Genomic DNA, 57,671 nt, shown 5'->3' with positions numbered 1-57,671 from the left:
ACTGGCTCAAGGACGCCGAGGCCGATCGCGGCAAACTGGAACAGACCCTCGCCAGCACCGAACGCAGGATCGGCCAGCTCAAGAAGGAACGCCGCTCCCTGCGCCAGCAGGTCGCCGAGCAGCAGACTGAGATCGACAGACTCAAGGAGCGCGAGCGAAAACTGGAAAAGGAACTCGCCGCCAAGCGCGAAGCCCTCAAGGCCCAGATCCGCGCCGCCTGGATGGCCGGCGATGCCCCCGCCGTGAAAGTCCTGCTCAACGAGATCGATCCGCAGAAACTGTCACGGATCATGACCTACCACGAGTACCTGAGCCAGGACACGGTCAGCCAACTGGAAGCCTTCAACCGCACCCTGGACGACCTCAAGGCCACCCGCGAGAAGAGCGTGGCCGCCCGGCTCAGGCTGAAAAAGACCGAAGCGGCCGTCGCCGAACGCCAGGACAAACTGGAAGACCAGCGCAAGACCCGCGAACGCACCCTGGCCCTGCTCAAGTCGGACATTTCCGACAAGAAGGCCCAGCGCCAGGATCTAGTGGCCGACCGCAAGCGCCTGGAGAAACTCCTGAAGGAAGTGGAAGCCGCCATTGCCGACATTCCTGCGCCCAAAGAATCACAACCTTTCTCAAGCCTGCGCGCTAAACTCCCGTGGCCAACCCGTGGTAAGGTGATTATCGGCTACGGCGAGAGCCTGCATAACGGGCGTCTGCGCCACAACGGCCTGCTCATCGCCACCCAGCCCGAAGCCGAGGTGAAGGCGGTGCATTACGGTCGGGTCGTTTTTGCCAACTGGTTGCGTGGATTCGGACTTCTGACCATTATTGACCACGGGGATGGCTATATGAGCCTCTATGGCCGTAATTCGAGCCTGCTCAAGAGTCCCGGGGATTGGGTCAGGGCCGGAGAGACCATCGCTATCGCGGGCGAGGGCGGCAAGGATTCCAACGCCCGGCTCTATTTCGAGATTCGGCATAACGGCAAGCCACAGGATCCAATGAGGTGGCTGGCCCATAAATAAGGTGAGGGACGCGCCGTGAAAGCACACCCTGCATTGCTGTTTTCCATTGCCTGCCCACCGTCACAATAAAACACCGCGAGTACAGGAATACTGCATGAAACTGGCCAGACGTACCGCCGCAACCGCTCTTCTCTGCGCTTATTGCCTGCTCACCCTGCCGACGCTGGCGCTGGCGGACACCGACCCCGAGACCGGCGAAACCATTCTCAGGGGCGAAGCCAACGGCAAGGATGTCACCGTTCGCCTGCCCAACCCGGAAAAGCAGTTGCCGCTGGATGAGCTGCGCAAGTTCACCGAAGTGTTCGGCCGCATCCGCGAAGCCTATGTCGAGGAAGTGGACGACACCACCCTGCTGGAGAACGCCATCAAGGGCATGCTCTCCGGTCTCGACCCCCACTCCGCCTACCTGGAACCCCAGGCCTACGAGGAGCTTGAAGAGAGCACCAGCGGCGAGTTCGGCGGCCTGGGCATCGAGGTCGGCATCGAGGACGGCTTCGTCCGCGTCATTTCCCCGATCGACGACACGCCGGCCCAGAAGGCGGGCGTGCAGGCGGGCGACATGATCATCAAGCTGGGTGACCAGCCGGTCAAGGGCATGTCCCTGGAGGAAGCCGTCAACCTGATGCGCGGCAAGCCGGGCACCACCCTGAAGCTGACCATCGTCCGGGACGAACAGAGCGCGCCGATCGAGATCGACGTCGAGCGCGACGTGATCAAGGTGGCCAGCGTCAAATCCCGCATGCTGGAACCCGGCTACGCCTACCTGCGCCTGACCCAGTTCCAGGCCGAGACCGGCCGTGAATTCGTGGAAGCCATCGACAAGCTGGAAAAGGACAACGGTGGCAAACTCGACGGCATCATCATCGACCTGCGCAACAACCCGGGCGGGGTGCTGCAGGCGGCCGTGGAATCGGCGGATGCCGTCCTGGACGAAGGGCTGATCGTCTACACCGACGGCCGCATCCAGAGCTCGAAACTGCGCTTCAGCGCCCAGCCCGGCGACGAGACCGACGGCGCGCCGATCGTGGTGCTGATCAACGGTGGCTCGGCTTCGGCCTCGGAGATCCTCGCCGGCGCCCTGCAGGATCATCACCGCGCGGTGATCATGGGGACGGAATCCTTCGGCAAGGGCTCGGTGCAGACGGTCATTCCGCTGGACGAGACCCACGCCATCAAGCTCACTACGGCGCGCTACTACACCCCCAGCGGCCGCTCGATCCAGGCCAAGGGCATCCATCCGGACATCGTCGTCAACCAGGCGCGCCTGACTGAAGTGGACAGCCAGCCGTTCTTCACCGAAGCGGACCTGAGCGGCCACCTGGAAAACGGCACCGACGACGGCAAGAGCAGGACGGACGACAAGGCCACCAAGGCAGTCCCCGACGAGCAGGTGGCCAAGGATTACCAGTTGCGCACGGCCCTGAACCTGCTCAAGGGCCTGGGCATCTTCAGCAAGAACAAGGTGGACACCCAGTGACATTGAGCCGTAGCTGCCGGGCGCTGCTGGCGCCCGCCCTGCTGTGCCTCTTGCCGGTGCTCGCCGGCCCGGCGCAGGCGACTCCCCGCGGCGAGCAGCCGCCGCCCACCATCGCCATCATCATCGATGATATGGGCCACGACAAAATCCAGGGCGAACGCCTGATCCAACTGGATCAGCCGATCACCCTCGCCTTCCTGCCGTTCCGCCCCTACACCCCCTCGCTGGCGCGGGAGGCCCATGCGCACGGCAAGGAAATCATGCTGCACGTGCCCATGGCCAACACCCACCATATCGGCCTCGGCGCCGGCGGCCTGGACACCGGCATGGACGAACGGACCACCACCACGATCCTGCGCCGCTCCCTCCAGGCGATTCCCTATGTACAGGGCGTGAACAACCACATGGGCAGCCTGCTCACCCAGAACCGCCAGCACATGGACTGGGTCATGAAGGAGCTGTTCCATTACCCGCTCTACTTCGTGGACAGCCGCACCATCGCCAGCACCGTCGCCGCCAGGAGCGCCAGCGATCACGACGTGCCCAACATGAGCCGGGACGTGTTCCTCGACAACCAACAGACCGAGGAATCGGTGGACCAACAGTTCAAGCTGCTGGTGGAAACGGCCAAACGCAACGGTACCGCCATCGGCATCGGCCATCCGCACCAGGTAACCGTGGATTATCTGGTGAAACACCTGCCGGAGCTGGACGCACAAGGCATCGCCGTGGCGACGGTCAGTGGACTGTGGGCCATGCGGCACAACAACGCGCCGATGTTCGTGGATGTGAAGCAGCCGGTGCGGACCTCTTTGGCGAAGGGGAAGGCGGCTGAGAAATAGCCGGTGGTTTGGCTGTTTGTTAGGCCAAGTGGTTTTCTGGTTGCCCCTGCTTTACCGCTCCCCCTCTCTCCAACCTCTCTCCCTCCAGGGGGAGAGAGGCTAAAACAGCTCCAGTTCCTCTCTGAGTTTTTCGCGAATTGCACTCTCAGATCCGGCGCGCCATTCAATCAGCATGTTCAGCTAGAGCAAATAGGCGATATGCCTCTCGCCCCTAGGGGGGGTAGGCGGAATGAGCGAAGCAGCGCTTCGCCCGCCGGAACGCCCGGAGCGGAGGTTGGAGAGAGGGGGAGCTGGCGCCAGCCAGCCAAAGGAATCCGAGATTTGAACGCTATCCAGAAGGACTAAAGCCGAACCTCAATCCCCTGCTCATGCATAAACTGCTTGGCCTCGGGAATCGTATGCTGGCCGAAGTGAAAGATCGACGCCGCCAGCACCGCATCCGCCCCGCCTTGCGTCACCCCATCGGCCAGATGCTGCAGTTCACCGACACCGCCTGAGGCAATCACCGGCACAATCACCGCATCGCTGATCGCCCGGGTCAGGCCCAGGTCGAAGCCGATCTTGGTGCCATCCCGGTCCATGCTGGTCAGCAGCAGTTCACCGGCGCCCATCTCGACCATCTTTTTCGCCCACTCGACCGCATCCAGTCCGGTCGGCTTGCGGCCGCCATGGGTGAAGATCTCCCAGCGTGGCGGCTCGCCTTCGGCACTGACCTGCTTGGCGTCGATGGCCACCACGATGCACTGGCTACCGAAACGCTCGGCAGCCTCGCGCACGAACTCCGGATTGAACACCGCGGCGGTGTTGATGCTCACCTTGTCCGCACCGGCGTTGAGCAGCTTGCGGATATCCTCGACGGTGCGCACGCCACCGCCGACGGTCAGCGGGATAAAGACCTGGCTGGCCATCCGCTCGACGGTCTCGTAGGTGGTATCGCGGCTTTCGTGACTGGCGGTGATATCCAGGAAGGTGATCTCGTCCGCACCCTGCTCGTTGTACTTGCGGGCCACTTCCACCGGGTCGCCGGCGTCGCGGATATCGACGAAGTTGACGCCCTTGACCACCCGGCCCTTATCGACGTCCAGACAGGGAATGATGCGCTTGGCCAGGGTCATGTCACTTCTCCTGCTGATCGCACCAGGCCTGGGCTTCCGCCACATCCAGGGTGCCTTCGTAGATGGCCCGGCCGGTGATGGCGCCGAGGATGCCGCGATCCGCTTCCGCGGACAGGCGCTGGATGTCGTCCATGTTGGTCACGCCGCCAGAGGCGATCACCGGGATACCGCAGGACTCCGCCAGGTGCGCGGTCTGCTCGACGTTCACGCCCTGCATCATGCCGTCACGGCTGATGTCGGTATAGACGATGCTGTCCACGCCGTCGTTGGCGAACTGGCTGGCCAGATCCGTCGCCTTCACTTCGGACACTTCTGCCCAGCCGTCGGTAGCCACCAGACCGTCTTTGGCGTCCAGGCCGACGATGATGTGCCCCGGGAACCGCTTGCACATCCCGGTGACGAACTCCGGCTCTTTGACGGCCTTGGTGCCGATGATGACCCACTGCACGCCCGCCTTCAGGTACGCCTCGATGGTTTCCGCCGAGCGGATGCCGCCGCCGATCTGGATCGGCAGGTCCGGGAAGCGTTTGGCGATGGCGTTGACGATTTCGCCGTTCACCGGCTCGCCGGCAAAGGCACCGTTCAGGTCCACCAGGTGCAGGCGGCGGGCACCGGCGTCGACCCAGCGGGCGGCGACGTCGACCGGGTTCTCGGAGAACACGGTGGAGTCGTCCATCCGGCCCTGGCGCAGGCGTACACATTTTCCGTCTTTGAGGTCGATGGCGGGAATAATCAGCATGGTGTTATCAATCCAGTTCGGTGTAGAGGTCAGCGCTTACTGACCCGACCATTGTACGAAGTTTTTCAGCAACTGCAGACCGGCCCGGTGGCTCTTCTCCGGGTGGAACTGCGTGGCGAAGACGTTGTTGCGGGCGACGGCCGCCGCCAGATCCACGCCGTAGTGCGTGCGACCGGCAATGTCCGGATTGCCCTCGGCTTCGGCGTAGTAGCTGTGGACAAAGTAGAAGCGCTCACCGTCGTCGATGTCGTGCCACATCGGGTGATCCTGGGTCTGCCAGACCTGGTTCCAGCCCATATGCGGGACTTTCAGGCGCTCGCCCTGCTCGTCTTTCAGGTGGGTGCCGAAGAAGCGGACTTCCGACGGGAACAGGCCGATGCCGTCGACGCCGTTGTTCTCTTCACTGCGGGCCATCAGCGCCTGCATGCCAACACAGATACCCAGCAGCGGACGGCCGTCGGCGACCAGGTCCTTCACCAGCGTATCCACGCCCTGGCGGCGGATCTCGGCCATGCAGTCACGGATCGCGCCGACGCCCGGCAGGATCACGCGGTCGGCCTCGCGGATGATGGCTTCGTTATCGGTGACGTGGACGCGCATATCCGGCGCCACGTGCTCGACCGCCTTGCTGGCCGAGTGGAGGTTACCCATGCCGTAATCGATAATGGCAACGGACTTCATAGTCAGGACAACTCCGGAAAGCAGCGGCCGGCTGGGTCGCCCTCAGCCGGCCGGGATAACAGATAGGGTGACAGTACCCATGTCGGTAAGACCCGCCTCAGAGCGAGCCCTTGGTGGACGCGACCACGCCCGCCATGCGCTCGTCCGGCTCGACGGCCATGCGCAGCGCCCGGCCAAACGCCTTGAACACCGTCTCGATCTGATGGTGCGTGTTCTTGCCCTTCAGGTTGTCGATGTGCAGCGTCACCATGGAATGGTTGACGAACCCGTGGAAGAACTCCTCGAATAGGTCCACATCGAACCCGCCGACGGTGGCACGGGTGTACGGCACCTCCATGCTCAGCCCGGGCCGGCCCGACAGGTCGATGACCACGCGCGACAGGGCCTCATCCAGCGGCACATAGGCATGGCCGTAGCGGCGGATGCCCTTCTTGTCGCCCACCGCCTTGGAAAACGCCTGACCCAGGGTAATGCCGATGTCCTCGACCGTATGGTGATCGTCGATGTGCAGGTCGCCCTTGGACACGATGTCCAGATCCACCAGCCCGTGCCGCGCGATCTGATCCATCATGTGCTCCAGGAAGGGCACGCCGGTATCGAAGTGGGACTCGCCGGTGCCATCAAGGTTGATCGACACCGTAATCTGGGTTTCGAGGGTATTGCGTTCTACCCGCGCCTTGCGTTCGGCCATGGAGACTCCAGTGAATAAAGCCGGAAATAGTGACAGCGCAGAGTATACCGCGTTATGTCGTCTTTCTCACTTTATTGAGGTGATAGCGTGGAATGGTGGAAACCGGCGCAGCAGGACGCTGCACCGGTCGGAGAAGGCCCTTTAGAACGCCTTCTTCAGGTTGTTCATATAGGTATCGACCATACCGTTGAACTCGTGCTTCACCACCGGGCTGATGGCCAGCTTGAGCAGGCTCGGCAGCGGCAGGGTCAACTCGGCCGTCGTCTGGAAACGGGCGCGGGTCACATCATCGCCCTGGGCCGACAGGTTCCAGGAACCGCGTACCACGCCGTTGCCCTCGCCTTTCACCGGTTCCCAGGTGATCCTGCCGGCGTCTTTGTCGGAGGAATACTTGCTGGCATAGACCGACTGGATGGAGTGCTTGTCGACACCGATCTTATCCATTTCCCAGCGGTAAACGTTGTCGCCCAGGTCCACCAGCTTGTCGACCTTGGGAAAGTAACTGGCGGATTTGGGCACGTCCGCCAGCAGGTCGAACACCTCGTCGTAACTGCCTGGAATATCGATCTCCCGGTTCAGCTCAATCGCGATCGTAATGGCCACCCGAAACTCCTTAACTTGCGTTGTCTTTATTTTGGTCTGCCGGGTCTGCGACCCGTGGATACGTTATGCGCGGCATTCTGACGCAAAGTCGTACGCCGTCAATCGTTATCTTGTTACCTAATCATTTCCAGGGCGATGCTTTCTCATCCCGGACGCTGTTTGCAGAGTGTACCGGGATTGGCGGCCAAATGAACATTCCGCAAGATTGCCGTATTCATTCGGAAAGCCTGGTGGGCTGATTGCATCCTGTGTCGTATGCTTGACGTAGGCATTTGAAAAGCGTCGGTTTCCAGCCCCCTCAATCGAGGCCTTCGGAAACCGCCCGTCGCCAGCCATATACAATAGCCGTAAGGATACTGCTGACATGAAAGCGCTTCGCTACCTGCTGATTGCCGTCGTCGCCGTCATCGTGCTGATCGCAGCCGCCGTCATCATTGCCACGATGGTACTGGACCCGAACGACTACAAACCCCAGATCGAGAAAATCGTCGAGCAGAAAACCAACCTCGACCTGTCACTGAACGGCGACATCAGTTGGTCGTTCATCCCCGTCGGCCTGGAAGTGAACGACGTGGAAGCCAAGCTGGACGGCGACCAGTTCGTGAAGCTCAACCTGCTGCGGGCGGAAGTGGACTTCTGGTCGCTGATCACCATGTCACCGGCCGTCGACACCTTCACCCTCGACGGCCTCGACGCCCGCCTGGTGAAGAACAAGCAGGGCCAGGGCAACTGGGAACGCATCATGCCCGAGGGCGAGACCAGGTCGACAGATCAGCAAGCTGCCCAGAAACAGGAACCTGCCCCGGCGGGAACCCCAGCCACAACAGAAGAAGGCGGTGGCGAACCGCTCAAGTTCAACGTTGAGGAAATCGCCATCACCAACGCCCAGGTCCACTACTCGGACCAGGGCACCGGCCAGTCCGTCACCCTGGACGACTTCTCGCTGAACGCCAGCGACATCACCCTGGGCCAGACCTTCCCGCTCAGCCTCGGCTTCCATTTCGCCACCAACGAACCAGAGCTGGACGTGGTCGCGCAGATCAAGGCGCAACTGAACGCCAACGAAGCCCTCAACCAGTTCCAGATGCAGGACCTGGACAGCAGCTTTGAACTCAAAGGCGCGGCCGTCGGCGGCAAGACCGTCAACGCCAGCTTCACCGGTAACGCCGCCGCCAACCTGGAACAGGAAACCGCGTCCCTCTCCGACTTCGTTGCCAAACTGGCCGGCCTCGAGCTGAGCGCGGACCTCGACGTGGCCGGCTTCGGCGACAAGCCCAAGCTGGACGGCAAGCTGTCCGTCGCTGAATTCTCCATCCGCGACCTGATGGACACGCTCGGCCAGGCGCCGATCGAAACCAGTGATCCGGACGTGCTCAAGAAAGCGTCCTTCTCCACCGACATCGGTGGCAAGCCGGGCCAGATCGACCTGAACAACCTGCAGCTCAAGCTGGACGACACCACCTTCAAGGGCAGCTTCGGACTGGGTCTGGCCAACACCGCCATCGACCTGAAACTGAAAGGCGACAAGATCAACGTCGACCGTTACCTGCCGCCGAAGTCCAACCAGCCGGCCGCCGCAACCGCCAGCAGCGACAACGGCGGCACCCCGGCCCCGGGCAGCACCAAGGCCCCGCCGGAGTCCGACCTGCTGCCGCTGGACACCCTGCGCGGCCTCGACCTGGACGTGGACCTGGGCCTGGGCGAACTCATTGCCAGCAACCTGACCATCACCGACATCCAGTCCAGGATCTCCGCCAAGAACGGCCTGATCAAGGTCGCCCCCTTCGCCGGCAAGCTGTATGAAGGCGACTTCAACGTGCAGGCCACGCTGGATGCCCGCAAGGACAACCCGACCTGGAAAATCACCGAGCGGGCCAACAACATCCAGACCCTGTCGCTGCTCACCGACCTGGCGGACATGAAGCTGCTCTCCGGCGCCGCCAACCTGACCGCCGACATCACCACCCAGGGCAACCGCCTATCCGCCCTGCGCAGCAACGCCAAGGGCGACATCAAGTTCAACCTGGACAAGGGCAGCTTCAACAAGATGAACCTGACCCACATGGCCTGCCAGGGCATTGCGCTGGCCAACCAGGAAAGCCTGAGCACCACGGACTGGGGTGACTCCACGCCGTTCAACGACATGCACGGCGTGCTCAGGATCGACGGCAACACCCTCAAGAATACCGACCTGACCGCTGCCCTGGCCGGCATGGAGCTTAAGGGCGGAGGCACTGTCGACCTCGCCAAGAGCGACCTGGATTACGAGGCCGGCTTACGCGTCGTGGGTGAAATCCATCGGGACAAAGCCTGCCGCGTCACCAAGTACGTCGAAAACGTGGTGATTCCTGTAGAATGCCGCGGCGACATTTCCGGCGATCCGGCCAAGCTGTGCTCCTTCGACGGCTCGCGCTTCCGCGACACCCTCAAGGACATGGCCGCCAACGCCGCCAAGAAAAAGGCAACGGAAGAAGTGAACAAGGCCATCGACGAAAAACTGGGCGACAAGCTGAACGAGAAGCTGGACAAGGACACCAGCGACAAAGTGAAGGGCGCGCTCAAGGGGCTGTTCAAGTAATGGCCGACAGCGTCGCCGACCGGCTGCTGGCGTGGTACGACCAGCACGGCCGCAAAAACCTGCCCTGGCACGAAGACCGGACACCCTACCGCGTGTGGGTGTCCGAGATCATGCTGCAGCAGACGCAGGTGACCACGGTCATCCCCTACTACGAGGCCTTCATGGCCCGCTTCCCGGACGTGAAGAGCCTGGCCGAAGCGCCGGTGGATGACGTGCTCCAGCACTGGTCGGGCCTGGGCTACTACGCCCGCGCCCGCAACCTGCAGAAAGCCGCCAAGGCGGTGATGGCCGACCACGGCGGCGAATTCCCGAAAGACCAGGAACAGCTCGAAGCCCTCACCGGCATCGGCCGCTCCACCGCCGCCGCCATCCTGGCCCAGGCCCACGGCATCCGCGCCAGCATCCTCGACGGCAACGTCAAACGCGTGCTCGCCCGCTACCACGCCGTCCACGGCTGGCCGGGCCAGACCGCCGTCCTGCGCGCACTGTGGGAGCACGCCGAGCAGCACACGCCCCACGAGCGCGTGCGGGACTACACCCAGGCCATCATGGACCTGGGCGCAATGGTCTGTACACGGCGCAAGCCGGACTGCGAGCACTGTCCTCTGGCCGACGACTGCGAAGCCAGGGCCCAGGGCCTGACCGCTGCCCTGCCCGAGTCCAAACCGAAGAAGGCCAAGCCGGAAAAAGAAACCTGGCTGCTGATGATCGAGGACGACGCCGGCAACCTGCTGATGGAACGTCGCCCGCCCAGCGGCATCTGGGGCGGCCTCTGGAGCCTGCCGGAGCTGGACACCGCCATCACCCTGGACGAACTGCCGGAAGTGGCCGAACGCGAACTGGGCATCGCCTGCGACGACGCCCAGCCCCTGAGCGTATTCCGCCACACCTTCAGCCACTACCACCTGCACATCCACCCGGTGCGCCTGCGCCACGCCGGCACCGCCGCCGAGATGGATAACTCGGATCTGGCCTGGCAGCCACGGGAAGACGCTCCGACCCTTGGCATCCCCAGCCCGATCCGCAAGCTGTTAACTCAGCCCGAGCAAACCACCCTGCTCTGATTCTGTTACCATCGCCGGAATTGAAGACACCCGAAAGGAGCCGACATGAGCCGCACCGTATTCTGCCGCAAGTACCAGAAAGAGATGGAAGGCCTCGACATGCCGCCCATGCCCGGCGCCAAGGGCCAGGAACTCTACGAGACCGTCTCCAAGCAGGCCTGGCAGGAGTGGCAGAACCAGCAGACCATGCTGATCAACGAAAAGCACCTGAACATGATGGACCCGTTCGCGCGGAAGTACCTCAAGGCCCAGATGGAGAAGTTCCTGGACAACGAGGAATTCGAACAGGCCGAAGGGTTCGTGCCGCCGGAAGAGCGGTAAAACGGCCTGTTGCGCAAGGATTGATCAAGCCCCGGAAAACGCGGAAATTTTCTCCGAGACGGCCTTGACTCAATCCATCGAAACGGGTTTAATACCGCCCCGTTGCCCGGATAGCTCAGTTGGGTGAGGCAAGCGTCTTATGAAGCAACGCTTCATTCGCAGCCGAACGACACAAATCCACGATTTGTGGCTGGAATGAGCAGGGGCGCAGGCGAAAGCCTGCCGGTGTCAGGCAGCACTGAACGACAAATTGCTTTTTGCCCGGATAGCTCAGTCGGTAGAGCAGGGGATTGAAAATCCCCGTGTCGGTGGTTCGATTCCGCCTCCGGGCACCATTATTCTGAAAAGCCGCTCACTCGAGCGGCTTTTTTCTTTTCTGGCCCTTCACTTTTTGAATGCACTCTTTAGCTGCAGACAACTTACGCATCAATCCTATGAACTCAAAAAAGACAGTCCAAATTTTCAGCGCTCACACTTGATTACATCCCGCATATCACAACAAAAAATTGCAGCACGAATCTGGAGCAACTTGCGAATATTGGAAAACTGCCTAAGCAGATCAATTACTCTTCAAGAAGCTCCCCATCAAACTGGAGCTCATTATAAACTTCCACATCAAAATAGCTTAACCCGACAACCCGCTCTTTCACTATAACGACCTTAAAATTATCGAGAGAAACATCCAGTTCCCTGTCTTTTGAGAAGCACAACTTCTCATTTCCTCCGGGACTCTCGATTACTTCAATTAGTCCCACTTCAATAAAATGGTTTAGGTAATTGACACTAAACTCTACACTCTTACCCTCTAGTGTACGAGCGCCACTAAGGAAGGGAACGATAGCAAAACTTTCTTCAAGACCGTGTTCTATAGAGTGATCAACAACCCTACCTACATATACTTTATCATTATCTAATGTTATCAATACATCTAGCCCATCATCTGCACTATGCAAAGATGACAAGAGCATACTTTCGAATGGATTATTTATAAGAAGCTGTATTTTTTTCCTTGCACGTCTATTTTTATCTCTGAGCCATAAGTAGGAGGTCAAACCAGAGAAAAAAGAAAAACTAAAAGAAAGGAAAGCGACACCCGCTATCTTCACCGCAGAAAAATCTATACTTGATTTTCCTAACTCCACTTCATTCAGCGATGCATAGTTGAGTAAAGGGCGAGCCAAGTCATATGCGTCTACAAAAAAATATACCGCACAAGCCACTACGGTGAACGCCAACCCGATGGCACCGACATGAAAGTAGGATACCCACCCATCGGTCGACCTAAGACGAAATCCGGCTGGCAAATGAAGAAGTGAAAAAGTATAACCGGACGCTAATATTACGAGAACAAAGATTAGCCCCATCCTTGGAGTCCAAAAGCATATTAAGCGGGCTGCGGACGTTTCGGGTCCTTAGCACTGCCGGTGGGTGTAACCTTGATTTTTCTGTAGGCATTCATTTTGCTAAGAACGCGCTCGGCATTTTTTCGATCATCCAGATCGATAAAAGAGCGGCCATCGCGAGAGACTTGACCAACCATTTCAGTATTTTCTTTTTTAGTATCAACACCCATAAGTATTGTCATCCATGTCGGTCTAACTTGGCTAAAGTTTGGATGCTACTCCAAGGAAAGTCAAAGGATTCTGTCTGACAATCAGACAGAATTTCAGTATCCGTTACAAATTTTAACGCTCAAATGTAAAAATAGAAACTGATACCTTGTCTCTGCTACGGGTATATCGCAAAACAGTCTGATTTCACTCTATCACCATACTCGTGAGCCGATTCGACACCAAGCATTAATGACCTAAAAACAGCCCTTTACCTTCCACAAACGAAACTGGGACAGAAGTATTTTCGTCCCGTATAGAGCTCCCATCATTCAATACACCGACATAATCACCGCATTCCGCCAGTTGTTCACCGTCACTACCCGACACCCCAGCCCATCAAACTGAATCCGCCCAGACGAAAGCTCCATCCGCAGCTTGCTGATGATGTCCCGGAGCCAACCCTTAACCATCACGTTGGCGCCACCAACCAGCCCCAGCACGAGTTGGCGCATGTCGTTGCAACGAACCAGCGTCTGCAATGCATCCTCGACGGCAGCGACGGTGCGTTCGTTGAAATTGTTGACCTGGGAGGCGATGGCGGGGTCGTTGCCAAAGACGATTTCGATGATATCGAGCAGGTCTTCCTTTTCCTGCATGGATAGCGACATAGCGGAGAGCCTCTGATTAGTTCCTGTATCGCCTCTGGCTTTCAGAGCGATTAACAGCCAAGACGCAAATTTGAAGGAAGGCTGGTTGCCTTTCAAAGATTTGCAACGCCGGATGTGGATTGCTCTGAATGCCCCGAAGGGCGAGTTCTGAAGGCTGCATCTGCGGCGTTGCGGCTCTTGGCAAGGGCTACGGCCATTCCCGGCGAACCGCGCCTTGCACCTACAACCTTCAGAACACGCAGAGACGATACAGGAACCAATCAAAGGCTCCTCAGATCACTCCTTTGATAATGTCCTTGATTCGGGTCTCCGACATGCCGGAGACATTGATCAAGATGAGCTGGGAGGTGTCGTTTTCATCCGTGAGAACGATCAGGGATTTTTTGGGGCCCAGCGCCCAGTAGCCTTTGCCGTTGCGTGTCGGGAACACCCGGATCTCCGTGGGTGCGATTTCTTCGTCCACGACATAGCGCTTGGATTTCATCGCTTCCTGCACGAAGGCATCGCTACTCCCCTCCCCCGATTTCAACCCGAAGAGATAGAGCGGCCAGTCGTGCAGGTTGGCGTCGGGAAAGCCCATGGAGCGGGCCATGACGGACTGGAAATAGAGATTGGAGCCGTTGGGGTAGATGAAAGTCAGCCCTTGCCCGCCAATGACTTTGACGCCGCTTAGGTCCTCAGTAGGGATTCGCAGAGTGGCAACGGGGCTCAGGCTGAACTGCGCTACGTGTTCGGCGGTAAGAGCATGGTATTGGGTGTTTTTGACCGGCGGTGAGCTGCAAGCGGCGGTGCTGAACAGCAAACTCAATAGCAGGAAGGTGCAGCTTCTTTTCACGGGACATCCTTGTTTTCAGGCTCGGGGAGCGAGGCCCCGACTCCGTTCGGGGAGGCTCTACGCTATCGAACAATTGGGTCATTATCAAAACGACAGCGGCATAAAGACTACGAGCAAAACCGGCACCGCACCAACTTCTTCGCCAGCTTGTCCCGCTTTTTCTGGATCCGCCGCATTTCCCGCAAATTCTGAAACGTTCGCTCAAATGCGTATCGCGCTTCGGCCTGGTTGGCTTCGTCGCAGAGTTCCAGCCAGTGTTTGGTGAGGCATTCCGTGGTCATAAGTACTCCTGTTTGCATTTCGATCACAGGAGTCAGGCTATCGCCAGACAGGTCATTGAATCCCGGCGACTTTTGGCAGGAATTGTGGCGAAAGGTGGACCGGACAGCCGGGCCGGCCAGCGCGCAGGATGATCGGCAAATGGACAACCCACCCCGCCTTTCGCTAACCTTGGCCTATCAGCGAGGAGAAGATTCTTATGTCCGTGGGATTCTTCGGATTTTGGAAAAAAGGGAAAGACGACGCCGGGAAGGACTCGGCCGGTCGCTATCGTGTGGACAAGGACGGCAACGCCAAGCTGAACCTCGAAAATGAAGAGGTGATCCGCTCCATTCGCGCCCAACTCCAGAGCCTCAAGGATTTCGAACCCGACCGCAAGACTGCCTGATCGCGCATGGGCGTCCTTTACGTCGCATTCGTGCTGGTCTGTGGTTATATCTTCACCTCCCTGCACCTGCCCGCACGCTACCAGCAGAAGCGCTCCTCCGGCTGGGAAAGCTACTTCTCCGTCGCCTTCTATGGATTTGTCTTTGTCATCCTGGCGACGCTGATTGTCATGCTGATTGACGGTTTCGATGTGCCGTCACGCGCCCTGCCCCATCTCGACACGACACTCGGCCGCCTCAACAGGCATATCGGCGATTACACCAGCCAGGCGGTAACCCCCCGGGAGTTGCTGATTGCCCTGCTCGCCTTCCTGTTGGCCGGCGTGAGCGGCGGTGTCAGTAAGTGGCGCACGAAGAATCCGGCGATCCGACTGCGCAAACTACGCAAGGCCTGCCTGGGGGATGAGCTGGAAGGCATTTTTTTGGATGCGCTGCGCAGCGAGCAGTGGGTGTCGCTGACGCTGGATACCCGCAAGTGCTACATCGGCATCGTGACCCATGTGCACACCGAGGCGGCGCTGCTGGATTCCATCTCGATCATTCCCACCCTGAGCGGCTACCGGGACGATGACGACCTGGAGCTCAAGCTGCTGCGGAACTACTACCACCACTACGAAGAGAAAGGGCTGCTGGAAGAAGGCACCCAGCTGGACCGGCTGTCCGAATTCCGGATCGTGATCCCCACCAAGCACATCGTGCACGTGTCGTTCTTCGACCTGAACGCCTACAAGAGCCTGCGTGAGAGCCAGGCGATCCCGGCCACCGCCTGAGCCGACGCTGGCACGGCCAGTCCCAGTGACGGGAATGCCGTGACAGATCCCGATGTTTTCTGTGGCTCACCATGCCATCAACCGTCAAACTCCGTCGCTGGATACAGCCTTGCTGACTGATGGGTGAAAGCCCTTGCCAATCCCACCCAATCCGCTACAAAGTTAGACAACACACAACAACAAACCAGCGAGCCTGACGATGACCTTTACCAAAGACCAGATCGACGAACTGAATCTTCTGACGCTCTTCGACCTGCACTCCACCCAGCAGGGCATCAAGGTGCATGGCCACTCGGCGGATCTGGATGCCGTGGATGCCGCCAAGCGGCTTTACGAGAAGGGCCTGACCACCCAGAAGGACGGCGGCTACCTGACGCAGCTGGGTATCGAGGCCGCCGAGCATGCCCAGCGGGTCCTGGCCATTCTGAAGTGAAGCGATGTCACGGGAAGTGCGCCCCAATCTTCCGGGGCGCATTCATAATGGGTACAGCAATAATCGAACGCTATTCATCCGCCGGCGCGACCATGTCCACAAACTGGCAGGCTTCGTCAAAGGTGGGAAAACTCTGCAGAACTTCCTGGCCGACGATTTCCACGTCGTACGTCAGTTGTTCGGGGTAAGGCAGTTCTTCACACGGGCGTGCGGTTACCCGCAGGAGCCCCCGTTCCAGCAATACATTATTTTGCGTGACAGCCATGCAACGCGTTCCTGTTGTTATTGTTCAAGCCGTAATCCATCACGCGGTGTCGTCCCTGTGAGAATTCCGGGGGCCTGGCGAGCCATTCCCTGAACCCTACCAAATTAATCGATAAGCGCAGGTGAATACCGTTTCTTTTTGTGACTCGCCTCAGTACCCCGCAAAGCGTTCCGGATCTTCGTAACCCGCTCTGCCGGCGCCTTTTTTTGACACATTCATACCGTATAAGCAACCGAATTGAGTTGGCCTGGATACACTCAACTATTGATTTTTCAGTCAACAGTCCGTAAAACATGACGCTATCCAACCGCATTCCCGATGCCATAATCGCGTTGGAACACGTCCCGGAAAAACGCAAAACAACGGCATTCGGGGCAAGACGGTCCAAAAACGAGAAGGGCAATGCAGCCGGCCGGCGATCCCGGTGACGGTAGCAGGTAAAAGCACAATGCAAAGCCTTCAGATGATGACGCACTTATCATTTATTCCCACGGTCAGCCGTCCACGCCTGCAGCCGGCAGCGTTGATTGGCCAATCCCCCGTGGCCAAGCTCGTTCTCGCCAAGGTCCTCGACGAGTAGATCTCTCCTCTCCCTATTGCAGCGGATGCACAACGTTCCCGACGGCACACGGATTGCTGTATCAAGGGGTTCGTGTACCTGCACGTTTGCGACTATCTTTTACTCAGATACCGACTGTTATCGACAGGCTCAGGAGTCATTCATGGCGGAAAATGCGCCCTTGATCTGTAAAGACATCCACAAAACCTTCAACGACAACGAAGTGCTCAAGGGCATTTCCCTGGAAACCCGCAAAGGCGATGTGGTGTCGCTGATCGGCAGTTCCGGCTCTGGCAAGAGTACTTTTCTGCGCTGCATCAACCTGCTGGAAACGCCCACTGCCGGTGAGGTGATCGTTCACGGTGAACCAATCCGGTTCAAGCACAACCGCAGGGGTGTCCGCATTCCGGCCGACAACAAGCAGGTCGAGCTGATGCGCGCCAAGCTGTCGATGGTCTTCCAGAGCTTCAATCTCTGGTCCCACATGACCGTAATGGAGAACATCATCGAAGCACCCATGCACGTGCTCAAGGTACCGAAAAAAGAGGCCATCGAGCGCGCCGAAGCCTACCTGCACAAAGTCGGTATCTATGAGCGCAAGGACTACTATCCTTCCCATATGTCGGGCGGCCAGCAGCAGCGGGCGGCCATCGCCCGGGCCCTGGCGATGGAGCCGGAGGTCATGCTGTTCGACGAGCCCACATCGGCACTGGATCCGGAGCTGGTGGGCGAGGTACTGCGGGTCATGCAAAGCCTGGCCGAAGAGGGCCGGACCATGATCGTGGTGACCCACGAGATGGCGTTTGCCCGGGATGTGTCAAGCCAGGTCCTGTTTTTGCATCAGGGCCGGATTGAAGAACAGGGCACCCCGGATAAAGTCTTCGACAATCCGGACTCGGAGCGCATGAAGCAATTCCTGGCGCCCAAGTTCTGATGACCGGATCTGATCACTCTCTGGCCGACAGTCCCTGCCGGTCGAAAGACGTTCAGAGAAAAACAGTGATGGCGACATCGCTGGATAAAAAAAGCCCAAAGGCAAAACAATGGAGAAGCGACTCATGAAAAAGCTGATTGTTGCAGCAACCTGTGCCCTGGCCGTGATGACCGGCTCAGTGCAGGCAAAAGAATGGAAAGACATCCGCATCGCTTTCGACGTGCCTTACGAGCCGTTCGAATACAAGAAGCCGGATGGCTCCCTGACCGGCTTCGAGGTGGAACTGGCCGAAGCCATGTGTAAAGAGCTGCAAGCCAACTGTGACTTCGTCATCCAGTCCTGGGATGGCATGATTCCGGGCCTGCTGGCGCGTAAGTTCGACGCCATTATGTCCTCCATGTCCATCACCCCGGAGCGTCAGGAGAAAGTCCTGTTCTCCGAACCGTACTACAACACCCCGGGTGGCTGGTTCGCCAAGAACGATGAGACCACCGACCCGACCGACATGGATGCCATGAAGGGCAAGATCGTCGGCGTCCAGCGCGGCACCACCATGGACACCTACGTCACCGAAAACATGAGCGGCGTGGTTGAAATCAAGCGTTACACCACCGCCGACGACATGGTCCTGGACCTGGAAGGCGAGCGTCTGGACATGGTCTTCGTGGACTACCCGGTGGGCGAGCAGACCCTGCTGAACCGCGACGGTTTCCACGAAATCGGCCAGCCGGTGAAGCTGGGCGAAGGCGTTGGCGTGGCCATGCGCAAGCGTGACCAGGATCTGGCCGAGCAGATCAACAAGGCGCTGACGAAGCTGAAGAATGATGGCACCTACGACACCATCATGAAGAAATACTTCACCTACGACGTCAAGATGTAAACCCGGCACGGCCGCCGGCATCGCGCCGGCGGCCTGTCCCCAACACGGACCTATCCATGCTCGATCTGCACGGCTACGGCCCTTCAATCCTGAAAGGCGCTGTGATTACCGTTGAACTGGCGCTACTGTCGCTGCTTCTGGCGGTTGTCCTCGGCTTGATTGGCGCCTCATCAAAGCTTTCCGGTAACCGCGGGCTCTATGCCGGCGCGACCGCCTACACGACCCTGATCCGCGGTGTCCCGGATCTGGTCATGATGCTGCTGCTGTACTACGGCGGACAGGTTCTGGTGAACAAGCTGTCCGACTTCCTGTACTACGAATTCAATGTCGACTGGTTCTTCCAGTTCGACCCGTTTATTTCCGGCGTGCTGACGATCGGCCTGATCTTCGGTGCGTACATGACGGAAACCTTCCGCGGCGCGTTCCTCGCGGTCGACAGCGGCCAGATCGAAGCCGGCAAGGCCTATGGCTTCACCCGCTGGCACACGTTCCGTCGCATCATGTTCCCGCAGATGCTGCGCCACGCCCTGCCCGGTGTGGGCAACAACTGGCAGGTCCTGCTCAAGACCACGGCACTGGTCTCCATCATCGGCCTGACCGACATGGTCCGCGTCGCCGAACAGGCCAGTAAGGCCGAGCACGCGCCGTTCAAGTTCTTCGTGCCGGTGGCGGTGGTCTATCTCCTCCTGACAGCCGGATCCGAGCTCTTTATCCGCTGGGTCAACAGCCGCGTCAGTGTCGGCGTCGTGAAGGGGGACTGAATCCATGCCTGATTTTATCGTTCAATGGCTGAACACCCACGACGTGTTTACCGCCACCACCATGCTGCACTACTGGGACGGTCTGGTCACCACGGTGCAACTGGTGTTCCTGTCGCTGGTGATCGGCCTGGTGCTGTCCGTACCGCTGGCGATCCTGCGCACTGTGCGCAACCCGTTCGTATCCGGCCCCGTGTGGCTGTACACCTATATGTTCCGGGGCACGCCGCTGCTGATCCAGCTGTACATCATCTACTACGGCATTGCGCAGATTCAGGGCATCCAGCAGACCTTCTGGTGGGAGATCTTCAAGGATCCATTCTACCCGGCCCTGCTGGCCTTCGTGCTCAATACGGCGGCCTACACCACCGAAATCATCCGCGGTGCCCTTGAAGCCACGCCGCACGGCGAAGTTGAGGCGGCCAAGGCCTATGGCATGTCCTGGTTCATGCGCACCCGTCGGATCATCCTGCCCAGCGCGGCCCGCCGTGCCCTGCAGGCCTACTCCAACGAGGTGATCTTCATGCTACACGCCAGTGCCATTGCCAGCGTGGTGACGATTGTCGACCTGACCGGTGCCGCCCGGGATATCTATTCCCGCTTCTACGCGCCGTTCGATGCCTTTATCGCCGTCGCGCTGATGTACATGGCCCTGACGTTCTCCATCATCTTCGTCTTCCGCCATTTGGAAAAGCGGATGCTGCGACACCTCAAACCGCTGAGCTGAGTAACCCCTCATGTCAGTGCGCAAAACCCTGTTTGACGGCGAGCCGGACTGGCTCGCCCATACCCTGTCCCGGGCCGGCCAGGCCTCGGCACCGGTTACCGCCGCCCTGCCGGATGGCGCCGAAATCCGGCGGCTGGATACCGGCATCCTGGAACTGGTTCCGGCCTCTGCCGATGACCGGCGACTGATCATTTCGGCCGGTATCCACGGCAACGAAACGGCACCGATCGAAGTGCTCAACGGCCTGCTCAACGAGCTGGTCGACGGCCGCTGGCAAATCGCACGCCGGACCCTGCTGATCCTGGGCAACCCCCTGTCGATGGTCGCCGGCGACCGTTTTGTGGACCACAACATGAACCGCCTGTTCAGCGGCGCCCACGCCAAGGCCCCCTATACGGGATCGCCCGAAGCGGCGCGCGCGGCCCAGTTGGAACAGGCCTGCCGGGAGTTTGTGGGCGACGCGGACAGGGTCTCCCACTATGACCTGCACACGGCCATCCGCCCGTCACTGCGGGAGAAATTTGCACTCTATCCGTTTGTGGAAGGCCGTAAAGTGCCGCAGGACCAGTGCAATTTCCTGCTGGAAGCCGAAGTCCACACGCTGCTGCTGCAGCACAAGGCGGGCACGACCTTCTCGTCCTTCTCCTCCAGCCACCTGGGTGCTGAAAGTTTCACCATCGAGCTGGGTAAGGTTCGCCCGTTCGGACAGAACGACCTGCTGCGCTTCAAGGGCATCGAAAACGCCCTGCGCCGCGTGTTCCGGGACGAACCCGCCCCCACACCGCCGGACGCCGATGAGTTGACCGTGTTCGAGGTGGTGCACGAGATCCTGAACACAGGGGACGACTTCCAGTTCCACGTGCCGGACGACATCGCCAACTTCACGCCCTACCAGCCGGGCACCGTCATCTGGGAGGATGGCGCGACCCAATACAGGGTGGGCGATGTGCCGGAAGCGATCATCTTCCCGAATAGGAATGTGCCCGTGGGGCAACGGGTTGGGTTATTGGTGCGGGAGAAGGCCTGACTTCAGTCTGCCGATACCTTCAGGGGCCTGCCGGCCCCATCGAGGCGAAAGCGTCGGCCACATTGACCCTATAACTCGAGCATGTAGCAGACGCTTCAGCTTCTGAGGCGCCGCAGGCGCCCCGGACTCAACACCGAGCCTCCTGAAACCTCATCATTGAACGCCAGCAGCCCTACAGGCTGCTCCGAAGCTAAAGCGTCGGCTACATTTTTCCTCTAACCCGAGCATGTAGCAGACGCTTCAGCTTCTGAGGCGCCGCAGGCGCCCCTGAGTCACCCCGCCGCCCTAGTCTCTTCCATCGCCACCACCGGCCCACGAATCACCTTCACACACAGCGCCGGCACCACCAGCAGCGTCAGCACCGTCGAGGCCAGCAGGCCGGAGATGATCGCCCAGGCCATCGGTGGCCAGAGGGTGGAGCTGGAGAAGGCCAAAGGCAACAGACCCGCCACCGTCGTTGCCGTCGTCAGCAGGATCGGCCGGGTGCGCTGTTCCACCGCCAGCCGTACGGCTTCCCGGATGGGCTGACCGGCTTCAAGCTGCCGATCCATCACATCCAGCAACACGATGGCGTTGTTCACCACGATGCCCACCAGCGCGATCACGCCCAGCAGCGACTGGAAGCCGAACGGCGAACCGGACAGTACCAGCCCCGGGAGAATCCCCACGGTGGCCAGCGGCACGGTCAGCAGGATGATCCCCACCCGCTTGAACGAGTTGAACTGCAGCAGCAGGAAGAACAGCAACAACAGTACGCCGATGGGAGCGGTGGTCAGGATGGCACTGTTGGCATCGCTGGAGCCCTCGGCGTCGCCACCGTATTCCATGCGGGTGCCCGGCGGCAGCGGGTGGGTTTTCAGGTAGGTTTCCAACCCGCCCAGCGCCTGACTGAAACTGTAACCGTTCTCCAGGTTCGCGGTGACCGTATTCACCCGCACCCCATTACGCAGATAGCGGGCCGCCAGTTCCCAGGTGGTGTTTACCGTGGCCACGGCGGATAACGGCACCGCCTTGCCCTGGGCAGTGTAGACGTTGATCGACAGCAATCGGGTCAAAGACAGGTCCGTCCCTTCCCGGGAACGCAGCACCAGCGGAATGGGGTCGTCCTCCTGCCGGTACTGCTCGGCCACCATGCCGAAGCTCTGGCCATACAGGCTGCGTGCGACATCCGCCCGTGTGATGCCATAACGGGCGGCCACGGCGTCGTCCACATTGATGCGCACGCTGGGTATACCGGGGTCGAGGTCGTGGCGCACGTCCACGGCACCCGGCGCCTGCCGCAGGCCGGAATAGACCGTCTCCACCGCCTGCGCACGCACACTGTCATCGGGGTGATACAGGCGGACTTCGACCGGTGCCACCCGGGGCGGCCCCTGACCCAGGATGCCGACCGTCAGGTCCGCCTCCGGCAGGGCCTCGGCGGCATAGTCGCGAATCCAGTGCACGAGACCGGTGGTCTGCTCCAGGGTTTCCGTCTTGATCACCAGCCGCCCACGGTTGGGCGCCTGGGGAGCCCGCCGCAGGTTGTAGTAGAAGCTGGGGCCGGTAAAGCCGACAAAACGGTGGACATTGACCGTCTCCGGCCGGCTGCGGATCGCGCGCTCCAGGTCGGCCGCAACCATCGCGGTTTTGCCCTGGTCGGTGCCCTCGGGCATATACAGTTCAACGATCACCCGCGGCCGGTCCGCATTGGGGAAGAACTGCTGCTTGAGGAACGGCGTCAGCGCCATGCTGGCAGCGACCATCACGACACCGCCCAGCACCAGCCAGCCCGGCGCCCGGGCCACCAGCCGTCCCAGCACACGCGCCAGACCGGCCAGCCGATCGGCCCGCACCTGCTTGCGGGGTTTGAGGAATCGGGCCGCCAGCAGGGGCACGGCCGAGATGGCCAACAGGTAGCTGATCGACAGGGTCAGCATGATCATGACCGGGATGCCACGGGTGAAATCTGCCGTCCCGCCCTTGGACAGCAACAGCGGCGCGAACGCGGCCAGAGTCGTCCCCGTGGATGCACCCAGCGGCCCCGCCAATTCCCTTACCGAGCGAACGAGCGCCTCCATGCGTGCAGCGCCCTCGTCCAGCAGCGTCTGGATGTTTTCCACAATCACGATGGCGTTGTCGATCAGGATACCGAGGGAGATCACCATTCCGATCACCGCAATCTGGTGCAGGATGCCGCCACCCAGATCGTACAGGCCGATGCTGATCAGCGTGACCATCGGCAGGATGGTCGCCACCAGCAAGCCCATTCGCAGGCCCATGCCGGTGAACACCACGGCGATGATGATCAGCACCGAGAACAACAGGCTCCAGGCCAGGTTGTCGAGACGGTCCTGGACCTTGTCCGGCTGGAAGAACATCTCCTGGATGGTGTAGGGCGCGAGCTCCGGCCGCAACTGAGCGAGGCGCTCCCGCACCCGCTCGCCAAAGCGGATGGCGTCGGTCTTGCCCTCCTCCAGCATGATGTTGACCAGCACCACACGCTCACCGTCGTACCAGGTTTCCGGCTGCCGGGGTTCGGCGGGGCCGCGCCAGATCTCGGCGGCCGAGGCCAGCGGCACCTGGGAGCCGTCCGGCAGTTCGATGGGCGTGGCGCGGATGGCGTCCAGGTTGTCGAATTCACTGTTGGGCAGGATCGAAATCCGCTGGCCGTCGACCACCAGGAAACCGCCAGGGATCACCTGGTTGCGCTGGGCCAGCGTATCCAGCACCCGCGACGGTGAGACACCCAACCGGTAAAGTGCAGCGTCGTCCAGCGCCAGGGTGATCTGCTCGTCGGCGTCGCCTTCCAGTTCGACGCGGGACACGCCGGGAATATCCAGCAGGTTATTCTTGAGCTTTTCCGCCTGTTCGCTCAGTTCGGTGACCGACGGCGAGCCGCCCACCGCCAGCACGATGGTCGGGATATTGATCAGGCGGTCTTCCAGGTTCATGGTGCCGACGCCGTCCGGAAAATCGTGACGGGCCCGCTCCATCGCCTGACGCACCCGGTCCCAGGCGGCATCGGTGTCGTAGATGGTGTCGTTGAGGCGGATATTGACCACCGCCACGCCGGTCCGGGCGGTGCCGGAGGCAAAATCCACTTCCTCGACCTGGCGCAGTTCATCCGCCAGTGGTTCCAGTACCAGGCGTTCCACGGCATCGGCGTTGGCGCCGGGATAGCTGACCGTCAGCAGGCCGGCCCGATGCGGGAAGGACGGGTCTTCCTGCCGGGGCATGGTGTTATAGGCGGCCACCCCCAGCAGGCAGAGCATGGTCACCACCATGCCCAACAGGCGGCGGCAGCGCATCAGCCGGCCCATCATGGCAGGATCTCCAGGGCATCACCCGGCGTGACCCGTGTCATACCGGCGTAGACCACCTGATCGCCCGCCTTGAGGGCGCCATCCGCAAGGATCGCCTGCTCGCCCATGATCTGCTTGACGGCCACGTCCACGCGCTCGGCGGTGGGTCGGTCACCGTCGTCGGCAATGCGAAACACGCTGGTGCCGTCGGCGGAGCGCATCACCGACAGCAACGGCACGGACAGCAGCGACGCGTTGGGCGAGGCAAGTCCCACTTCCACCGGCACACCCGCCTCCAGCACGCCATCCGGCAGGTTGACCATAACCGCGTGGAGTTCCCCCCGCAGACCGCTGGGCTGGGCGATTTCGCTGACGGTGCCACTCACCGGTGCCTGGTCCCGACGCTGCACCGACCACACCTTCACCGTTTCGCCCAACCTGACGTGATCCAGCAGGTAGGCCGGCACACGGACTTCCACTTCCAGTCCCTTGGGCGCGGACAGGCGCACCACCGGCTGGCCCGCTCCCACAAACTCGTCCGCTTCCACCAGCACCGCCTCGATGCGGCCATCGAAGGGCGCTTTCAGGGTACTCTCGGCGACCATCCGCTCAGCTTCGGCGAGAGACGCCCGGGCGGTGGACACGCTGGCCCTGAGCGCGTCCCGCTTGGCTTCAAGCTGTTCCAGGGCCTGTTCGGAGACCACCCCCCGCTCGAACAGCCGCCGGGAGCGTTGCCACTCGCGGCCGGCCTGGTCCAGTTGGGTCTGCAGCTCCTGCAGGCGAGCCTTCGCGGAATCCCGTGCCGGCTCCAGTCCCGGGTTGTAGAGATGCGCCAGCACCTGCCCCTGATGAACCTGCTGCCCCAGCTCCACCGGCCGCTCCCGGACCGTACCGCTCACCTGGAACGTCAGCGTCGCTCGCTGGCGCGCCTGGACAATGCCGGCAAAACGCAACGGCTCGGCCTGATCCGCCGTGATGCTCACGGTAGCGGCGCGCACGCTGACGGATGTATCCGGGGCTTCGGGCGCGCCAACCGACTCCGCACAGCCATTCAACCCGGCGACCGTCGCCGTCATCAGTAGAGCCAGTAAAAGGAGAGAGAAACGTGGGGCGGTGGTTTTCATCATGATCACCAGTGGGCTGAGCGCCCGGCTTCCTACCGGACGAATGTTGAACAGGTTATCGATCGAATTTGCAATCGGTCATGATCTGAACGATCTTTTAAGACATAATGTCATTCTTTGACACTTTGTCAACGACTAGAATATGAATACAGTCCCATTGGGATTCATCGTGGGTGGATTACCCAGCAGTCAGAGAGGATCCGGATTCATGAGTAACCTGCAGGAACGGCGGGAACGGGAAAAACAGCAGCGGCAGGACGCCATACTGGACGCGGCGGAGACCATGTTTGCCGGGAAGGGCTATGAGCGCACGTCAATGGACGAGATCGCCCGCACCGCCAGCCTGAGCCGAGCGCTGCTTTACGTCTATTTCAAGGACAAGGCGGCCATCCAGCGGGGCATTATTCTGCGCGCGGCCGAACGTCTGCAGGAACGTTTCCGGACGGCCCTGGAAGCCGGCGATACCGGTCTCGACAAGATCCGCGAAATAGGCGCAGCCTACTACCGGTTCTGGCAGGAAGAGCCCAACTATTTCGACGCCCTGACCCGGGCCGCCACCGCCATGCAGGATGCCGACGCCGACGAGAGCGAGCTGATGGTAGGCTGCGAGATGACGACCATGTCGCTGATGGTGGAAGCGCTGAACGCCGGGATCGAAGACGGCAGCATCGATGCCACCCAGGTCAGTGATTGCTTCCAGACCGCGCTCTACCTACGTGGCGCCCTGCACGGGGTGATCATGATGTGCCAGCAGGAAATGGGCGAGGACGGGCCGCTTGCAACATACCCCAGCGACTCGCTGGTGCGGCATACGATGGAGATGCTGGTGCGGTCGATCAGGGCTTGATGGCAAAGACGAATCAGGCGCCTTCGGAGGCGCACCCCCTCTCCCCAACCCTCTCCCCTGGAGGGAGGGGGGGGGGGGGGGAGAAGGCAAGAAAAGCCTCTCAGGTCATAACATCCACTTGAATCACCGCTGAAAATCGTAAATCGACCCCAGCCCCAGGATCCCGGTCAGCTCGTCCAGCGCGTGACGACACTCGTCCAGCAGCATCGGGTCGGCCAGGTCGTCCTGGCTCAGCTCATCCCGGTAGTGCCCTTCCACCCAGGTGGTCAGGCGCTCATACAGGGCATCGTTCATCAGCACACCATCGTGCATGGCTTTCAGCTCGTCGTCGGTCAGCACCACCCGCAGACGCAGGCAGGCGGGACCGCCGCCGTTGCGCATGGACTGCTTCACGTCGAACACTTCCACGGCCTTGATGGGGCCGCCCTGGGCCACCAGCTTGTCCAGGTAGCGGCTGACGGATTCAATCTCCCGACACTCACCCGGCACCGCCAGCAGCATGGAGCCATCTTTCTGCGTCAGCAGCTGACTGTTGAACAGGTAGGAACTGACCGCGTCGGCCAGGGGCACCTCGTCGGAGCTGACTTTCACGGCTTGCAGTTCCGCGCCTTTCAGCCGCGCCTGCACGTCCGCCAGCACCTGCGCTTCGTCCAGGAACGCCATGTCGTGGTAGAACAGCACGTTGCCGTTACCCACCGCGATCACGTCGTTGTGGAACACGCCGGCGTCGATGGCATCCGGGTTTTGCTGGGCGAACACCGCGCGCGCGTCGCTCAGGCCGTGCAGTCGTGCAATGGCGCGGGACGCTTCCAGGGTCTGTCGTGCCGGGAAGCGCTTGGGCGCCGGGGCGGATTCGTCAAACGCCTGCTGACCATAGACGAACAGCTCCACGCCGGGATCTCCGTAGGCGCAGCATAGACGGGTGTGGTTCGCCGCGCCCTCATCGCCGAACTGGCTGATCGACGGCAGCGCCGGATGGTGGGCGAAGTAGGCTTCGTCCGAGAACATCGATTTCAGCGCCCGGCCGGTCACTTCATGCTCGATGGAGCGATGGAACTTCGCGCCCAGGTTGGCCGGGGTGAAGTGCACCCGGTGGTCGTGGGTGTCCGCGCTCGGGGACACCGTGGCCGCGTTGGCGGTCCACATGCAGGAGGCGGACGACACGGCCGCCAGGATCACCGGATTTTCCTTCGCCGCCTGGGACAGGATCTCACCGTCACTGCCGGTGAAGCCCAGTTTGCGCAGGGTCGGAATATGCGGCCGCTCGTGCGGCGGCAGGATGCCCTGCACGAAGCCGCGGCCCGCCAGCGCCTTCATCTTGGCCAGGCCCTGCAGCGCCGCTTCCTTCGGGTTGGACACGGCACTGACGTTGGATTTGGAGGCCACATTCCCCCAGGACAGGCCCGCATAGTTGTGGGTCGGTCCGACCAGACCGTCAAAATTGGCTTCAGTGGCGTGTTGGGTCATGAAAACCTCACAAAATTCGTCTGGGTTGTTCTGTGTCGATCAGGCGCAACGCAGGTCAATATCAATGTAGCCGACGCTTCAGCTTCGGAGGGGACGTCAGTCCCCCGATACAACCCGGCAGGCTTGCGCCTGCTCCGAAGCTAAAGCGTCGGCTACACGCACCAAAGGCCTTACTCGAAGCTCAGGCCCGGGGCCAGGGACTCCGGCATGGTGTTCTTCCTGGACTCGAGAGACGCCATCGGCCAGGCGCAGTAGTCCGCCGCGTAGTAGGCGCTCGGGCGATGGTTGCCGCTGGCACCCACACCCCCGAACGGCGCGGCACTGCTGGCGCCGGTCAACGGACGGTTCCAGTTGACGATGCCGGCACGGACTTCCTCGGTGAGGCGCTCGTACAGGGCACGGTCGTCGGTCAGGATGCCGGCGGAGAGGCCGTAGCGGGTGTCGTTGGCAATCTCCAGCGCCTCATCGAAGCTGTCGTAGCGGATCACGGCCAGCAGCGGACCAAAGTGTTCTTCGTCCACACGATCCTTGATGTCGGTCACGTCGATAATCGCCGGTGACAACAGCGCGGTACCCTCTTCCAGGCGACGCATTTCCAGCAGCGACTTGGCGCCCTTCTCGATCAGGCTGGCCTGGGCATTGAGCAGGCCATCGGCGGCGGCCAGGGACACGAGAGCCCCCATGAACGGCTGCGGATCGGCGTCGAAGCGACCCACCTGGATCTTGCTGGCCACCTCGACCACGCGATCGATAAAGCGATCACCCGCCTTGCCTTTCGGCACCAGCAGACGACGCGCACAGGTGCAGCGCTGGCCGGCGGACAGGAACGCGGACTGGATGGTGTTGTGCACCGCGCCGTCCAGGTCGTCGATGCCCTGTACGATCAGCGGGTTGTTGCCCCCCATTTCCAGCGCCAGGATCTTCTCGGGCTGGCCGCCGAACTGCTTGTGCAGCAGGTGGCCGACGTTGGAGCTGCCGGTGAAGAACAAACCGTCGATGCCCGGATGGCCCGCCAGGGCAACACCGGTGTCCTTCTCGCCCTGGAGCAGGTTGAGCACGCCGTCCGGCAGGCCGGCTTTCTGCCACAGACGCAGGGTCAGTTCAGCCACGGCCGGGGCGATTTCACTGGGCTTGAAGATGGCGGTGTTGCCCGCCAGCAGGGCCGGTACGATGTGACCGTTCGGCAGGTGGCCCGGGAAGTTGTAGGGGCCAAACACCGCCACCACGCCGTGCGGACGGTGGCGCAGGACCGCCTGGCCGCCGGGTACCTCGTTGGCACTGTAGCCGGTGCGATCCTTGTAGGCCTTCCTGGAGATCGCGATCTTGCCGATCATGGCACCCACTTCGGTGCGGGATTCCCACAGCGGTTTACCGGTCTCCATGCCGATGGTGTAGGCCAGCTCTTCCTTGTTCGCTTCCAGCTCCTTGCCGAACGCCTCGACAATCGCCAGACGCTCTTCAAAGGTCTTGCGGCGCCAGGCCGGGAAAGCAGCCCGACCGGCGCGTACGGCGGCGTCGACGTCCTCGACATCGGCACTGTGCCCTTCCCACACCGCTTCGCCAGTTACCGGCTGGACGGATTCCAGGGCAGGCCCGTGGCCGGTCAGCCATTTGCCATCGATGAGGATTTCTCCGGTCAGTTTAATCGTCATAACAAACTCCTGAATTCGGTTACTTGGCGGTGCGGTTTTCTTTAAGCGGTGACAGGCGCACCAGGTCACCGGACGAGACCTGCAGGGCATCCGCCACCTCGGCGGGCATGCTCACGGTGTCCGGCTTGATGCAGCTCCTGGGCAGCGTGGTGACCCGGAAATCCCGGAACGAGCGGTTCGAGACCATCACCCGCTCTTCCGGCGGCACATCCAGGTTGACCGGCTGCCGCGACACCAGCACATGGCGCTTGACGCTCTCACGCACCGTCCGCACGTTGTGGATAAACGCTTCCACCACCGGGCCGCCGTCGAAGATGTCGCACAGCCCGTTGAAGTTGAAGCCTTCGGCCTGCAGCATCCGCAGGGCCGGTTTGGTGTTGTCGTGGACCTGGCCAATGACGTCCCGTGCCGGCTCCGGCAGCAGGGGCACGTAGATCGGGTACTTGGGCATCAGCTCGGCAATGAACGACTTGTTGCCCATGCCGGACAGGAAGTCGGCCTCGCTGAAGTCCATGTCGAAGAAGCGGCGACCCAAGGCGTCCCAAAGCGGACTGCGACCGTTCTCGTCGGACACGCCGCGCATCTCGGCGAAGACTTTCTCGGAGAAGAACTCGCGGAAGTCCGCCATGTAAAGGAAACGGCAGCGGGACAGCAGCAGGCCGTTACCGCCCTGACGGTGGGTGTCCGACAGCAGCAGCGAGCAGATCTCACTGGTGTCGGTCATGTCGTTGGTCAGGTGCAGGGTCGGCGTGCGGACGTGGACGCCCAGCTCCCGTGAGGCGTTCACGGTGGTGCTCAGACGGTAGTTGTACCAGACCTCATCCAGCCCGACCCGGGCCTCGATACCACTGATACCGACGCACTTCTTCTGCCCGGTATCTTCCAGGGCAAACAGGTACATGCCCGCTTCCGGGGCGCACCGTTCGTTGAAGGTGTCTTCGGCCCGCGCGATCTTGCGGGACAGGAGATCACGGTTTGGCGGCAGTGAGGTCAGCCCTTTGCCGGCGCCTTCCGCCATATCGTGCAGGTCTTCCAGGTCACCCTGACTGAGGGGGCGAATCAGCAACATAACAATCTCCTCTCCTTACAGGGCCACCAGGACCAGGTCGTCGCCGTCGCTGACACCCAACTGATCGGCGATGGTGGTATTCAGGCGAACCACGTCGCCCAGACCGTCGCTGACGTTGGTCAGGGAACAGCGGAAGCTTTCGCTGTCGCCGTTGGCTACGAGGTAACGCACACCCCGGCTGCCCTCACCCCGGCGCGCGGTCTTGTTGCGGCGGCGGGTGATCGAGGTCAGCTCGTCGGTACGGGCTTCGAGCACCGGGCCACCGTCGAAGATGTCGATGTGCTGGCCCACACGGAACCCTTCCCGCTCCAGCAACTGACAGGTCCGCGCGGCGGCCTCGTGCGGCTCGCTGATGGCGGCCTGGGCCGCGTCGGACAGCAGCGTGACGTAGATCGGGTTGGGCGGCATCAGCTCGGCAATGAAGGTCTTGGTCTTCACGCCGGAGTAGTAATCGGCGGTGGCAAAATCCATGTGGAAAAAGTGCCGGCCCAGGCTGTCCCAGAACGGCGCGTCGCCTTCCTCGGTCTGGACGCCCTGGATTTCCACCACCACCTGATCGGAGAATCGCTCGCGATGGCGGTCGATAAAGAGAAGGCGCGAGCGGGACAGCAGTTCGAACGCCTCGGTATCGCGCAGGTCCGGGTCGATGGTGAATGAGCAGAGCAGCGTCTTGCCGGTCAACTCGTGGGTCGGATACAGCACCGCCACGTGCTTGGCCACGTCCAGTTCATGGGAGGCATGGATCAGCTCGTCGCGGCGGTAGTTGTAGAACGGCTGGCCGTTACCGGCACGGGCGTCGATACCGGCGGTACCGTGGATGCGGCCAGTCCCGGAATCCTCCAGCACGAACAGGAAACGCTCGCGATCCGCCAGCGCGGGATCACCGGCCAGGGAACGCTGCGAATGATCAATTTTCTCGCTCAGTTTGTCCCGGGATTGGGGCAGCGTCGAGACCCGGGCACCGTGAGCCGTTGCCAGCTTTTCAATACCGGCCAGGTCTTCGTGGCGAGCAGGACGGACAATCCACATGAGAGGTAACTCCTGTGATATGCCCGGAGACGGGCCCCTTTTGAGCGTCCGCCTCCGGAGTCGTTAACCGGCGATCTTGGCGACGGCGCGTTCGAAACGGACCAGCGCCTCGTCGATATCGGACTCGGGAATGATCAGCGACGGCGCCAGACGGACCACGTCGGCACCAGCCACCAGCACCATGACGCCTTCATCCAGGCCGGCATTGAGGAATTCCTTGGCCTTGCCCTTCCACTCGTCGGTCAGCACGCCACCGAGCAGCAGACCGGCACCGCGCACCTGTTCGAACACGCCGTATTTCTGGCCGATCTTTTCCATACCCTCACGCAGGCGCTTGGAGCGCGCCTCAACGCCCTTGAGCACGTCCGGCTGGCTGACGATATCAATCACGCGCTGGGCCACGGCGCAGGCCAGCGGGTTGCCGCCGTAGGTGCTGCCGTGGGTGCCGACACCCAGGCTCTCGGCAATCCTGTCGGTGGTCAGCATGGCGCCGACCGGGAAGCCGCCGCCGAGGGATTTGGCGGTGGACAGGATGTCCGGCGTCACGCCGTATTTCTGGTAGGCGTAGAGGTAGCCGGTCCGGCCCACGCCGGTCTGGACTTCGTCGAATACCAACAGGGCGTTGTGCTTGTCACACAGTTCGCGCAGACCTTCCAGGAAGGATTGCTCGGCCGGCAGGATGCCGCCCTCGCCCTGGATCGGCTCGACCACGATGGCGCAGGTCTTGTCGGAGATCAGCCTCTCGACGCTGGCCAGGTCGTTGAAATCGGCGTGGTGGATGCCCCGCGGGGCCGGTTCGAAACCTTCCAGGTACTTGGGCTGACCGCCGACGCTGACGGTAAACAGGGTGCGGCCGTGGAAGCTGTTCTTGAACGAGATGATCTCGTGCTTTTCCGGACTGAAGTGCTGCCAGGCATAGCGACGCGCCAGCTTGAAGGCCGCCTCGTTGGCTTCACCGCCGGAGTTGGCGAAGAAGACGCGCTCGGCGAAGGTCAGGTCGCACAGGGTCTTGGCCAGGTGGATGGCCGGCTCGTTGGTCATGACGTTGGACAGGTGCCAGATCTTCTCGGCCTGGCTGGTCAGCGCGCCCAACAGACCCGGGTGGGCGTGGCCCAGGGAAATCACGGCGATGCCGCCGGCCAGGTCCACGTATTCCTTACCTTCCTGATCCCAGACTCGCGACCCCTCGCCACGAACGGGGATGATCCTGCCCGGCGCGTAGTTGGGGACCATCACGTCATCAAACATTTCACGGGTAATGGAAGGTGTTGTCATAGGAGCCTCGTTGTTGGGTGTTGGCAGAAACTGGCAACGAGTCTAGACGGGCGCCACCCGTGTCGCTTTCAGGAATGCGACCCGGCCATTACAGGATTGCGACCTGACAAATAGCGATGAGTTCGCAGAAAAATGTAGCCGACGCTTTAGCTTCGGAGGGCCGGCCAGGGCCCCAGCGTCTTGCAACCAAGCTGAATCGAAGCCAATGGCGCCCATCGCTGGAGCAAAGGACAGGATGTCCTTGTCGCATAAGCGGCCATGGACGGCCCTCTTAGGCGACGGAAGCGATGGGCGCCATTGGCTTCAGCCCCCTATATCGAATAAAAATTGACCCGGACCAAGACTTCAAACTGGTGCCAGGGAAGCAAATGAATTCCGACCAGCACGTCCTTGTGCTTCCTCCGGCAAGGGTGTCCATTCACTTCCGCGAAATCTCGGGGAATTCGCCGCGCGGAAGGGAATATGAGGGTCAGACTTCTCGATCCTCAGAAGGCGTTAATCCGAACGCATTGCGGTAGGTGGTGCTGAAATGCGCCCCTGACGAGAACCCGCAAGACAATGCGATATCCGTCAGGCTCAGCGCGCTGTTACGAACCAGCTCGCGGGCGCGATCCAGGCGGATCTTGAGGTAATAGCGGGACGGGACCGTATCGAGGTATTTGCGGAAAAGCCGCTCCAACTGGCGGCGGGACAGGTTCACGTGCCCGGCGATGTCGTCACCGGACAGGGGCTCTTCGATGTTGGCGAACATCAGGTCCACGGCTTCCGCCAGCGCGGGCTGTTCGGCGCGGGTGGCCTGATCGAGTTCGGTGCCGCCACCCAGCTCCGGCTCCCCCACCCGCTCGCGGACGAACCACTGGGCCAACGCCTCAGCGACATCCCGGCCCAGTTCGCGGCCGATGGTCCAGATCATCAGATCCTGCGCCGCCGTGGCGCCACGGCAGGTGAGTCGGTTGCGGTCGACGCAGAACACGTCCTCGGTCTGGCGAACGGCGGGGAAACGCTCGCGCAACTGCGCTCCGGGCAAACCGTGCAGCGCGGCGCGGTAGCCGTCCAGCAGCCCGGCTTCCGCCAGCAACAGACCGCCGCTGGCCAGGCCGCCCAGCGTCGACACACCGTCAGCATGATGCGTGAGCTTTTGCGCGAAATCGTCCGGCAGTTCACGAGGCGGCGCATGGCCGCCCACCAGCAGCAGCCAGTCCAGTGGCGGATCGCAATGATCGAGAGGGGTTTGGGGAATCGGCAGACCGGAACCGAAAGCGGCGCCCAGGCCCAGGTGCTCGATCGAAAAACAGTCTTCCCCCAGCAGACGGTTGGCCACCTGCATCGGTTCAACCGCGGCCGCGTAGGTCAGTGCGGAGGCACCCGGCAGCAACAACAATCCGACACGCAGCGACAAACAACTCTCTCCCGGCAAACAGATTCATTCGGACCGTCAACCGTCCGGTATCAGGATATCCGGCGTACTGACGGCGGGCAGCTCAACGATGCGGCGGGCCCGACCGTCCCGCCCCATCAGGGCTTTCACCACCAGTTTATAGGAATCCAGGTCGAAGGTGACACTCTGCCCGTTCAGGGACAGGTCATGGAGGTCGTTCTCATCGTGCAGGGTGGTGATGTGCATCCAGTTGTAGATGACCAGGATATCGGTGCGATCCCGCTCCCGATTGCGCTCAACCACACCGACGGGCCCCTGCCAGGGCCAGGTGGTCAGCCGCAGGTTGTGGAAGCCGATCTGCATGCGCAGGTTGTAACGGGTGACGTCTTCATCCTGCTCGCAGGCACCTTTGCAGCGGCCCAGCGTGCGCTGGAAACAGGGGCCCTCACCTTCCGGTTCAAGGCCCAGCAGTTTATTGCAGAGCTCATTCTTCGCGGCAATGCCCTTCAACGCCCGTTCGGCGTCCCGGATGCTGCGGAACAGCCCGAAGTAGTCCCCCAGCCGATGCGGCTCGATCTCCCGCACCAGCCGGGCCTGCAGATAACCCGCGTCGTTGTGGGTCAGTTCAATACTGACCAGGGTCTTGGCCGCCCGGGAGCGACGATTGTAGAGGGGGTTGAGGGTCTTGATCTGGTGCAGTTCCAGTAACAGCGCCCCGAGCTCGCCGGCGGTTTCCGTCCAGTCCACCCGGCGCAGGCTCTGGGACATGCGCACGCCCCGGTGGGAGTTGTGATCGCCGGAGAAATGGGACGCAACCCGCTGCAGGATATTGGTGCTCTTACCGACATAGAGCAGCACGTCGTTCTCACCGTAGAAACGATAGACTCCCGGCGACGGCGGCAGGCTCTCCAGGATATCCGGGGACAGGTGGGACGGCACACTGGGACGACGTAACAGGTGGCGCACCGCAGCCTCGACGTTCTCCCTCCCCTTGTCCAGCAGCGACGACTCGAAGAACGCCTGCATCGCCGTCACGTCCCCCATCGCCCGGTGGCGCTGGACATCGGGCAACTGGTGCCGGGCGATGATGGCATCCATGTTATGGCGCCGGAATTCCGGATACAGGCGGCGCGAGAGCTTGACCGTACACAGCACCCGTGAGGAAAACGCCTGCCCCAGCCGGCGGAACTCCGCCTTGATAAAGCCGTAATCGAAGCGGGCGTTATGGGCGACGAAGACCGAATCCTTCAGCTTTTCCCGCAGGGTGTCGGCGATCTCCGCAAACCGCGGGGCGTCCGCCACCATCTCGTTGCTGATGCCCGTAAGCTGTTCAATAAACGCGGAAATTCGGGTTTCCGGATTCAGCAACGTCTGCCATTCGTCGACCACGTCACCGTTGCGCCAGAAGCGGATGCCAATCTCCGTAATCCGGTCGTGCATGGCGTTACCGCCGGTGGTTTCCAGATCGAGAAAAGCGAAGGTGGCGGAATCGAGAAAGGCGACGGTCTCAGACATGCTTATCCTTTACGTGAACAAAACCTCACTGGACCGCGATTAACAAGGAATTTCCCGGGGATTAGACCTTCGTATAATTAACGATCAACTTGTTTGAATTGTCCCCAAACCGTAACTACTTTAAAGAGGACGCAACACAACAATAACGCATGGAGAACACTTCAATGAACCGCAACAAAATAACAATCGCAGTTCAGGCAACAACGGCCGCGATGGTTCTGGGACTCGCCACCCAGGCCAGCGCCATCGAACTCAATCCAGGGTCAATCGATGCCGAGCTGTACGGTTACGCCCGCATGAACGCCGTTTACGACATCGATGAGGATATCGGTGTGTCCACCCAGTCCGGTTCCTTCGGCAAAGTGAATACTGGCGCAGCCGAAGATGACGAGATCACGGGTCATTTCGATGCCGATGCCGTGCAATCCCGTCTGGGTGTCAAAGTCACCACCGAGCAGGGTGTGAAGGTCGTCGTGGAAGGTGACTTCCGTGGTGGTAGCAGCGGTGGCGATCTTCGTCTGCGTCACGCCTATGGTGAGTATATGGGCGTGCTGTTGGGTCAGACCTGGTCCAACTTCAACAGTTTCGTGGGTAACACGTCCGTCCTGGATTTCGATGCCCTGGCCGGTAACGCCGGTCTGCAGGGCCGTGTGACCCAGGCTCGTTATACTACTGGCCCAATGTCTGTGTCACTGGAAGATAACTTCACCAGTATTCTGGATCCAGCTGGTGCAGCCGCCAGCACCAAGAACAGTCTGCCCACTTTGACAGCTCGTTTCGAGAATTCATCCGGCCCGCTGTCGCTGTCTGCCGCGGCGCTGCTGCACCAGGTGGAATACGACATCGGCACGGCGGATGACCAGGCCATTGGTTACGCTGTCTTCGGCGCCGCCAAGTTTGCCGTCACCGATACGGTCAGCCTCCAGGGTGCCGTGACCTACAGCGATGGTGCCAACTCCTACCTGTACCGTTCCGGCGATAACTTCGGCGCGGCCGATGCTTACATCGACGGCAGTGGTGACCTGCAAACCATCAGTGGTTATGGCGGCACTATTGGCGTGGGCGTCGACGTCGGCCCCGGGTCCATCAACGCCGGTTATGGCTGGGTCACTAACGACTGGGACGATGCCGAAGATGATGGTGTGGCCGTTGGAGAGCAACACGAGACCAACAGCAACGCCATGGTCAACTACATGTGGAGCCCGGTGAAGAACGTCACCATGGGTGTTGAATACGCCTACTTCATGGTGGACAAGCAGAACGGCGACGACGGTGATGCCAGCCGCATCATGTTCGCCGGTCAGTACAACTTCTGATCCACTCCCGACCCAGAAAAAAGCCCCGGTTCGCCGGGGCTTTTTCATGTCTGGGCGTTAGACGTCAGAGCCGCAGGATCGTGCGATAGCCGGCAATGTCCACCTCGAATCGGGTCCGCTGCCGGAGATAGTCGCGCATGGTTTCCGACGATTCGGGCTCGCCGTGAACCAGTTGGATGGCCGTACCGGGGCGCAAATCACTCGCCGCCAGCCACCGCTCCAGCTCGGCGTAATCCGCATGGGCGGACAGGCCATCCAGCATTTCAATACGCGCCTTGATGGGAATCCAGCTGCCGTGGATCTTCACGGCCTCGGCGCCGGCCATCATCTTCGCCCCCCGGGTACCGCCGGCCTGGTAACCGGCAAACAACACCGTCGTGCGCGGATCGCCCAGATGCTCCTTGAAGTGGTGCAGGATGCGCCCGCCCGTGGCCATGCCGCTGCCCGCAATCACCACATGTGGGAACGCCTGGTTGGTCAGCGCCTTGGACTCGTCCACCGATCGGGTGTAGATCGCCGCGCTGGCCATCTCGTGACATTCCTGTTCACTCAGGCGGTGCTGGTCGGGGTAATTCCAGTAGATACCCGAGACATCGATCGCCATCGGGCTGTCCAGATAGATGGGGATCTCCGGAATACGCTGCTCACGGATCAGGCGCGCCAGCATGTACTGTAGTACCTGCGCCCGTCCGACCGCGAACGACGGGATCAACACGTTCCCGCCCCGGTTGATGGTGTCATTGACGATCCGCGCCAGCTCACCGTACGGATCCTCGTCCGGGTGACGGCGGTTGCCATAGGTGGACTCGAGCAGCAACAGGTCCAGCTCCGGTAGCGGCGGCGGCGGATTCATGAACAGGTCGTGGGGGCGACCGACGTCACCGGATACGCCGATGCGTTTGCCCTCCACCTCGATGATCACGCTGGCCGAGCCGAGAATGTGTCCCGCCGACTGGAGATGAAACTGGAAATCCCCCACCGCAAACGTCTCGCGATACGCCACGGACTGGAACAGTGCCATGCTGGCCTCAGCCATGGCGCGATCGTACAGGGGCTCGGGTTTCTCGTGACGGCTGAGTTTGTGCCGCCCCAGGTAGTCCGCCTCTTCCTCCTGCAGGTGGCCGCTGTCCGCCAGCAGGATGGCGCACAGTTCCCGGGAAGCGTGATGGGTGAACACCGGTCCACGATATCCGGCCTTGTAGAGCACGGGAATGTAACCCGAGTGATCCAGATGGGCGTGGGTGAGCACGATCGCGTCCAGGTTGTCGATGTCCAGCGGCAGCGGCTCCCGGTTGCGCCGGCGCAGCCACTTGTAACCCTGGAACAGCCCGCAATCGACCAGCACACGGCTGTGGTCGGTTTCCATCAGGAACTTGGAGCCGGTGACCGTTTCCGCACCGCCAAGGAAGGTAATCCGCATTATCGTGTCTCCTGTACAGTTCGCAGGCAGGCCTGTATCGCCGGTGCCAGCAATGAACTGACATCGATGTCGTTGGTGGCGTGGGGCACGGTGTTGGTGGTCACCAATCCGGCCAGGCCGGCGCCGACCAGTTGGGCATCGGAGTCGTCGGCAAAGATGCCATGGACGGCGGCGCATTCGACCTGTTCGATGCCGCCGGCTTCCAGCGCCTGCAGGCACTTGAGGATGGTATGACCGCTGGAGATCACGTCGTCGATGATGACCGCCACCCGGCCGTAATACTGTGCCACCGGTGGCAGGGTGACTCGCACATGGCGATCCCCCAGGCGCTCCTTGTGGCCAATCACATAGGGATGGCCGCAGCGCCTGGCGATCTCGGCAACCCACTGTTCGCTCTCGGCATCCGGCCCCACCAGCAGCAAGTGCTGGCGCTGATCCAGCCAGTCGGCCAGCGCCGGCGCGGCCTGCACGACCCGGCTGGGTACACTGTAGAGCTGATCCATACTGCGAAAGCGGTGCAGGTGCGGATCCACGGTCACCAGCCAGTCGATGTGGGCCGACAGGCTCCGGGCAAAGATCTTCGAGGTCAGGGCCTCGCCGGTCTGGAAGCGGGCATCCTGGCGCATGTAGCAGAGGTAGGGGGCCACCAGTCCGACCGATGCGCCCCCCAGGTCCCGGAGCGTTTCCGCCAGGAAAATCAGCGGCAGGTAGCGGTCGTCCGGGTGGGACAGGTCCGCCAACAGGATGCAGTGCTGCCCGGCCACATCCGAGAGGACACGAACGTAGCTTTCGCCGTCCGGGAAGTGTCGCGAGTCCACGTCCCCAAGCCGGGCCCCCAGCCGGGCGCAGAGTGGCTGTTGCAGCGGCAGCTCCCGGAAGGCAAACAGCAGCGGCGGGTTCTCGGTATCAGGCTTCATCGTTCACTCACCAGGCTGAAGATGGGTTGTTCGGAGGTGTAGTATTCCAGCGCATAATCCCGCTCGCCGGCGCTCTCGCTGAACAGTTGGAACAGGGGCTGGCCGGCCGTGACCTGATCGCCCAACCCCACACAGAGTCGCAACCCGGCCGCCTTACTCGCGGGTGCCCCGGCCAGTTTGGCCAACTTGGCCAGCCGGCGGTTATCGATGGCACCGACAGTACCGTCCCGGGGCGCCAGTTCCTCGTGGGTATAGAGCGCCCGGGGCAGCGTCTTGAGGCCGCCCTGGGCTGCCACGATCCGCTGGAACTGGGCCCAGGCACGACCGTCCTCCAGGATCAGACGGGCACGCTCCCGGCCGGCCTCCAGCCCCTGGCCATCCGCCATGTCGAACAGGTGAGACGCCAGCTCGAGCGCCCGGTCGCGCAGATCGGCCGGCGCGCCGTCCGCCCGCTGCAGGACCGCCAGCACATCCCGGGCCTCTTCGACCGGACCAATCCCCCGTCCCACCGGCCCCTGGCCATCGGTGATCACACAACGCACCGACAGTCCGCAGGCCGCGCCCACTTCCACCAGGAGGGACTGCAGCCTTTCCGCCTCCGGCTGGCTGCGCACCTTGGCGGTCGGGCCGACCGGGATATCGATCAGCACATGGGTCGACCCCGCCGCGATTTTCTTGGACAGCACCGAGGCGATCAGTTGCCCTTCCCCATCCAGCTCCAGGGCCCGCTCGATCCGGATCAGCAGATCGTCAGCAGGGCTGAGATTCATTGAGCCGCCCCAGGCCAGGCAGGCACCCGCTTCCTCCACCACCCGGCGGATGTCCGCCACACCAAGATCCACATGGGTCAGCGCATCCATGGTGTCCGCCGTTCCGGCCGGCGAGGTAATGGCCCGGGACGAGGTCTTGGGCATCACCAGTCCGCCGGCGCTACAGATCGCCACGACCAGGGGGGTGGTGCGGTTGCCGGGCAGCCCGCCGATGCAGTGCTTGTCGTAGATCCTGCGGCCATCGCCCCAATCCAGGCGCTCCCCGCTGGTCACCATGGCTCGCGTCAGATCGGTAATTTCCGTCAGGGAGAGGCGACCGCCGGCACACACGCTGAGGAAGGCCGCAATCTCGATATCGCTGTAACGGTGGGCCGTCACGTCGTTGATGATGGCCTCGATTTCCCGGCCATTCAGGGTGTGGCCAAAGACCTTCTTGCGCACCGAAGCCAGCGAGCGTATCGGCGGCGCATGCTTGATGGTCAGCAACGTGCCCGGCCTGACCCGCAGGCGCTCCAGGGCACTTATAGAGAGACCAACGTGGCCATGCGGGATATGGCCACCGTAGACCACGTTCAGGACGGCAATAATGGAACGACCGCCGCAGGAAACGTTCAGGCGGTTGCTGGCGACGAAGCCCTCGGAACGGCACAGGTGACAGTCGTCGCGCATGTAGACCACCAGTTCCTGATGGGTATCGATCCCCATGGGGAACGCCTTCAACTCATTCGTGTAATTCACGGCCCCTCACTCAGAACGGCGGACTGACAACCCGAAGTATCACGCCATCAGGCTAGCAGTCCGGTCGCTCGCGCCGATTGATGGAAGTCAGGTTTGTGTTGGATCGTCGCGCCCTGTTCCCCACTTTAGTCGCCAAAGCGGCCTGCGCGCACCCTTTTCAGACGGCACGACTCATCATGGGGCAACAGGGAAATACGCCGGACGGGGCGACAAGGACCAAGCGGTTGATCGGGTTGGATTTGCGGTACATGGCATGGCCGATGCTGCTGTGGAGGACGGGTCCGCGGGGGCGAAAGCAACAGGATGGCAGCGTACCGGAGGTGATGCCCTATGGAACCGGCTGAATACACCCGCCTGCTGTCGGGCCCGGTAGCACCGGGCCCGATCGGTTACTCGCCGGCGCGAAGGCGCGTTCTCAATCCGCGCGTCGTCATCACCGAAATCACCTCCATCAACGACAACAGCCCGCGGTCGTGCTGGCGTGGCGACTTGCCGCGCCCCATACGTTCCAGTTGCCGGGTATACCAGCTCACTTCCATCAGCCCCATGTTGTCGATGGCCTTGATGCCCGTGCTGATGGGACGCACCGCGCTAGTATAGTCGGCGCCGGCCAGGATCCGGCGCGGGAAATCCGGCTCGACCGCCAGCGGGCGCGCCAGTCCGACCAAGTCGGTCGCACCGCTCTCGACAGCCGCCGCCATGCCGGCCCGGGTGCGGAAACCGCCGGTTACCATCAGCGGCACGTCGGTCCGGGCCCGCACTTTCTCGGCGAACTCCAGGAAGTAGGCTTCCCGCTCCCGGGTGCTGGCCTTGGTGCCCTTGGCCATGGCCGGATTCTCGTAGTTGCCGCCGGAAATTTCGATCAGGTCGATGCCCAGCTCCGCCAGCGTCTCGATCACCGCCAGCGACTCCTCTTCGGTGAACCCGCCACGCTGGAAATCCGCCGAGTTGAGCTTGATCCCCACATTGAATTTCTTTGACGTGGCGGCGCGAATCGCCTGGTACACCTCGACCACAAAGCGCATTCGCTTTTCCGCCGTGCCGCCCCACTCGTCCGTGCGCTGGTTGTGGTGCGGTGACAGGAACTGGCTGATCAGGTAGCCGTGGGCGCCGTGGATCTGCACGCCGTCGAAACCGGCTTTCTCGGCAATGGCCGCGCTGTGGGCGAACCGCTCAATAATGTCCTCGATCTCGGGACCGGTCAGGGCCCGCGGGGTGGCGAACATGCTCCGCAGCTCCTTGCGGAAGGGAATGGCGCTGGGAGAGACCGGGTCGCGGTTGAGCATCTTGGGACTCTGCTTGCCCGGGTGGTTCAGTTGCATCCAGATGGCATTGCCGCGCCGCTGGCCCGCGGCGGCCCAGGTCTCAAGCGCCGGCAGGTCGCGTTCATCCTCAAGCACCACATTCTGCGGCTCGCCGGTGTGGCGGCGGTCGATCATCACGTTCCCGGTAATCAACAGTCCGGTGCCGCCTTCCGCCCAGGTGTCATAGAGTGTGGCCAGGTCGTGGGTGACGCGGTTATCCAGCGTACCAAGGGTTTCGCTCATGGCGGACTTGGCGAAGCGGTTCGGCAGGACCTTGCCGTTGCGCAAGGTCAGGGGCTGGCCCAGCAGGTCGCTGGCGCTCATCGGGGCGCTGTTGTTGGCGCGTTTGGTCTTGAGGCCGTTTTTCATGGGATCGTGATCCTTTCATAATTCGACAACTGTCAAACTATTATACGTTTCGATAATTGTCAAACTGTAATAGAATAGCCTGTAAAGACTGTTGTCGGGACCGTTATGCCAACCAGAAACCGCCCCCATTCCGAACGCCTTGCGCGCGCCTTCAAGGCGCTGTCGAACCCCAATCGCCTGCGTATCTACCAGCAGATCAAGGACGCCCGGGTCAGCCCGATGAAAGACAGTGGCTGTAAGCTGGTGGACTTCATCAATTCCATGAAGGTGGGTGCGCCGACCATCTCCCATCACATCAAGGAACTGGTGAACGCCGGACTGATTCGTGTGGAGAAGGATGGCAAGTTCGTGACCTGTTATCTGGAAGAGGATATGCAGCAGGAGTTGCGGGCGTTTTTGGATTAGTGGCTCGGACCCGGGCCAGTAGCAAAACCGCCGGCAGCCTTTCAGGCTGCTCCGAAGCTGAAGCGTCGGCTACATTGAAAGCCCACTCGAGTCTGTAGCAGATGCTTCAGCTTCTGAGGCGCCGTAGGCGCCCGAGTCTAAATGGGCGGATTCATTCCGGACCGTCAGATGCACCATCCTGGCAGCCTTTCAGGCTGCTCCGAAGCTAAAGCGTCGGCTACATTGAAAGCCCACTCGAGCATGTAGCAGATGCTTTAGCTTCTGAGGCGCCACAGGTGCCCCACTCTCCCACGTTTTCCACAGCCGTTCCATCGAAGCCAATGGGCGCCATCGCTGGAGCAGAGGACAGGATGTCCTCGTCGCATAAGCGGCCACGGACGGCCCTCTTAGGCGACGGAAGCGATGGCGCCCATTGGCTTCTGCCCCGAGCTCAGCAAACCCAACCCGCACCAACAAAAAAGCAGGCCGAAGCCTGCTTTTGAGCCATCATCAGTCACCGCTTACAAAAGCAATCGCCGGACATCCCCCAGCAACTGCCCCAATAACGTCGTAAACCGCGCGGCATCCGCCCCGTTCACAGCACGGTGATCGTACGACAGCGACAGCGGCATCATCAGCCGCGGCTCGAACGCCTCACCGTCCCACACCGGTTTCATCGAGGCTTTCGAGACACCGAGGATCGCCACTTCCGGGGTGCTGACGATGGGCGTAAACGCCGTGCCACCGATGCCGCCCAGGCTGGTGATGGAGAAGCAGCCACCCTGCATTTCATTGGGTTTGAGCTTCTTGTCCCGGGCCTTTGCCGCCATCTCGGAGGCTTCCTCCGCGAGTTCCCACAGACCTTTCTTATCAACGTCCCGAATGACCGGCACCATCAGCCCGTTGGGCGTATCCACCGCGATGCCGATGTGGATGTACTGCTTGCGGATCAGCTCCTTGCGCTCCATGTCCAGCGATACGTTGAACTGCGGTAGCTCCGTGAGCGCCTGGGCGCAGGCTTTTAGCATGAACGCCAGCGGCGTCATCTTGACGCCCCGCTTCTCGCCCTCGGCTTTCAGGCTCTTGCGGAACGCGTCCATGTCGGTGATGTCCGCCTCGTCGTGCTGGGTCACGTGCGGCACATTGAGCCAGTTGCGCTGCATGTTGTTGGCGGTGGCCACCTGGATGCGCGACATGGTTTCCCGCTCGACCTTGCCGAACTGGCTGAAGTCCGGCAGCTTGACCCCGGGTATGCCGCCACCGCCACCGGGCGCCGCCACGCCGCCCTCCTGGGTTTTCTGCAGCTCGCCCTTCACATAGGCCTGGATGTCGTCCTTGAGGATGCGGTCCTTCGGCCCACTGCCCTTGATCCGGGCCATATCGACACCGAATTCCCTCGCCAGTTTGCGCACGGCCGGGCCGGCATGCACCTTGCCGGTGGTCTTGGGCTCGGATTCCGTTTCCGTACGGGCCGGTTGTCGGGACTCGGAACGCTCGCTGGATGCCGGCTTCTCCCTGGACGCCGGAGCCTCTTCAGCGGCTTCGGTTCCCTGGCGGTCTTCGCTGCCTTCATCCCCGCCGGATACGGTCATTTCCAGCAGGTCGTCCCCTTCGGACAGCTTGTCCCCCTCGCTGACCAGTACCTTTTCGATCCTGCCCGCATACGGCGAGGGAATCTCGAACGTGGCCTTGTCGGACTCGACGGTCACCAGCGGATCTTCCTCCGCCACCTCGTCGCCCTTGCTGACGTTTACCTCGATGACCGGCACGTCCTCGGCACCATCCATGCTCGGCACCTTGACGGTTTCCTTGCGGGACCCGCCGCCCGAGGCCTTCTTGCCGGATTTCGCGGCCTTGCCTCCGGACTTTTCAACCGGTGCCTCCGACGTCTCGGCGGGCGCTTCCCCGCTGTCGTCGTCTTCGGCACCGCCGTCCTGGATCGTCATCTCCAGCAGGTCGTCACCCTCGGAGAGTTTGTCCCCTTCCTTGACCAGCACCTTGCCGACCTTGCCGGCATAGGGCGACGGGATCTCGAAGGTGGCCTTGTCGGACTCCACCGTCACCAGCGGATCTTCCTCGGTGACCTCATCCCCTTCCTTCACGTTGATCTCGATGACCGGCACGTCCTCGGCGCCGTCGAGATTGGGAACCTTCACCGTTTCCTTACGGGAACCGCCGCCGGATTTTCCGGACGATTTCCTGGCCGATGCCTTTTCGTCGGAGGAAGCTTCCTCCGACGACGTCCCTGACGGCTCGGCGGCTTTATCCTCCGCCTGATCGTCCTCATCAGACGACTCCTCACCGGCGCCTTCGGCATCGATCGTGCCGACCACATCGCCTTCCTTGATCCTGTCCCCCACCTTGACGCTGATTTTGCTGATCCTGCCGGCCACCGGCGCCGGCAGGTCGACCGACGCCTTGTCCGATTCCACCGTCAGGATGGGATCTTCCTCGGCGACGGTGTCGCCCTTGCTGACGACGATCTCGATGACTTCAACCTCATCCGCACCGCCGAGATCGGGAACCTTGATGTCCTGTTCGCTCATGGCGGTCTCCTTAGCTCTTCACCGGATTCGGTTTATTGCGATCAATGCCGTACTTGCGCATCGCCTCCAAAACCTGCTCCTGTTTGATGTCGCCATCCGCCGACAGCGCACTCAGGGCGGCCACCACCACGTGGTAACGATCCACCTCGAAGAAACTGCGCAGCCGTTCGCGGGTGTCGCTGCGACCGAAGCCGTCGGTGCCCAGCACCTCATAGCGGGACGGCACCCAACGGCGGATCTGGTCGGCGTAGAGTTTCATGTAGTCGGTGGAGGCCACCACCGGGCCCTTCTGTTTCTCCAGGCACTTGGTGACGTAGGACTGCTTGGCCTTGTCGTCGGGATGCAGCTTGTTCCAGCGATCCACATGCTGCCCGTCGCGGGCCAGCTCGTTGAAGCTGGTTACGCTCCAGACGTCGCTGGCCACGCTGTAGTCGTCCCGCAGCAGTTGGGCCGCCGCACGGACTTCGTTGAGGATGGCGCCGCACCCCAGCAACTGGACCCGCGGCGTTTTCTTGCGGCCCTTGGTCTCCACCGACTCCAGCTTGTACATGCCCTTGATGATGCCGTTCTCGATGCCCTTGGGCATGGCCGGCTGCGGGTAGTTCTCGTTCATGATGGTGAGGTAGTAGAAGACGTTTTCGTTGTCCTCGTACATCCGCTTCATGCCATTGTGGACCACCACCGCCAGTTCGTAGGCGTAGGCCGGATCGTAGGTCACGCAGTTGGGAATCGTCTGCGCCAGGATGTGGCTGTGACCGTCCTGGTGCTGCAACCCCTCGCCGTTGAGCGTGGTACGCCCCGAGGTGCCGCCCATCAGGAAACCGCGGGCCTGGATGTCGCCGGACGCCCAGGCCAGGTCGCCCACCCGCTGGAACCCGAACATGGAATAGAAGCTGTAGAACGGGATCAGTGGGAAATCGTTGGTGCTGTAGGAGGTGGCGCAGGCCATCCAGGCCGCCATGGAGCCGTCCTCGGTAATGCCTTCCTCGAGGATCTGGCCTTTCTTGTCCTCCTTGTAGTACATGATCTGGTCGCGATCCTGGGGCGTGTACTTCTGTCCTTCGGAGGTGTAGATCCCCAGTTGCCGGAACATGCCCTCCATGCCGAAGGTCCGCGCTTCGTCCGGTACGATCGGCACCACTCGCTTGCCGACCCGCTTGTCCTTGGTCAGGGAGGTCAGCAGGCGCACGAAGGCCATGGTGGTGGAGATTTCCCGATCGCCGGAACCTTCCAGCAGGTTGCTGAAGATGTCCAGGTCGGGAATCTTCAGCGGCTGGCTGTCCTTGCGGCGTTTGGGATAGAAGCCGCCCAGCTCCTGCCGGCGCTTCTTCATGTAGACCATTTCCGGGCTGTCCGGTGCCGGACGGTAGTAGGGCACATCCTTCAGCTCTTCGTCCTTGAGCGGGATGTTGAACCGGTCGCGGAACGCCTTGAGACCGTCGATGTCCAGTTTCTTCAGCGAGTGTGCCGTGTTCTGTGCCTCGCCGGCGGCGCCGAAGCCGTAGCCCTTGATGGTATGGGCCAGGATCACGGTCGGCTGTCCCTTGTGATGGACGGCCTGGTGATAGGCGGCATACACCTTGTAAGGATCGTGGCCGCCGCGATTGAGCTGGCCGATGTCCTCGTCGGACAGGTCTTCGACCATTTTCGCCAGTTCGGAATAGCGGCCAAAGAAGTGCTTGCGGGTGTAGGCCGCGCCGTTGCTCTTGAAGTTCTGCAGGTCGCCGTCGCAGCACTCGTCCATCGCGCGTTGCATGATGCCGTCGGTATCGCGCTCGAACAACTGGTCCCACATGCGCCCCCAGACCACCTTGAGCACGTTCCAGTTGGCGCCGCGGAACACCCCTTCCAGCTCCTGGATGATCTTGCCGTTGCCACGGACCGGGCCGTCCAGGCGCTGCAGGTTGCAGTTGATCACGAAGATCAGGTTGTCCAGATTCTCGCGGCCGGCCAGGGCAATCGCCCCCAGGGTTTCCGGCTCATCGCACTCGCCGTCGCCGACGAAGCACCAGACGTGGCGGTCGCCCATGTCGATCAGTTCACGGCTGTGCAGATACTTCATCACATGGGCCTGGTAGATCGCCTGGATCGGCCCGAGGCCCATGGACACCGTCGGGAACTGCCAGTACTCCGGCATCAGCCACGGGTGTGGATAGGAGGACAGCCCGTTGCCGTCCACCTCCTCCCGGTACTTGTCCAGGTGCTCCTGATCGAACCGGCCCTCCAGGAAGGAGCGGGCGTAGATGCCCGGCGAGGAATGCCCCTGGAAATAGACCAGGTCCGACTCCTGTTTTTCGTTGCCGGCATTGAAGAAGTAGTTGAAACCGACGTCATACAGTGTGGCCGCCGAAGAAAAGGACGAAATGTGGCCACCCAGTTCCCCGGGACGCATGTTCGCCCGCAGCACCATGGCCAGGGCATTCCAGCGGATCAGCGAGCGAATGCGCCGCTCCATGAACAGGTCGCCCGGCATCCGGGCCTCCTGCGTTACGGGAATGGAGTTGCGGAACGGCGTGGTGATCGAATAGGGGAGCTGGGTGCCGTCGCGGCTGGCCCGTTCCGACAGGCGTTCCAGGATAAACTTGGCGCGCTCTATCCCTTCGTTCTCGATCAGGGAGTCCAGAGCCTCCATCCATTCCTGGGTTTCGATAGGATCTTCGTCCTGATGCATCCGACCCTCCTCGTAAGGCGTCAAATTGTCGTGGCAGGAAACTGCTGTCCGGGCCCGGACGGTATCGCTGCTTGCCGGACCCGATGAGCGGCCGGCCCTGAAGTGTCGGGAAAGCCTCGCAAAACGCTCCAATAAGCATAGAACAGCTTCAATTTCTTGCAGGCCGGTTTGTCAGACCCGCAGCGGCCCCGGCACGGGGATACGGATAAGCAATGATGGCCGGGGCGCGGCACGCTCCATGGGTTTGTCGATGACCCCGGGCAACGGTCCCACAGACAAACCGATGGGGCGCCGGATACGGCTGGAGAATGCCTACCTTGGCGCTTTGGCCCCCATTACGACAAGTCGCTTGCGACCAATGTCTGAGCCCGGGAGTTTCTATCTTGCCTCGATAGCACACTAGTCTATAGAGAGCATCCTCACTAATGCCGGGTTATTGCATGAACAGTCCCGCAATCCAACGCGTATACCTTTTTGGCACCTGCCTGATCGACGTCTTCCATCCCGCTGCCGGCCTGGCCTCCGTGCAACTGCTGGAACGGGAAGGCATCGAGGTGGTGTTCCCGGAGGAACAGACCTGCTGCGGGCAGCCACCCTACAATTCCGGCTACGATGAGGAAGCCCGGGCCGTTGCCCGGCAGGTGGTGCGGCGCTTCAGTGAGTCGATCCCGGTGATCGTGCCGTCCGGCTCCTGCGCCGGGATGCTGCGTCAGCACTACCCCAGCCTGCTGGCCGACGGGCCGCTGGCCGATGCCGCCCGGGATCTGGCGGCCCGCACCTACGAACTGCACGAGTTCCTCCATCGGGTGTTGCAGGTGCGATGGCAGGATCACGGGGATCCGGTGAAGATCGTGATGCACACCTCCTGCAGCGCGCGCCGTGAAATGGGCGTGCGCGAAGACGGTCTTGCCCTGCTCAGGCAGCTCGAGGGCGTGGAAGTCTGCGAACCGGAAAGCGCCGAGACCTGCTGCGGTTTTGGCGGGACCTTTGCCGTGAAGATGTCGGAGATTTCCGCCGCCATGGCGACCGACAAGTGCCGCGCCGTCCAGGCGACCGGCGCCGATCAGCTACTCAGCAGCGACTGCGGCTGCCTGCTCAACATTGACGGCATGCTGCGCAAGCAGGGCGCCCACCTGCCGGCCGAACACCTGGCGGAATTTCTCTGGAAGCGGACCGGAGGCGATACTCCATGAGCGGTTTCACCAACCATCCCGATCAGGACTTCGGCGTCCGCATCCACGACGCCCTGGGCGATGCAGAGCTGCGGGAGAGTTTTCACGGCGCCATGACCTTCCTGCGGGACAGACGCCGCGCCCAGTTCCCCGATCCCGAGGCGCTGGAGACCCTGCGCGACAGCGGCGCCGCCATCCGCGACCGGGCCCTGGCCCAGTTGCCGGACCTGCTGGAGCAACTGGAAGACCGCTGCCGCCACAACGGCATCCAGGTGCATTGGGCCGAGACGGCGGAAGACGCCAATCGCATCATCACCGGGCTGATCCGGGCGGTGAACGGCAAACGCATCGTCAAGGGCAAGTCCATGGCGACCGAGGAGATCGGCCTCAACACCGCCCTGGAAGCGGCCGGCTTCACCTGCCTGGAGTCGGACATGGGCGAATACATCGTCCAGCAGGCCCATGAGACGCCGTCGCACATCATCATGCCGGCCATCCACCGCAACAAGGCCAGCATTGCCCGCCAGTTCGCCGAGCAGATTCCCGATACGCCCTATACCGAGGATGTGGACGAGCTGATCGGCACCGGACGGCGGGTCCTGCGCCGGGCCTTTGCAGAGGCGGACGTGGGTATCTCCGGGGTGAACTTTGCGGTCGCCGAAACCGGCACCCTGTGCCTGGTGGAAAACGAAGGCAACGGCCGGATGTCCACCACGGTGCCGGATACGCACATTGCCGTGATGGGCCTGGAGAAAGTGATCGAGAAGCTGGCCGACCTGCCGGACCTGATGCGCCTGCTGCCCAAGTCCGCCACCGGTCAGGCGATCACCACCTACGTCAACATGATCAGCGGCCCGCGCCGGGACGACGAGAGCGACGGTCCGCGCCAGGTCCACCTGGTGCTGCTCGACAACGGCCGCAGCCGGATCTATGCCGACCGCCAACTGCGGGCGACGCTGCGCTGCATTCGTTGCGGTGCCTGCATGAATCACTGCCCGGTGTACGAGCGTCTGGGCGGCCATGCCTACGGCACGGTCTATCCCGGCCCCATTGGCCAGGTGGTGATGCCCCAGTTGTTCGGACTGGACCACGCCGGAAAGCTGACCCAGGCCTGCAGCCTGAACGGCGCCTGCGGCGAGGTGTGCCCGGTGCGGATTCCCCTGCCTGACCTGATTCGCCGGCTGCGCCATGAAGGCGTCAGCACCGACCCCGCCAGCCCGGTGCGCGGACACGGCCGCCAGCGACGATTCAGCGAGGCGCTGATCTGGCGCGTCTGGTGCTTCATCCACACCCGGCCACCGCTCTATCGCCTGGTGACGCGCGTGGCCACCCGCGCCCGCCACTGGTTACCGCCACTGCCCCGGGCCTGGACCCGGCATCGGGCGCCACTTCAGCCCGCGGACCGCAGTTTTCAGGAGATGATGCGCCACCGGGAGGACCGCCGTTCATGAAACCCCGCGACCGCATACTGTCCCGGCTCCGTCATGGGCGCGCCGCGTCGCCGGCGGCGCCCTACCCGGCGCCACAGGCCCAGGCAACGGCCGACTCCGCACCGGACATCGACGCCATGGTCACCGCCCTGCAAGCGGCCCATGCGGAGGTGTTCCGGATGGACGAGTCCGCCTGGCCGGATCACCTGGCCTCGCTTGCGGAACAGCGCGCCTGGCAGCAATGGTGGGTTGGACGGGACGAGGTGGCTTCCACCTGGCAGGCTCACGGATCGGCGCCGTCGGTTACGGTGTTTGAAGACTGGGAGCGCCAGAAATCGACGCTGTTCGAATCCGCACCGATTGGTCTCAGTCTCGCCCAGGGCGGAATCGCCGATACCGGCACGCTGATCGTCGAGAGCGGGTCCGCAGTGCCGCGCACCCTGTCGCTGGTGCCGCCGGTGCATGTCGTCGTCGTCCGGGAGAACAGCCTGTTCCCCGACATGGCAACGGCCATGGTGCACTACAGCCGGCACGGCATGCCCACCAACCTGATCTTCATCTCCGGGCCGTCCAAGACGGCGGATATCCAGCAAACGATGGCCTATGGTGCCCATGGCCCGAGGGAACTGATCGTCTATCTCTGTCGTTGAGTGTGCGTCTGTCCCCGTCCATGGCAGACGCACCATTCCATCGTGTCTCGAAATATTTTTACGCCGCCCTGCCGCGAAAGCCCCGAATTTTCCATCCATATTTCATGATATTGTCGATCAATTCGCCTCTAACCGCCTACTGTCACTGACAAATTAATTAGACCTGAAAATATTCAGGCAATTCGGTATACTCCGCTTCCCGATTCTTGCCGGGGCTTAAGGAGGGAGTAACAGCCAGAGGAACACCGCATCGATTGTGCGCTTTTTTGCGCAGCCTCTTTCCTTTTGCCTCAGACATTTGCCGACGGCGCCAGAGAAGCGCCCGATAGAGCCAACATGAGAGAGGGAGGCCCATGAACTCCATTGTTAACGCCCCTGAGACGTTCTCCGCACGCATTCCCACCGTCGAATTCGAGGAGCGTCGCTTCCAGGTCTATACCGACCGCCAGCTGGACAGGATCGAAGCCATCCAGTCACTGCCCGAAGAGACCCTGTTCGAGATGAAAGTGGTCTCCAGCGTGCTGCCATTCCGCGTCAACGAATACGTCATCAATGAGCTGATCAACTGGGACCAGGTGCCCAACGATCCGATCTACCAACTGGTCTTTCCGCAGCGCGGGATGCTCAGACCCGAGCACTACGAGCGCATGGCGGAAATGCACCGCAGCGGGGCGGACAAGAAGGAAATCCAGGCCGTTGCCAAGGAAATCCGCGACGACCTGAACCCCCACCCGGCCGGCCAGATGCAGATGAACCTGCCCAAGCTGGACGGCGAGGTACTCGAAGGCGTGCAGCACAAATACCGCGAAACGGTGCTGTTCTTCCCGTCCCAGGGCCAGACCTGCCACTCCTACTGCACCTTCTGCTTTCGCTGGGCCCAATTCGTGGGCGACAAGGACCTGAAGATGGCCAGCACCGACGCCGAGACGCTGCACGGTTACCTGCGCAACCACACGGAGGTCTCCGACCTGCTGGTCACCGGCGGCGACCCGATGGTCATGAAGACCAAGAACCTGGTGCAGTACCTGGAGCCGCTGCTGGAGCCGGAGTTCGATCACATCCAGACCATCCGCATCGGCACCAAGGCGCTGACCTTCTGGCCGTACCGGTTCGTGACCGACAAGGATGCGGACGAGCTGATCGATTTGTTTGCCCGCCTGGTGGAAGGCGGCAAGCATGTGGCGATCATGGCCCACTACAACCACTGGCAGGAAATCACCACCGAGATCGCCGAGGAAGCCATCCGCCGTATCCGCGCGACCGGCGCCGAGATTCGCGCCCAGGGCCCGCTGATCAAGCACGTCAATGACGATGCCGAAGCCTGGGCCAAGATGTGGAAGAAGCAGGTCAAGCTGGGCATCATCCCCTACTACATGTTCGTCGAGCGGGACACCGGCGCGAAGAACTACTTCGAGCTGCCGCTGGCGCAGGCCTACGAGATCTACCGCGAAGCCATGAAGAACGTCTCCGGCCTCGGCCGTACCGCGCGTGGCCCATCCATGAGTGCCGGTCCGGGTAAGGTGGAAGTCCAGGGTATTGCCGAGATCAAGGGCGAGAAGGTGTTCGTCCTGCGCTTCCTGCAGGGCCGCAACCCGGACTGGGTGCAGCGCCCATTCTTCGCCAAGTACAGCGATACGGCCACCTGGCTGCACGAACTGGAGCCGGCCTTTGGGGAAGAGAAGTTCTTCTTCGAAGACGAGTACGAGGCGATGCGCAAGGGGAATGGCTAAGCCATTTCACCTGTGAGCGAGAAGCCGGACCATGTGTCCGGCTTTTTTGTTCCTGCCCCAATGATCCTTGGTTTTCGACGGTGGGGCTGACGCCAATGAAATCCTATACCCGGGGAGTCGAAGCGAATGGGCGCCATCGCTGGAGCAGAGGACAGGATGTCCTCGTCGCATAAGCGGCCACGGACGGCCCTCTTAGGCGACGGAAGCGATGGCGCCCATTGGCTTCAGGCACCCGATCCGAGCAAGCCACCAAGCCAATTATTAAACGTTTTACCCACGACGCCCACGCTTCGGCACAAATCCTTCCGGCTTATCCCGCAACCAGTCGACGAACGTGCGCAGGTCGTCCAGTTGCATCAATTTGTCCCGGGTGTTGTAGTGCATGCCCAGCTCGTACTCCGAGCAGGTGCCGTGGATGGCATTATGGCAGGGACGGCAGACCCACAGGGTGCGGGTAATCATGTCGTCACGGGTGAAGAGTTTCTGGAAGCGCTTCTTGCTGTGTAAGCGGCGGGGGATCAGGTGGTGTCGCGTGAGCTTGGCGACAGGACGCTCGCAAAGCTCACAGCGATCCGGTTGCGGGGGCAGTTTCAGCATCATGGGTCACCGGCTGCGCCCCGGACAATCAGTGCATCAGGGTATACAGCTTGCGGCGGTAGGTTCGCACGTCGGGATTGGTGTTGCCCAGCTTGTCGAACAGCTCGATGAGCGTGGTCTTGGCCACCCCGTCCTTGTAACCCGAATCGACCTGCATCAGGCGGATCAGGAGCTCCATTGCCTGGGCGTTGTTTTCCTTGATGACGTGCTGCAGGGCCAGTTGGTGCAACGCCTCGGAATCCTTCGGATCCACCTCCAGGCGCTTTTCCAGGTCCGCGACCGGCGCCAGTTGCCCGGCCTGTTCCATGAACTTCAGACGCGCCGCCAACTGGCGGGCGTGCGGTTGCATCTTATCCTCCGGCGCCAGGCTGTCGAGGATCTGCTGGGCCGTTTCCGTATCGCCCAGCTCCGCCTTGATCTGGGCCAGGTCGATCAGGACAGCGGTGTTTTCCGGGTCGGCCTGGTTCAGGCCGGTCAGGATTTCCAGGGCACCATTCAGGTCGCCCTCCTCCCACAGGCGGTTGGCCTTGTCATGGGGATTTTCCTCCGGTGGCTCGACATGCTTCTCGAGTACCTTGCGAATCTCGCTCTCCGGCAATGCGCCATTGAAGCCGTCCACCGCCTGGCCGTTCTTCACCAGCAGGATGGTCGGCAGGCTACGTACGCCCAGGTGACCGGTCAGTTCCTGTTGCTCGTCGGCATTGACCTTCGCCATCAGGAACGCGCCCCTGTATTCCTCCGCCAGCTTTTCCAGGACCGGCATCAGTTGCTTGCAGGGCGCACACCAGTCAGCCCACACATCCACCAGCACCGGCGTCTGCATGGAGGCCTGCATGACCTTCTCCTGGAAATTGTCGAGAGTGGCTTCAAATATGTAGGGAGACTCGCTCATCGGTGCAAACCTTGTCCGGACAGGAAATGTAATCAGGAAACTATATCAGACCGTAGAGCTGTTATGGCGCCATTGCCCGGGAATTCAAGCCAGGTCCTGGACTTGCCTCGCTTGAAATTCCCCGCTATGCCGTCACATACGGAAGAAAGAGAGCCTCTGAATAAGGACGCGAAGTGATCATGACCGACACCCATCACGATGACGACGACACCATGGAGTACATCGGCAAGGACGAGAACCGCCAGAGCCTTGCCCTGCCCCAGCAACTGATGCCCAAGCGCATGTACCTGCTGCCGGTCCAGAACCGCCCGTTCTTCCCCGCGCAGGTACAGCCGGTGGTGGTCAACCAGGATCCCTGGCAGGAAACCATCAAGCGGGTCAAGGAAACCGATCACCAGGTCCTGGGCCTGTGCTTCGTCGACGCCGATGAGGAAATGGCCGTTCCCGAGAGCGATGACCTGGAGATCATGGGCTGCGCCGTCCGGGTACACCAGACCCAGCGTGAGGGTGGCAAGGTCCAGTTTATCGCCCAGGGCCTGCAGCGCTTCCGGATCGTCCAGTGGCTGCGCCGCAAACCGCCGTACCTGGTGGAAGTCAGTTATCCACAGGAGCCGGAAGAGGAAGCAGACGAGCTCAAGGCCTACACCCTGGCCATCATCAGCGCCATCAAGGACCTGCTGCGCAGCAACCCGCTCTATGGCGAAGAAGTGAAGCAGTATCTGTCCCGTTTCGGGCCGGACGACAGCTCGCCGCTGGCCGATTTCGGCGCGTCCATGACCAGCGCCAAGGGCCCTGAGTTACAGGACGTCCTCAACACCGTGCCGCTGCTGCGTCGGATGGAGAAAGTCCTGCTGCTGATGAAAAAGGAGCAGGAAGTGGCCCGTCTGCAGGCGGAGATCAACGAAGAGGTCAACACCAAGGTCCAGAAGCACCAGCGGGAGTTCTTCCTGCGTGAGCAGTTGAAGGTCATCCAGCGCGAGCTGGGTATGGCCAAAGACGACAAGACGGCGGATGTGGAAAACTTCCAGGCCCGTATGGACAAGTTGGATCCACCGGAACACGTCGAGCAGCGCTTCAGGGACGAGCTGCAGAAGCTGTCCGTGCTGGAGCAGGGCTCGCCGGAATACGGCGTCACCCGCAACTACCTGGACTGGCTGACGCAGATCCCCTGGGGCCAGCATTCGAAGGATCACTTCGACCTGCAGCAGGCCCGCCAGGTGCTCGACCGCGACCACGATGGGCTGGAGGACGTCAAGGACCGCATCATCGAGTTCCTGGCCGAAGGCGCCTACCGTCAGGAGGTGTCCGGCTCGATCATCCTGTTGGTGGGTCCACCCGGTGTCGGCAAGACGTCCATTGGCCGTTCCGTGGCCGATGCCCTGGGTCGCAGGTTCTACCGCTTCAGTCTGGGCGGCATGCGGGACGAGGCGGAGATCAAGGGCCATCGGCGCACCTACATCGGCGCCATGCCCGGCAAGCTGGTGCAGGCGCTGAAGGATACCGGCGTCGACAACCCGGTCATCATGCTGGACGAAATCGACAAGATCGGTGCGTCCTTCCAGGGGGATCCCGCGTCCGCCCTGCTGGAAACCCTGGATCCGGAGCAGAACAAGGATTTCCTGGACCACTATCTGGATGTGCGAATGGACCTGTCCAAGGCGCTGTTCATCTGCACCGCCAACCAGTTGGACACCATCCCGCGGCCGCTGTTGGACCGGATGGACGTCATCCGCTTGTCCGGCTACATCGCCGAGGAAAAGCTGCTGATCGCCAAGCACCACCTGCTGCCGCGCCTGCTCAAGCGGGCCGGCCTGCTCAAGAAACAGCTCAACATTACCGACGCCGCCATTCGCCAGGTGATTGAGGGCTACGCCCGCGAGGCCGGCGTGCGCAACCTGGAAAAGCAGCTGCACAAGGTTGTCCGCAAGGGCATCGTCAAGCTGCTGGAGGATCCGGACACGCCGGTGAAGGTGGGCGTCAGCGACCTCCCCGGCTATCTCGGCCAGCCGTATTTCAAGAAGGAGAAATCGCTCAAGGGAACCGGTGTGGTCACCGGCCTGGCCTGGACGGCGATGGGGGGCGCGACGTTGAGCATCGAGGCCTCGCGCATCCATTCCAGCCAGCGAGGCTTCAAGCTTACCGGGCAATTGGGCGATGTCATGCGTGAATCTGCAGAGATTGCCTACAGCTATGTGTCTTCCAACCTGAAACGCTACAAGGGTGATCCGGCGTTTTTCGACAAGTCGTTCGTTCACCTGCACGTGCCGGAGGGCGCCACGCCCAAAGACGGACCCAGCGCCGGCGTGACCATGGCCACCGCCCTGCTGTCGATTGCCCGCAAGGAAGCGCCGCAGGCCGGCATTGCCATGACCGGGGAACTGACGCTGACCGGTCAGGTCCTACCGGTTGGAGGCATTCGCGAGAAAGTCATTGCAGCGCGACGGCAGAAGATCAATACGCTGGTCCTTCCGGAAGGTAACCGCGGCGATTACGAGGAATTGCCCGCGTACCTGCAGGAAGGTCTGGAGGTCCATTTTGCGAGGCATTTCGCCGATGTGTACACGGTTTGCTTCGGCAACAAACCCCGGCGGGGAGCGAGTGTGCACTGACGCCATGCATCGGCCCGAAGGCCGCGTTATTCCTGGCTTACAGGGTACCGGATAATTCGTACGCGCAATCCACTATGGTTCAAAACGGAGCGCATATTTACACTTTTAATCATTGAATTCATCGCATTCGCGTCGAATTCCTGTCATCTGAGAAGAGCCCATTAGGCGTCCATTTGGACGCCTTTTTTTTGGTGCGCCAGGCATGGCGCGTAGCGCCTTGACGGGCGCTGTTCTGGTACAGGTGGTGCTGGCCGGATGACTTGGGGGTGCAAGTCCCCTGTGGGCCCGGTAAGGGGAACCACTAGCCGAACGGCA

Annotated in this window: 51 protein-coding genes and 1 tRNA gene (1 of these 52 running past the window's edge); 24 read left to right on the top strand and 28 right to left on the bottom strand. The window is 61.7% G+C overall.

From position 1 onward, the window contains the following. From EZI54_RS15675 to EZI54_RS15665, 3 genes are all read left to right on the top strand, one after another. Window positions 1-1,016, top strand: the 3' portion of a protein-coding gene (locus EZI54_RS15675) for a murein hydrolase activator EnvC family protein (protein WP_131482824.1). It extends 190 nt beyond the left edge of the window; 1,016 of the gene's 1,206 nt are visible here — the last part of the coding sequence; its start codon lies off the left edge, out of view; the stop codon is at window positions 1,014-1,016. Window positions 1,017-1,110: 94 nt separating this feature from the next. After that, complete coding sequence (locus tag EZI54_RS15670; RefSeq protein ID WP_131482823.1) at window positions 1,111-2,493, top strand: S41 family peptidase; 1,383 nt, start codon at window positions 1,111-1,113, stop codon at window positions 2,491-2,493. A 2-nt stretch (window positions 2,494-2,495) separates the two neighbouring features. Then, window positions 2,496-3,335, top strand: a complete 840-nt coding sequence (locus tag EZI54_RS15665; protein WP_423227005.1) for a divergent polysaccharide deacetylase family protein — start codon at window positions 2,496-2,498, stop codon at window positions 3,333-3,335. Between the two features lie 341 nt (window positions 3,336-3,676). Here EZI54_RS15665 and hisF read toward each other — a convergent pair whose 3' ends face one another. From hisF to EZI54_RS15640, 5 genes are all read right to left on the bottom strand, one after another. Beyond that, window positions 3,677-4,450 carry an imidazole glycerol phosphate synthase subunit HisF gene (gene hisF / locus EZI54_RS15660; protein WP_131482822.1) on the bottom strand — a complete coding sequence of 258 codons (774 nt, stop codon included), beginning with the start codon at window positions 4,448-4,450 and terminating at the stop codon, window positions 3,677-3,679. Window position 4,451: 1 nt separating this feature from the next. Beyond that, window positions 4,452-5,189, bottom strand: coding sequence for a 1-(5-phosphoribosyl)-5-[(5-phosphoribosylamino)methylideneamino]imidazole-4-carboxamide isomerase (gene hisA / locus EZI54_RS15655; RefSeq protein WP_131482821.1), 738 nt, complete (start codon window positions 5,187-5,189; stop codon window positions 4,452-4,454). A 36-nt stretch (window positions 5,190-5,225) separates the two neighbouring features. Further along, a complete protein-coding gene (gene hisH / locus EZI54_RS15650; protein WP_131482820.1) occupies window positions 5,226-5,870 on the bottom strand; it encodes an imidazole glycerol phosphate synthase subunit HisH in 645 nt (214 codons plus the stop codon). Between the two features lie 97 nt (window positions 5,871-5,967). Beyond that, window positions 5,968-6,561 carry an imidazoleglycerol-phosphate dehydratase HisB gene (hisB, locus tag EZI54_RS15645; protein WP_131482819.1) on the bottom strand — a complete coding sequence of 198 codons (594 nt, stop codon included), beginning with the start codon at window positions 6,559-6,561 and terminating at the stop codon, window positions 5,968-5,970. 141 nt (window positions 6,562-6,702) lie between these two features. Beyond that, window positions 6,703-7,164, bottom strand: coding sequence for an SRPBCC family protein (locus tag EZI54_RS15640; protein WP_131482818.1), 462 nt, complete (start codon window positions 7,162-7,164; stop codon window positions 6,703-6,705). A 65-nt stretch (window positions 7,165-7,229) separates the two neighbouring features. On the opposite strand from EZI54_RS15640, the gene EZI54_RS24470 reads away from it, so the two are divergent. The 5 genes from EZI54_RS24470 (at window position 7,230) to EZI54_RS15620 (ending at window position 11,462) form a co-directional block, all read left to right on the top strand. After that, window positions 7,230-7,403, top strand: coding sequence for a hypothetical protein (locus tag EZI54_RS24470; RefSeq protein WP_165495772.1), 174 nt, complete (start codon window positions 7,230-7,232; stop codon window positions 7,401-7,403). 125 nt (window positions 7,404-7,528) lie between these two features. After that, window positions 7,529-9,742: an AsmA family protein gene (locus EZI54_RS15635; RefSeq protein WP_131482817.1), complete on the top strand. Its 2,214-nt coding sequence runs from the start codon at window positions 7,529-7,531 to the stop codon at window positions 9,740-9,742. Beyond that, window positions 9,742-10,806 carry an A/G-specific adenine glycosylase gene (mutY, locus tag EZI54_RS15630; RefSeq protein ID WP_131482816.1) on the top strand — a complete coding sequence of 355 codons (1,065 nt, stop codon included), beginning with the start codon at window positions 9,742-9,744 and terminating at the stop codon, window positions 10,804-10,806. Before EZI54_RS15635 ends, mutY begins: the two co-directional genes overlap by 1 nt. Before the next feature lie 45 nt (window positions 10,807-10,851). Further along, window positions 10,852-11,127 (top strand): oxidative damage protection protein, encoded by a 276-nt coding sequence (locus EZI54_RS15625; RefSeq protein WP_123635373.1) that lies wholly within the window; start codon window positions 10,852-10,854, stop codon window positions 11,125-11,127. A gap of 259 nt (window positions 11,128-11,386) precedes the next feature. Then, window positions 11,387-11,462: transfer RNA gene (locus tag EZI54_RS15620), tRNA-Phe, on the top strand. 228 nt (window positions 11,463-11,690) lie between these two features. Here the strand turns inward: EZI54_RS15620 and EZI54_RS15615 are convergent. The 5 genes from EZI54_RS15615 to EZI54_RS24465 all read right to left on the bottom strand — a co-directional run bounded on the left by EZI54_RS15615 (window position 11,691) and on the right by EZI54_RS24465 (window position 14,464). Then, window positions 11,691-12,362 carry a hypothetical protein gene (locus tag EZI54_RS15615; RefSeq protein WP_131482815.1) on the bottom strand — a complete coding sequence of 224 codons (672 nt, stop codon included), beginning with the start codon at window positions 12,360-12,362 and terminating at the stop codon, window positions 11,691-11,693. A 149-nt stretch (window positions 12,363-12,511) separates the two neighbouring features. Next, on the bottom strand, window positions 12,512-12,700 hold the full coding sequence (locus EZI54_RS15610) for a hypothetical protein (RefSeq protein WP_131482814.1): 189 nt from the start codon (window positions 12,698-12,700) through the stop codon (window positions 12,512-12,514). A 309-nt stretch (window positions 12,701-13,009) separates the two neighbouring features. After that, complete coding sequence (locus EZI54_RS15605) at window positions 13,010-13,348, bottom strand: hypothetical protein (RefSeq protein ID WP_131482813.1); 339 nt, start codon at window positions 13,346-13,348, stop codon at window positions 13,010-13,012. A gap of 271 nt (window positions 13,349-13,619) precedes the next feature. Continuing rightward, on the bottom strand, window positions 13,620-14,183 hold the full coding sequence (locus tag EZI54_RS15600; RefSeq protein ID WP_131482812.1) for a hypothetical protein: 564 nt from the start codon (window positions 14,181-14,183) through the stop codon (window positions 13,620-13,622). Between the two features lie 107 nt (window positions 14,184-14,290). After that, window positions 14,291-14,464 carry a hypothetical protein gene (locus EZI54_RS24465; protein WP_165495771.1) on the bottom strand — a complete coding sequence of 58 codons (174 nt, stop codon included), beginning with the start codon at window positions 14,462-14,464 and terminating at the stop codon, window positions 14,291-14,293. 197 nt (window positions 14,465-14,661) lie between these two features. On the opposite strand from EZI54_RS24465, the gene EZI54_RS15595 reads away from it, so the two are divergent. The 3 genes from EZI54_RS15595 to EZI54_RS15585 all read left to right on the top strand — a co-directional run bounded on the left by EZI54_RS15595 (window position 14,662) and on the right by EZI54_RS15585 (window position 16,051). Continuing rightward, window positions 14,662-14,850 carry a hypothetical protein gene (locus EZI54_RS15595; RefSeq protein ID WP_123635368.1) on the top strand — a complete coding sequence of 63 codons (189 nt, stop codon included), beginning with the start codon at window positions 14,662-14,664 and terminating at the stop codon, window positions 14,848-14,850. Between the two features lie 6 nt (window positions 14,851-14,856). Beyond that, window positions 14,857-15,618, top strand: a complete 762-nt coding sequence (locus tag EZI54_RS15590) for a hypothetical protein (protein WP_131482811.1) — start codon at window positions 14,857-14,859, stop codon at window positions 15,616-15,618. Window positions 15,619-15,817: 199 nt separating this feature from the next. Further along, window positions 15,818-16,051 (top strand): TIGR02647 family protein, encoded by a 234-nt coding sequence (locus tag EZI54_RS15585; RefSeq protein WP_131482810.1) that lies wholly within the window; start codon window positions 15,818-15,820, stop codon window positions 16,049-16,051. A gap of 70 nt (window positions 16,052-16,121) precedes the next feature. On the opposite strand, the gene EZI54_RS15580 is transcribed toward EZI54_RS15585, so the two are convergent. Then, the gene (locus EZI54_RS15580) at window positions 16,122-16,316 is read right to left on the bottom strand and encodes a hypothetical protein (protein ID WP_131482809.1); all 195 of its coding nucleotides are present in this window, start codon (window positions 16,314-16,316) and stop codon (window positions 16,122-16,124) included. Between the two features lie 722 nt (window positions 16,317-17,038). On the opposite strand from EZI54_RS15580, the gene EZI54_RS15575 reads away from it, so the two are divergent. From EZI54_RS15575 to astE, 5 genes are all read left to right on the top strand, one after another. Continuing rightward, window positions 17,039-17,809, top strand: coding sequence for an ABC transporter ATP-binding protein (locus EZI54_RS15575; protein WP_131482808.1), 771 nt, complete (start codon window positions 17,039-17,041; stop codon window positions 17,807-17,809). A 124-nt stretch (window positions 17,810-17,933) separates the two neighbouring features. Continuing rightward, window positions 17,934-18,689, top strand: coding sequence for a transporter substrate-binding domain-containing protein (locus EZI54_RS15570; RefSeq protein ID WP_131482807.1), 756 nt, complete (start codon window positions 17,934-17,936; stop codon window positions 18,687-18,689). 56 nt (window positions 18,690-18,745) lie between these two features. Continuing rightward, complete coding sequence (locus EZI54_RS15565) at window positions 18,746-19,450, top strand: ABC transporter permease (protein WP_131482806.1); 705 nt, start codon at window positions 18,746-18,748, stop codon at window positions 19,448-19,450. A 4-nt stretch (window positions 19,451-19,454) separates the two neighbouring features. Continuing rightward, window positions 19,455-20,174 carry an ABC transporter permease gene (locus EZI54_RS15560; protein ID WP_131482805.1) on the top strand — a complete coding sequence of 240 codons (720 nt, stop codon included), beginning with the start codon at window positions 19,455-19,457 and terminating at the stop codon, window positions 20,172-20,174. Between the two features lie 10 nt (window positions 20,175-20,184). Continuing rightward, window positions 20,185-21,201, top strand: coding sequence for a succinylglutamate desuccinylase (astE, locus tag EZI54_RS15555; protein ID WP_131482804.1), 1,017 nt, complete (start codon window positions 20,185-20,187; stop codon window positions 21,199-21,201). Between the two features lie 272 nt (window positions 21,202-21,473). Here astE and EZI54_RS15550 read toward each other — a convergent pair whose 3' ends face one another. Together EZI54_RS15550 and EZI54_RS15545 are read right to left on the bottom strand one after the other, a co-directional pair. Further along, a complete protein-coding gene (locus tag EZI54_RS15550; protein ID WP_131482803.1) occupies window positions 21,474-24,506 on the bottom strand; it encodes an efflux RND transporter permease subunit in 3,033 nt (1,010 codons plus the stop codon). Then, window positions 24,503-25,561, bottom strand: coding sequence for an efflux RND transporter periplasmic adaptor subunit (locus EZI54_RS15545; protein ID WP_242674492.1), 1,059 nt, complete (start codon window positions 25,559-25,561; stop codon window positions 24,503-24,505). Before EZI54_RS15545 ends, EZI54_RS15550 begins: the two co-directional genes overlap by 4 nt. A gap of 256 nt (window positions 25,562-25,817) precedes the next feature. On the opposite strand from EZI54_RS15545, the gene EZI54_RS15540 reads away from it, so the two are divergent. After that, the gene (locus EZI54_RS15540; RefSeq protein ID WP_131482801.1) at window positions 25,818-26,456 is read left to right on the top strand and encodes a TetR/AcrR family transcriptional regulator; all 639 of its coding nucleotides are present in this window, start codon (window positions 25,818-25,820) and stop codon (window positions 26,454-26,456) included. Window positions 26,457-26,579: 123 nt separating this feature from the next. Here EZI54_RS15540 and astB read toward each other — a convergent pair whose 3' ends face one another. From astB to EZI54_RS15505, 7 genes are all read right to left on the bottom strand, one after another. Next, on the bottom strand, window positions 26,580-27,923 hold the full coding sequence (astB, locus tag EZI54_RS15535; RefSeq protein ID WP_131482800.1) for an N-succinylarginine dihydrolase: 1,344 nt from the start codon (window positions 27,921-27,923) through the stop codon (window positions 26,580-26,582). Window positions 27,924-28,093: 170 nt separating this feature from the next. Next, window positions 28,094-29,575: a succinylglutamate-semialdehyde dehydrogenase gene (gene astD, locus EZI54_RS15530; RefSeq protein WP_131482799.1), complete on the bottom strand. Its 1,482-nt coding sequence runs from the start codon at window positions 29,573-29,575 to the stop codon at window positions 28,094-28,096. Between the two features lie 19 nt (window positions 29,576-29,594). Continuing rightward, on the bottom strand, window positions 29,595-30,644 hold the full coding sequence (gene astA / locus EZI54_RS15525) for an arginine N-succinyltransferase (RefSeq protein WP_131482798.1): 1,050 nt from the start codon (window positions 30,642-30,644) through the stop codon (window positions 29,595-29,597). A gap of 15 nt (window positions 30,645-30,659) precedes the next feature. Continuing rightward, window positions 30,660-31,673, bottom strand: coding sequence for an arginine N-succinyltransferase (locus EZI54_RS15520; RefSeq protein WP_131482797.1), 1,014 nt, complete (start codon window positions 31,671-31,673; stop codon window positions 30,660-30,662). Window positions 31,674-31,736: 63 nt separating this feature from the next. Next, window positions 31,737-32,948: an aspartate aminotransferase family protein gene (locus EZI54_RS15515; protein WP_131482796.1), complete on the bottom strand. Its 1,212-nt coding sequence runs from the start codon at window positions 32,946-32,948 to the stop codon at window positions 31,737-31,739. Between the two features lie 469 nt (window positions 32,949-33,417). Next, window positions 33,418-34,347 (bottom strand): GlxA family transcriptional regulator, encoded by a 930-nt coding sequence (locus EZI54_RS15510; protein WP_131482795.1) that lies wholly within the window; start codon window positions 34,345-34,347, stop codon window positions 33,418-33,420. A 36-nt stretch (window positions 34,348-34,383) separates the two neighbouring features. After that, window positions 34,384-35,841, bottom strand: coding sequence for an exonuclease domain-containing protein (locus EZI54_RS15505; protein ID WP_131482794.1), 1,458 nt, complete (start codon window positions 35,839-35,841; stop codon window positions 34,384-34,386). Between the two features lie 164 nt (window positions 35,842-36,005). On the opposite strand from EZI54_RS15505, the gene EZI54_RS15500 reads away from it, so the two are divergent. Beyond that, the gene (locus EZI54_RS15500) at window positions 36,006-37,157 is read left to right on the top strand and encodes a DcaP family trimeric outer membrane transporter (protein ID WP_131482793.1); all 1,152 of its coding nucleotides are present in this window, start codon (window positions 36,006-36,008) and stop codon (window positions 37,155-37,157) included. Between the two features lie 64 nt (window positions 37,158-37,221). On the opposite strand, the gene EZI54_RS15495 is transcribed toward EZI54_RS15500, so the two are convergent. The 4 genes from EZI54_RS15495 to EZI54_RS15480 form a co-directional block, all read right to left on the bottom strand. Next, window positions 37,222-38,577 (bottom strand): MBL fold metallo-hydrolase RNA specificity domain-containing protein, encoded by a 1,356-nt coding sequence (locus EZI54_RS15495; protein WP_131482792.1) that lies wholly within the window; start codon window positions 38,575-38,577, stop codon window positions 37,222-37,224. Beyond that, window positions 38,577-39,494, bottom strand: coding sequence for a ribose-phosphate diphosphokinase (locus EZI54_RS15490; protein WP_131482791.1), 918 nt, complete (start codon window positions 39,492-39,494; stop codon window positions 38,577-38,579). Before EZI54_RS15490 ends, EZI54_RS15495 begins: the two co-directional genes overlap by 1 nt. Further along, entirely contained in the window at window positions 39,491-41,002 is a 1,512-nt protein-coding gene (locus EZI54_RS15485; RefSeq protein ID WP_242674491.1) for a thymidine phosphorylase family protein, read from the bottom strand. Before EZI54_RS15485 ends, EZI54_RS15490 begins: the two co-directional genes overlap by 4 nt. A 389-nt stretch (window positions 41,003-41,391) precedes the next feature. Beyond that, window positions 41,392-42,675: an NADH:flavin oxidoreductase/NADH oxidase family protein gene (locus EZI54_RS15480; protein WP_242674490.1), complete on the bottom strand. Its 1,284-nt coding sequence runs from the start codon at window positions 42,673-42,675 to the stop codon at window positions 41,392-41,394. 105 nt (window positions 42,676-42,780) lie between these two features. Here EZI54_RS15480 and EZI54_RS15475 point away from each other — a divergent pair, with 105 nt between their 5' ends. After that, window positions 42,781-43,080: an ArsR/SmtB family transcription factor gene (locus tag EZI54_RS15475; RefSeq protein ID WP_131482790.1), complete on the top strand. Its 300-nt coding sequence runs from the start codon at window positions 42,781-42,783 to the stop codon at window positions 43,078-43,080. A gap of 500 nt (window positions 43,081-43,580) precedes the next feature. On the opposite strand, the gene aceF is transcribed toward EZI54_RS15475, so the two are convergent. After that, a complete protein-coding gene (gene aceF / locus EZI54_RS15470; protein ID WP_131482789.1) occupies window positions 43,581-45,605 on the bottom strand; it encodes a dihydrolipoyllysine-residue acetyltransferase in 2,025 nt (674 codons plus the stop codon). 10 nt (window positions 45,606-45,615) lie between these two features. Continuing rightward, a complete protein-coding gene (gene aceE / locus EZI54_RS15465) occupies window positions 45,616-48,276 on the bottom strand; it encodes a pyruvate dehydrogenase (acetyl-transferring), homodimeric type (protein ID WP_131482788.1) in 2,661 nt (886 codons plus the stop codon). Between the two features lie 440 nt (window positions 48,277-48,716). Here aceE and EZI54_RS15460 point away from each other — a divergent pair, with 440 nt between their 5' ends. The 4 genes from EZI54_RS15460 to EZI54_RS15445 all read left to right on the top strand — a co-directional run bounded on the left by EZI54_RS15460 (window position 48,717) and on the right by EZI54_RS15445 (window position 53,258). Then, window positions 48,717-49,469: a (Fe-S)-binding protein gene (locus EZI54_RS15460; protein ID WP_131482787.1), complete on the top strand. Its 753-nt coding sequence runs from the start codon at window positions 48,717-48,719 to the stop codon at window positions 49,467-49,469. Continuing rightward, complete coding sequence (locus EZI54_RS15455) at window positions 49,466-50,899, top strand: LutB/LldF family L-lactate oxidation iron-sulfur protein (protein ID WP_131482786.1); 1,434 nt, start codon at window positions 49,466-49,468, stop codon at window positions 50,897-50,899. The genes EZI54_RS15460 and EZI54_RS15455 overlap by 4 nt, the downstream gene beginning before the upstream one ends. Then, entirely contained in the window at window positions 50,896-51,528 is a 633-nt protein-coding gene (locus EZI54_RS15450; protein ID WP_131482785.1) for a LutC/YkgG family protein, read from the top strand. The genes EZI54_RS15455 and EZI54_RS15450 overlap by 4 nt, the downstream gene beginning before the upstream one ends. Window positions 51,529-51,881: 353 nt before the next feature. After that, window positions 51,882-53,258, top strand: coding sequence for a KamA family radical SAM protein (locus EZI54_RS15445; RefSeq protein WP_131482784.1), 1,377 nt, complete (start codon window positions 51,882-51,884; stop codon window positions 53,256-53,258). A 270-nt stretch (window positions 53,259-53,528) separates the two neighbouring features. On the opposite strand, the gene EZI54_RS15440 is transcribed toward EZI54_RS15445, so the two are convergent. Further along, window positions 53,529-53,855, bottom strand: coding sequence for a hypothetical protein (locus EZI54_RS15440; RefSeq protein WP_131482845.1), 327 nt, complete (start codon window positions 53,853-53,855; stop codon window positions 53,529-53,531). 28 nt (window positions 53,856-53,883) lie between these two features. After that, window positions 53,884-54,747: a thioredoxin gene (trxA, locus tag EZI54_RS15435; protein ID WP_131482783.1), complete on the bottom strand. Its 864-nt coding sequence runs from the start codon at window positions 54,745-54,747 to the stop codon at window positions 53,884-53,886. Window positions 54,748-54,926: 179 nt separating this feature from the next. Here trxA and lon point away from each other — a divergent pair, with 179 nt between their 5' ends. Beyond that, window positions 54,927-57,356 carry an endopeptidase La gene (gene lon / locus EZI54_RS15430; RefSeq protein ID WP_131482782.1) on the top strand — a complete coding sequence of 810 codons (2,430 nt, stop codon included), beginning with the start codon at window positions 54,927-54,929 and terminating at the stop codon, window positions 57,354-57,356. The last annotated feature ends 315 nt before the right edge of the window (window positions 57,357-57,671 follow it).

Origin of the sequence: Marinobacter halodurans (assembly GCF_004327985.1) — a bacterium.
GTDB classification, from domain to species: Bacteria; Pseudomonadota; Gammaproteobacteria; order Pseudomonadales; family Oleiphilaceae; genus Marinobacter_A; species Marinobacter_A halodurans.
The sequence above is the reverse complement of the archived record's forward strand: the minus strand, read 5'-3'. Positions and strand labels throughout refer to the sequence as shown.

Bases quoted from the DNA above. Each gene is read 5' to 3' on its own strand.
- hisB (WP_131482819.1), bottom strand. From the start codon at position 6,561: ATGGCCGAACGCAAGGCGCGGGTAGAACGCAATACCCTCGAAACCCAG.
- EZI54_RS15670 (WP_131482823.1), top strand. From the start codon at position 1,111: ATGAAACTGGCCAGACGTACCGCCGCAACCGCTCTTCTCTGCGCTTAT.
- EZI54_RS15500 (WP_131482793.1), top strand. From the start codon at position 36,006: ATGAACCGCAACAAAATAACAATCGCAGTTCAGGCAACAACGGCCGCG.
- EZI54_RS15585 (WP_131482810.1), top strand. From the start codon at position 15,818: ATGACCTTTACCAAAGACCAGATCGACGAACTGAATCTTCTGACGCTC.
- EZI54_RS15550 (WP_131482803.1), bottom strand. From the start codon at position 24,506: ATGATGGGCCGGCTGATGCGCTGCCGCCGCCTGTTGGGCATGGTGGTG.
- EZI54_RS15505 (WP_131482794.1), bottom strand. From the start codon at position 35,841: ATGTCTGAGACCGTCGCCTTTCTCGATTCCGCCACCTTCGCTTTTCTC.
- EZI54_RS15595 (WP_123635368.1), top strand. From the start codon at position 14,662: ATGTCCGTGGGATTCTTCGGATTTTGGAAAAAAGGGAAAGACGACGCC.
- astE (WP_131482804.1), top strand. From the start codon at position 20,185: ATGTCAGTGCGCAAAACCCTGTTTGACGGCGAGCCGGACTGGCTCGCC.
- trxA (WP_131482783.1), bottom strand. From the start codon at position 54,747: ATGAGCGAGTCTCCCTACATATTTGAAGCCACTCTCGACAATTTCCAG.
- mutY (WP_131482816.1), top strand. From the start codon at position 9,742: ATGGCCGACAGCGTCGCCGACCGGCTGCTGGCGTGGTACGACCAGCAC.
- EZI54_RS15440 (WP_131482845.1), bottom strand. From the start codon at position 53,855: ATGCTGAAACTGCCCCCGCAACCGGATCGCTGTGAGCTTTGCGAGCGT.
- astD (WP_131482799.1), bottom strand. From the start codon at position 29,575: ATGACGATTAAACTGACCGGAGAAATCCTCATCGATGGCAAATGGCTG.
- hisH (WP_131482820.1), bottom strand. From the start codon at position 5,870: ATGAAGTCCGTTGCCATTATCGATTACGGCATGGGTAACCTCCACTCG.
- EZI54_RS15495 (WP_131482792.1), bottom strand. From the start codon at position 38,577: ATGCGGATTACCTTCCTTGGCGGTGCGGAAACGGTCACCGGCTCCAAG.
- EZI54_RS15570 (WP_131482807.1), top strand. From the start codon at position 17,934: ATGAAAAAGCTGATTGTTGCAGCAACCTGTGCCCTGGCCGTGATGACC.
- EZI54_RS15610 (WP_131482814.1), bottom strand. From the start codon at position 12,700: ATGGGTGTTGATACTAAAAAAGAAAATACTGAAATGGTTGGTCAAGTC.
- EZI54_RS15590 (WP_131482811.1), top strand. From the start codon at position 14,857: ATGGGCGTCCTTTACGTCGCATTCGTGCTGGTCTGTGGTTATATCTTC.
- EZI54_RS15545 (WP_242674492.1), bottom strand. From the start codon at position 25,561: ATGACGGCGACGGTCGCCGGGTTGAATGGCTGTGCGGAGTCGGTTGGC.
- EZI54_RS15560 (WP_131482805.1), top strand. From the start codon at position 19,455: ATGCCTGATTTTATCGTTCAATGGCTGAACACCCACGACGTGTTTACC.
- EZI54_RS15605 (WP_131482813.1), bottom strand. From the start codon at position 13,348: ATGTCGCTATCCATGCAGGAAAAGGAAGACCTGCTCGATATCATCGAA.
- EZI54_RS15480 (WP_242674490.1), bottom strand. From the start codon at position 42,675: ATGAAAAACGGCCTCAAGACCAAACGCGCCAACAACAGCGCCCCGATG.
- aceE (WP_131482788.1), bottom strand. From the start codon at position 48,276: ATGCATCAGGACGAAGATCCTATCGAAACCCAGGAATGGATGGAGGCT.
- EZI54_RS15625 (WP_123635373.1), top strand. From the start codon at position 10,852: ATGAGCCGCACCGTATTCTGCCGCAAGTACCAGAAAGAGATGGAAGGC.
- EZI54_RS24465 (WP_165495771.1), bottom strand. From the start codon at position 14,464: ATGACCACGGAATGCCTCACCAAACACTGGCTGGAACTCTGCGACGAA.
- EZI54_RS15580 (WP_131482809.1), bottom strand. From the start codon at position 16,316: ATGGCTGTCACGCAAAATAATGTATTGCTGGAACGGGGGCTCCTGCGG.
- EZI54_RS15455 (WP_131482786.1), top strand. From the start codon at position 49,466: ATGAGCGGTTTCACCAACCATCCCGATCAGGACTTCGGCGTCCGCATC.
- EZI54_RS15565 (WP_131482806.1), top strand. From the start codon at position 18,746: ATGCTCGATCTGCACGGCTACGGCCCTTCAATCCTGAAAGGCGCTGTG.
- EZI54_RS15450 (WP_131482785.1), top strand. From the start codon at position 50,896: ATGAAACCCCGCGACCGCATACTGTCCCGGCTCCGTCATGGGCGCGCC.
- EZI54_RS15635 (WP_131482817.1), top strand. From the start codon at position 7,529: ATGAAAGCGCTTCGCTACCTGCTGATTGCCGTCGTCGCCGTCATCGTG.
- EZI54_RS15575 (WP_131482808.1), top strand. From the start codon at position 17,039: ATGGCGGAAAATGCGCCCTTGATCTGTAAAGACATCCACAAAACCTTC.
- EZI54_RS15515 (WP_131482796.1), bottom strand. From the start codon at position 32,948: ATGACAACACCTTCCATTACCCGTGAAATGTTTGATGACGTGATGGTC.
- EZI54_RS15460 (WP_131482787.1), top strand. From the start codon at position 48,717: ATGAACAGTCCCGCAATCCAACGCGTATACCTTTTTGGCACCTGCCTG.
- lon (WP_131482782.1), top strand. From the start codon at position 54,927: ATGACCGACACCCATCACGATGACGACGACACCATGGAGTACATCGGC.
- hisA (WP_131482821.1), bottom strand. From the start codon at position 5,189: ATGCTGATTATTCCCGCCATCGACCTCAAAGACGGAAAATGTGTACGC.
- astA (WP_131482798.1), bottom strand. From the start codon at position 30,644: ATGTTGCTGATTCGCCCCCTCAGTCAGGGTGACCTGGAAGACCTGCAC.
- astB (WP_131482800.1), bottom strand. From the start codon at position 27,923: ATGACCCAACACGCCACTGAAGCCAATTTTGACGGTCTGGTCGGACCG.
- aceF (WP_131482789.1), bottom strand. From the start codon at position 45,605: ATGAGCGAACAGGACATCAAGGTTCCCGATCTCGGCGGTGCGGATGAG.
- hisF (WP_131482822.1), bottom strand. From the start codon at position 4,450: ATGACCCTGGCCAAGCGCATCATTCCCTGTCTGGACGTCGATAAGGGC.
- EZI54_RS15540 (WP_131482801.1), top strand. From the start codon at position 25,818: ATGAGTAACCTGCAGGAACGGCGGGAACGGGAAAAACAGCAGCGGCAG.
- EZI54_RS15445 (WP_131482784.1), top strand. From the start codon at position 51,882: ATGAACTCCATTGTTAACGCCCCTGAGACGTTCTCCGCACGCATTCCC.
- EZI54_RS15475 (WP_131482790.1), top strand. From the start codon at position 42,781: ATGCCAACCAGAAACCGCCCCCATTCCGAACGCCTTGCGCGCGCCTTC.
- EZI54_RS24470 (WP_165495772.1), top strand. From the start codon at position 7,230: ATGCGCGGCATTCTGACGCAAAGTCGTACGCCGTCAATCGTTATCTTG.
- EZI54_RS15520 (WP_131482797.1), bottom strand. From the start codon at position 31,673: ATGTGGATTGTCCGTCCTGCTCGCCACGAAGACCTGGCCGGTATTGAA.
- EZI54_RS15490 (WP_131482791.1), bottom strand. From the start codon at position 39,494: ATGAAGCCTGATACCGAGAACCCGCCGCTGCTGTTTGCCTTCCGGGAG.